The sequence below is a fragment of the Achromobacter sp. HZ01 genome, from assembly GCF_003267925.1.
Classification (GTDB): domain Bacteria; phylum Pseudomonadota; class Gammaproteobacteria; order Burkholderiales; family Burkholderiaceae_B; genus Achromobacter; species Achromobacter pulmonis_A.
On record NZ_LWKV01000001.1, the window covers coordinates 1,850,850 to 1,904,782 of the forward strand.

Consider the following 53,933-nt stretch of genomic DNA (forward strand, 5'->3'; position numbering starts at 1 on the left):
GCTGATGCCCTGCGCCAGGCTGCGCAGATGCTGGGCGAACCGCGCCGGCTCCGCGACCTGCGCGGCCGCCAGATAGGCCTCGGTCAGATGCATCATGGGATTCTGCGCCGGCGCGCGCAGCGGCTGGCCCAGGTCCGGGCTCAGCGCGGCGTGATAGAGCGAATCGGCGGTCTTGAAGCGCGCCTCGATGGTCGCGGCCGTGGCCAGCATGAGCTTGCGCGCCTCGCCATTGCGGCTGCGGCGGAAATACGCCGCGCAAGCCAGCACGATGAACGCGTGGGTATAGAGATCCTGCGTGGCGTCGAGCGGGCGCGCCTGCGCGTCCACGCTATAACGCCAGCCGCCATGCTCCTCGTCGCGGAATACGCGGCGCAGCGACTCGAACAGAATATCGGCGTGCCGCCCGGCCGCCTCGCCCGGCGCCTCCGAGAAAACATAAAGCTGGCGCGCGCAGGCCATGGCCCGATAACGCGTCGCCGGCAACGCGGCGCCGCCAGCCGAATCCAGCGATTCGTACGGCAGGCCCAATGCGGTATTGAAACCCCGCCCCATCCACATGGGCAGGATGATGGAATCGAAATGCTCGCGCAGTGCGCGCACGTGCGCCGCGAGATTGGAATCGGTCTGTGCGGCAGTCATCTTGGAACGGCGCCTGCCCGGTCGGGGCTCCAGTTTTTGGAGCAGCAACGATAACCGAAATTTTCGCCGCAAACCGTTGAGCAATCTCCGCAGCCTCATGCACGCACAGACCGGTGCTACCGATCAACTCCGTCCAGGGCGTAAAGCCCTATCGGAAGATATTTTCCTCTACCCAATTCTGCGCGAATATCTCCGCGCGGTTACGCGCTTCATCCAGCGAAGCGCAATTACCCAGATGGGAAAACGCGGCATCGACTTCGGTGCCGCCCTCGGCCGTTACCGTCAGCAAAACGCCATATCCGCCGGTATCCATGGCCGCCGTGGAAACGTCGATCAGTACTTCCTGGTCACGATGCTGCATGTGCTACCTCCCAGTCGGTTACCTAAACGCGTGAACCACGCGTGACGTTGGCGGGAGCAGCGAGTCCCGCGCTAATGAATAGACCCGCAAACGTCACGCAAGTTCATCTTACTGGCGCCGGGGCCCCAGCGATACGCCAAAAAGCGACCAAATCGAGCATTTTTGCTTGGTAAATTCCCGCATCTGTCGCCAATACTCGCGAATCCGCGAAATACTGCGCAAATGTTCGCAAAATGTGCGGCAACGGAGGTCACCAAACGATCAGGACGCAACAAAACGCGTCGGGCGCGCCGCAAAACCTGCGGAACGCGCCGGATCACGGCCGCAATGTGTGTGGTGCGAGTTTGCGCGGGCTATCTGAGATGAATGGCGCCCGGCTCTTCCATGCGCAGGGCCAACCTGCCCTTGTCGGTGATGCGCCATTGGCCGTCGGCGCCGGCCTGGATGCAACGCAGCGTTTCCAGCGCCTTCGCGACGTGTTCCGGCACCTCGGTCTGCTCGGCGCCCGGTTCGCCGTTATCGGCGACGACGCGCAACCAATGACCCAGTTCGCCTTTCTCGAAACGATGCAATGCCATGCGTGAACCTCTATAGAACCTTCTAACGATAGCACGCCGCAGTGTGCTGTCCCGTAGATGCGTCCGCATGACGAAATTTCTCCTCTTGGCGTCAGGGCTAGGCGCAAACCGCAGCGATACCCGTAGGTATCGCGAGGATTTGCAACGACGCCCTGGCGTCAAGGGGGGAATTTCGTGCGGACGTATCTACGGGACAGCACACTAGGCCAGCAGCCCGGGCAGCGACGAGGCCAGCAAGGCCAGGCCCGAGACGGTCAGCAGGCCCAGCACGACGCGGCGAAACGCCAGGTCGCTGATGCCCACGTAGACCCGCGTGCCCCACAGCGTGGGCACCAGCATGGCCGGCACGATCACGGCGAACAGCGGCAGCATCTCGCGCGTGACCAGGCCGGTGAACACATAGCTCGCCATCGTCACGATCAGCATGGACAGATTGAAGTTCTGGATCACCGCGCGCTGCACGTCGCGATCGAAACCGCGCAAGGTGCACCAAAGCGTCGGGATCACGCCGGTAAAGCCGCCGATGCCGCCCATGATGCCGCCCACCGCGCCCACCGCCGCGTCGGCCAGCCTGCCGCCCACGGCGATGCGCGGCAGCCTTGCGGCGAACAGCATGATCGGACACCAGATCGCCAGCAGCCCGCCGATGAGCGCCTTGAACAGCAGCGGGTCCAGGTGCGGCAGCAGCCTGACGCCCAGCGGAATGCCGACGAGTCCGCCCGCGATGAACGGCAGCAGCCGGCCCAGCGCGAACCCGCGCCTGACGGTGAAGGCGGCCAGCAGCTGCCCGGTCAGCGCGCCGAACACCGCCATCGCCGCGGCCAGCTTGGGGTCCACCGTCCACGCCCAGAACGACATCGCCACCATGCCGAATCCGAAACCGGAAAGCCCCTGCACGAAACCGGCGGTCATGGCGCCGGCCGCGACCACCACATATAAGGAATCCATATCCCGCGTACGTCCGCATGCAAGCCGGGCCCTCCCGGCGCACGCCATTCTAGAGCGTTCCGTCCGGGATTCGGCCGGACGGGCGGATAAAGCAACGGTGCCAGGGAAAACCCCAGGACAATTCGCCTACATTCACTCCAGTACGCGGCATACTCAGCATATTCGAATCGTTTATCGACATTACCTGAGCCACTTATGCTGGAAATCAACCTGGATGCTACTGACATCCGTATCCTGAACGAACTGCAGCGCGACGCGCGCCTGACCAACGTCGAGCTGGCGGCCCGCGTCAACCTGTCGGCCTCGCCCTGCCTGGCCCGGGTCCGGCGGCTCGAAGCCGAAGGCCTGATCGACCGCCGCGTCACGCTGCTGAACGCGCGCAAGCTGGGCCTGAAGGTCAACGTCTTCATCCAGATCTCGCTGGACAAGCAGCGCAAGGCCGCGCTGGACGTATTCGAACGCGAAATCGCCGTGCTGCCGGAAATCATGGAGTGCTACCTGATGTCGGGCGACGCCGACTACCTGATCCGCGCGCTGGTGCCCGACGTCGACGCGCTCGAACGGCTCATCGTCGAACACATCACCCGCATTCCCGGCGTGGCCAGCATCCGCTCCAGCTTCGCGCTCAAACAGGTGCTCTACACCACCGCCGTGCCGCTGTCCTGAAACAGACGGCGCCCGCGATGCTTGCGGGATCGCCGGCCCCAGACCAAAATGGTCCAAAAAAAACGCCGCGCGGGCCGTCCGGCGCGCGCAACCCTCCCATCGTCTAGCAAGGAGCAGACCATGCCTGAAACCGACTGGTTCCCCGGCGGCACGCTACCCGATCGTCAGGGCTACTACGAAGTCGAATTCGACACCGGAGAAACCGAAATCACGCGCTACGGCCTGCTGGGCTGGGAACCCGCCCAGGACCGCGGTCGGATCAAGCGCTGGCGCGGCCTGGACCCCGGCATAGAAGCCGCCGAAATGCAGCGCGAAAACGCCGTGCGCGGCACTGGAGATACGTTGAACGGCTGAACCGACGCCCAAAAAAGAACGCCGCGGAAAACCTCCGCGGCGTTCTGCATTGCCGGCGCTGCGTTCAAAGATTCAGCTTCGAGATCTTGGTGCCGGCCAGCGACACGCCCGCCATCAGCCCGCCATTGTTCATCACGAAACCGACAATGGGCTGCTGCGCCGTATTGGTGTCGATGCGTCCGTTGGCGCCGATGTTGACGACGGCCACGGTGGCGTCGGCCCCCACGGTCCAGCCGCTGCTGTTACGGAATTTGTTGAGCGCCTCGTCGGTCATGAACAGCAGCACCATGGCCTTGGACTGCGCGCCCGCCTGGAAGCCGATGGAGCCCGCCGTCGTGCTGTAGTAGCCGGCCGGCGCGCCGCCGACCCGCAGCACGCCCTTGCCGTGTTCGGCGCCGACGATGAAGCTGCCGCTCAACACGTCGGGAAAGATCAGCACGCCTTTGGCGCGCGCGACCAGATCCTTGGACTGGGGCGACGCCTGATAAAGCTTGCCCAGCGTCGCATCGGCCGCGCTATTGAGCGACTGGCGCTGCTCGGTCGCCGAGGCCGAGGACTTGGGGCTGGTGGTCGTGCAACCGGCAAACAGCAGTCCGGCCGCGCCGATCGCCACGGCCACGCTGGCGCGGCGCAGGACAGGAAAAGTATCAAGCATGGAACTCTCCTTGTTGTTGTCACCTGTTCTATCAATGTACCGGGCAAATCGGCCAGCGCAAGGCACATGATTGTGCCAAACGCAACAAAACCTGCCCGACTCCAACGTCCGGCGACACGCGCCGCTACAAAATTCCATAGCGCGGCTCGCCGGTGGCCTCATCCACCGACACGATGCCCGACAGCACCAGCTCGGCGTGACGCCGCGCGAGCCCGGCGTCGGCGAAGGTCACGAAACGCGGCAGCGACCAGCGCCGCGGCGCGTCCTCGCCTTCGGCCCGGCTCACCGCCACCTCGATCGCCAGCACGCCGTCGCCCAATCTGACGACCTGGCATTCCACCTGAAAGCCATCGATATGACGCTGTGGCCACGCGCCCATGCCATCCTCCGAAAGTGTCTTTACCGGGGCGCAATATGCCAAAAATAAATCGGCTTGAAAAGCAATGTTTTCAAGGGGTTATGAAGCACTAGAAGACCTAGTGCGAACGCATCTTGCATGCGCCGGAAAACCCGCCGAAACCGCGTCTGTTCGACTGTGCAGTGCTTCTTGTATTTCACTTCTGCAGTGCGTACTGCAAAATACGCCGAAACCCGCAGCCACAAGAGCCCCCATGAACCATCCCGCTTTCGAACCCGACACCGCGCCGCTGGAAGTCCTGCCGCGCGATCTCTCCGCCTACCGCGACGGTAATGTCGGCATCCCTTACGTCCACCGTTTCGAATCGGGCCGCCCCGGCCCGCACGCGCTGATCAACGCCATCACCCACGGCAACGAAATCTGCGGCATGGTGGCCGCCACCCACCTGCTCGACAGCGGCGTGCGGCCCAAGATCGGCACGCTCACGGTCAGCTTCGCCCACGTCGAAGCCTACGAGGCCTTCGATATCGAGCAGCCCTACGAAAACCGCCAGCTGGTGCACAACCTCAACCGCATCTGGTCGGCCGACATGCTCGACGGCGCCGAGGACAGCCCCGAACTGCGCCGCGCGCGCGAACTGCGGCCCGTGCTGGACGCCGCCGACTACGTGCTCGACATCCATTCCACGCGCGCCCCGGTCCAGCCCTTCTGGGTCTACACCGAAATGCCGCGCAACACCGCGCTGGCCAGCGCCGTCGGCGCGCCCGAAATCCATCTGGTCATGCCGCCCGGCATATTCCCCGGCACCGGCGTCATGAGCTATGGCCGCCACGGCGAACTGGACTCCGACAGCGGCGGCTCACTGGTGGTGGAATGCGGCCAGCACTTCGCCCAGTCCGCCGCCACGCTGGCCACCGAGGTCTCGCTGCGCTTCCTGGCCCACCTGGGCCTGATCGACGCGCCCGCCGACGCGGCGCCGCCGCCGGCGCCGCGGCGCTATCGGCTGCTCGAAGTCCACATGGTCAAGTCGCCGGACTTCCGCTTCACGCGGCCGGTCATCGGCTTCGAGACCTTCGACAAGGGCGAGCTGATCGCCGTCAACGGCGCCGAGGAAATCCGCTCGCCATGCGACGCCTGCACCATCTTCATGCCCACGCGCATGCCCATCGTCGGCCGCGAAGCCGTGTACCTGACCGTGGCGGCATGACCCGGCCCGCGCCGGGTCGCGGACCTCAAAGGTCCGGGATCAGGCGCTTGCCCATGCTGATGACCTCGTCCTGACGGAACCCCAGGGTTTCATAGAAACCCTGCACCGCCAGATTGCCCGACCGTATCAGCAGATTGATCTTCGGACAGCCCATCTCCAGCAGCTTGCGCTCCACCGCGCGCATCAGCGCCGTCGCATGGCCGCGGCGCTGGTGCGCCGGCGACACCGCCAGGTAATTGATCCATGCGCGGTGCCCGTCATAGCCGCCCATCAGCGCCGCGACGATCGCGCCATCGGCCTCGCCCACCAGAAACAGCTCCGGCTGCACCGTCAGCTTGCGGGCGATGTCCTTGCGCGGATCGTTCCACGGACGCGTCAGCCCGCAGTCGCGCCACAGCTGGATGACGGCGGCCTCGTCGCGCGCGTGGTAAGGCCGGATGGCGAGGTCTGGATAGTTCATGCTTCGTTCCTTCCATAAGGGAAAAGAGGGAAACGAAAGCCTTGCGATACGCCTCGATAGCGGAAACAGCGGAACAAGAACGAAAAAGCCACGAGGAATATCGTGGCTTTCGGGGAAAGACGCTGAAGACTCAGCGTCCGGATGCGACCAGCCACTCAACGCAGGCGTCGAGTGACTCGTCGGCAGGAAGCGCCGGACAGCGGCGCGAAATCGGGTGTTTGCATGAACGCAAGCATACCGAAGGAGACGGCCGCCGCCAACAGGCCGCTCAGCGAAATTGGAGCCGCAACAGTCGCTTCCGCATCCTAGGGTTAGCCGCAATTTCCACGTCCGGACGCTACACGTACCTTTTCCATAAATATGTTTATCGTACAAAGTCGCAACCAGAAACCGGAGCAGCACGTGGTCTAGCAAAACCAACCCAAGGGGAAGTCGTCATGAAGCGTCGCAGTGCGTTGAAACTGATGGGTAGCGCGGCCGGCCTGGCCCTGGCAGGCAGAAGCTGGTCTCAAGACGGGCCCTACCCGTCGCGAACGATCAAGATCATTGTCTCTTCCACCCCCGGAAGCGCGACCGACCTGGCCGGAAGGCTGGTCGGCGACCTGCTCTACGCCAGGTACGGGCAAAGCGTGGTCATCGAAAACCGCGCCGGCGCAGGCGGCGTGATCGGCATGCAGGCCGCCGCGGCGGCCAGGCCGGACGGCTACACGCTGACGACGGGAGGCCTGGGACACAATGTGCTGCCGCCGGCGACATTGCGCGGGCTGCCGCTGGACATTCCCACCGCCCTGTTGCCCATCGCCCAGGTCGCGGAATTCGTCAATGCGCTGGTGGTGCGCACCGACCACCCGGCCAACTCGGTGCCGGAACTCATCGAATACCTGCGCGCCAGCAAGCGCAAGCCGCTCTACGGCAGCAACGGCGTCGGCAGCTCGTCGCAAATGACGGCGGAACTCTTCGCCATGCGCACCGGATTGAAATTCGACCATGTGCCCTACAAGGGCGCCGCCGATGCACTGGTGGGCACGGCCAACGGCGATCTCGACATCTGTTTCATGAACCTTCCGCCCACGCTGGCCATGGTGGAAGGCAGGCGCCTGAAGGCCCTGGCCGTCACCAGCGCCTATCGCGCGCGGCAATTGCCCGACGTGCCCACCATGCAGCAGCAAGGCATGACGGACTTCGACGTGACCAGTTGGCTGGGCATGTACGCGCCCGCCAAAGTGGATCCGGCCATCATCGCGCAGCTGTCGGACGCCATCGTCACGGGCCTGGCCACGCCTGAATTCCAGTCGCGCATCATCGGCGCGGGGTTCGAGCCCAAGCTGCGCGACGCGGCGCAGTTCCAGGCCTTCTCGGCCTCGGAGTTCAAGCGCTGGAGCGAAGTGGCCCAGAAGGCCGGCATCGTGGTCGCCTACGGCGGCAAATAGCCCCTGGAAAGCCGGGACGCCCGATGGGCGTCCCGCTTCGCGCCGCGCAGTTCAGCCGCGGGCTTCCCACACCTGCGGGTTGACCATGGCCTGCGGCTTGCGCCCGGCCAGCGCGTCCAGCAGGCTGGCCACCGCCAGGTCGATCATGGCGCGCCGCGTCTCGTGGGTGGCGCTGCCCACGTGCGCCTGCAACACCACGTTGGGCAGCTCGCACAAGGAGCTGGACGGCGGCAGCGGCTCCTGCTCCATCACGTCCAGGCCGGCGCCGGCGATCGTGCCGCTGCGCAGCGCCTGGACCAGCGCCGCCTCGTCCAGCACCGGGCCGCGCGCCGTATTGATGACATAAGCCGTAGGCTTCATCAGCTCGAATTCACGCTTGCCCACGGAATGGCGCGTCTCGGCCGACAACGGGATGTGGATGCTCAGCACGTCCGAGGACTTGAACAGCTCGTCGCGCCCGACGTAGGCGGCCAGGCCTTGCACCGACGGATCCTCGCGCCGGTTGTGATAGATCACCTTCATGTCGAAAGCCTGCGCCGTGCGCGCCACCACCTTGCCGATACGGCCCATGCCGAGCAGGCCCAGCGTCTTGCCGCGTATGTCCGTGGTCAGTGGAAACGCGCCCTTGGTCCAGGCGCCGCTGCGCACGAACGCGTCGCCGGCCACCAGGTTGCGGGCCAGGCACAGCATCAGGCCGATGGTCACGTCCGCGACCGCGCCGTCCAGCACGCCGGGCGTATTGCAGATGAGCACCTGGCGGCGGTTGGCCGCGTCCAGATCGACGTTGTCGAATCCCACGGCAAAATTGGAACTGACGGCTAGCGCGGGAAAAGCGTCGAGCAACGCCTGGTCCACGCGGGTGCGCACCGTGCAGACCATGCCAGCGACTTCGGCGCGCTGCGCCTCGGGCACGGCTTGCGCGGGGTTCTGCCCCACGGGCACGTCGATGATTTCACAGGCGGCGGCCACACGCTCGCGCAGATCGGCGGGCACCGGCGCGGATACGATGATTTTCGGTTTTTGGCTCATTGCGGCTCCATAAGGTTCAGGGTTCGATCGATTCGACGTCGGTGGCGAACACTTGCTGCTCTCCGGCGTCGGCCGGGGAGGGATCCCCGGGATGACTCAGGTAGCGGACGATCAGCCAGAACCCGTCCTGCGGGTTCTCCACGATTTCGGCGACGGCGCCGTCGGCCATGCGCACGCGCACGCCGGGCCGCAGATCGACCAGGTTGATGGATTTGTTGTCGGCCATGGCGGCGGCTCCCGGCGGGCTACAGCGCGAGCTGCGTCGCGGGCACGCGCAGGCGGATGCCGTCCAGCTCGGGCCTCATGATCACCTGACAGGACAGCCGGCTGGTCGCGCAGCGCTCGGGCACCACCTCCAGCAGCGCCTCCTCGGCCATGCCCGGCGGTTCGAGCCGGTCGAACCAGGCCGGATCGACCTGCACGTGGCAGGTGCCGCAGATGGCGCCCCCGCCGCACTCTGCGACGATGCCTTCCAGGCCGTCGCGCCTGGCGGCCTCCATCAGCGACCAGTCATCGGGAACGTCCAGCACCAGTTCGGCGCCATCCGGCAATTCAAAAACTGCAGAAGACATATGACCACCTTTTCACGAGGCTGATTCCAGCGTGCCGATGCGCGGCACGCCCTTGATGAACTCGACCGGGCTGTCCACGGCTTCTATCGCCGCCAGCCGGCCTCCCTGATAACGCTCCACCAGCCAACCCTTGGCCGTGGGCAAAAGCACGTCGCGGCAGGGCTGCGCCGGGTTCACCAGTCCCGCCATCTGCAGCCGGCGCCCGTGCTGCTCGGACCAGAAGGTCGGCGGACGCGGCGCGGGGACGCTTTTGCCGGCGATGGCGGCGGCGGCGATGCGCGCCTGGGCCAGCGCGTTCTGCACGCTTTCTATGCGCGCATGGCGCTGCAATTCACTGCGGAAAGCGCTGGCGCAATCCCCTATCGCATATACGCCGGGCGCGGAGGTCCGGCAGCATTCATCCACCACCACGCCGTCCAGGCAGTCCAGCCCCGACGCTTCGGCCACCCCCGTCTCCGCGACCGCGCCGACGGACACCAGCACCAGCTCCGCTTCCTCCACGGACCCGTCGACCAGGTGTGCGCGCCAGCCCGCCGCCGTGCGCTCCCAGCGCTGCACCGCCACGCCGTGCCGTATCGCAATGCCGGCGTCGCGGTGGATGGCGCCGATGCGCGCCGCGGTCGGCTCGGACACCTTGCCGCCCATGACCTGGCCGCCCTGCTCCAGCACCGCCACCTCGGCGCCCAGCTTGCGCGCCGAGCACGCCGCTTCCAGGCCCAGGTATCCCGCGCCCAGCACCAGCAGTCGGCTGCCCGGGCGCAACGCTGCGCGCAGGCGGCGCGCATCGTCCAGCCCGCGCACCGCATGCACGCCTGCGCCCGCCACGCCTGCGATGTCCCGGGCCCGCGCACCGGTCGCGAGCACGCAATGCTCGTAGCTCACGCGGCGACCGGAACGCGTGAGCAGGACGCGGGCGGCGGTGTCCAGGCGCTCCACCGGATCGCCCGCCACGAAAGTCACGCGCGACTTTTCGTAGGCCTCGCCGGCGCGCAAGGCGATGCGCTCCTCGCTGGTCGAGCCGGTCAAGAGGGCCTTGGACAGCGGCGGGCGCTCGTAGGGCGCGTGCCCTTCGGCGCCGAACAGCGCCAGGTCGCCCTCGATGCCGGCCGCGCGCAGCGCCCAGGCGCATTCGACGCCGGCGTGTCCCGCGCCGACGATGGCCGTATGCACGTGGCGCAAGCGGGAAAGATCTTCCATACGACTCAGGCTCCGAACTTCAGGGATACATTGGCGCGCGTCGCGACCTGCTTCCAGCGGACCAGCTCCGCGCGATTGAGCTCGGCGAAGGCGGCCGCCGACGAAGGCTTGGGCTCGAAGCCGGCGGCGCTCAGCGTCTCGCGCGAGGCGGCCTGGCCCATGCCCTGCTCCAAGGCGGCGCTCAGCGCCTGCACCACGTCGGCCGGCATGCCGGCCGGGCCGTACAGGCCCAGCCAACTGGTCACGTCGAAATCCGCCATGCCCTGCTCGGCCATGGTGGGCACGTCCGGCAACTGCTTGCTGCGATAGCCGCTGGTGACCGCGATCGGCCGAATGGAGCCCTTGCGGATCAGGCCCATCACGGGCGGCAGGTTGCTGAAGCTGAAGTCCAGGTTGCCGTTGACCACGTCGATGAGCATCTCGCCGCTGCCCTTGTACGGCACGTGCAGCAGGTCGATGCCCGCGCGCTGTGCGAAGAACGCCGTGGTCATGTGCACCGACGTTCCCACGCCGTTCGACCCGTACTTGAGCGCTTCCTCGCCCTGGGCCCGGGCCGCCGCGAGCAGGTCGGCGACGCTGCGGATCGGCGAATCGGCGCGCACGATCAGCACATTGACGAACTCCGCCATCTGCCCGATCGGCGTGAACGCGCGCGCCGTGTCCAGCGGCAGCCCCGTGACCGTGGCCATCGGCAGGACCATGCCGCCCAATCCGTTGAGCAGCAGCGTATAGCCATCGGGCGCCGCCGACGCCACCTGCTGGCTGCCTATCATGCCGTTGGCGCCGGGACGGTTCTCGACCACCACCGGCTGCCCGAACTTCCTGCTCAGGATCTCGCCGGCCAGCCGTCCGGCCACATCCGTCACGCCGCCCGGCGGGTACGGCACGATCAGGCGAATCGGCCTGGAAGGAAAGGCCGCCGCGCCCGCCCGCGGCGCGCCGGCCGCTCCCATCGCGGCCGCGGCGGCCAAGGCTTTCAATACAGTGCGTCTATGCATGCTGCGACTCCAGGTAGGGGCGTGCCGCGCCCTCAGCGGACAGGCCCTGATCGGAAGGAAAACCATCGAACGCCGGCAGTCGGGCCGGCACCGCGAAGCGGCGCTAGAAAAAGATCGTGAGCGCCTTGGATAACAGAACGTTCTGGTCCAGGTGGATCTCGCGCGAGAGCAGCTTCCAGCGACCGTCGCGCCGGCGCAGCACGTCTTCGCGCTTGCCGACGAACAGGCTGACCTCCGCCTGCAGGCGGTTCTGGTAGATCAGAAAGCGCGAGCGCACCCGCACGCGCTCGCCGCCTTCCGCATCCTGCGTCACGCCCAGCACGCGGATATTGGTCACCAGGTGCGAGACGCGCGAGGCCGGCTCCTCGGCCCAATGAATGCCGGTCCTGATCTGGGCGACCCGCTGGCGCAGCGTATCGATGCCCTCGTCGAACCAGGCGGCGTCGCGCGCGCCCGAATACTCCTGCGCCAGGGCGTCGCGGCGCACATTGCGCGTTAGCGGCATGCGGTAAGCGATGTCCTCGTCCAGCAGCTCCAGCCAGGCGTCGAACTCGCGGTGGTCGAGCAGATCGGCCTCATGGTGCATGAAGCGCTGCACCTGCCACCAGATCTGCATATCGTCGATGCTGCAATCCAGCGCCGCCTCGGGCGTCTTGTCGGTGGGCGCGTTCATGCCGCCTGCTCCTTGGCGCGCGCGGCGCCCGCCATCAGCTGGTCCCAGGACCAGCCGTTCATGAATTGCGCCCAGCGGCGGTAATAGATGCGCGCGTTTTCCTCGGTGTACTCGCCGTTGACCGCGCACCCGGGAATCTCCGGCACGGGCTCGGCGTGGCCCACGCCCATCTGGTAGTTGAAATAGAGTTCGCGCGACATGGCGCCCATGCTGGCCTCGGTGGCGCCGGTCCAGTTCTCCATATCGTCCGACTCGGTCATGCCGCCGGGGCCGGAATAGCGCAGGAAGTAATGGCGGGCGGCCTCCTTGACCGCTTCGGGCGCATCCTTGTCCACCAGGTACATGCGCCACATTTCCATTTCGGTGGGACTGATCGGATGGAATACCGCCAGGGTGCGCGGCTGGCGGCCGTGGAACGACATGTTCGGAAAAATCGTGCCCACGCTGGTCTGCACGCGCATCGCCGAGCCCAGCGTGCGCACGCGGCGTTCATGCACTTCGCGGTAATAGGCCTCCACTTCCGGATAGCGCGCATATTGCGGCGCGTAAGGCCCTTCCTCGTAGAATGGCAGCCGGCCCAGCAGCCCGTGCCCGAGTTCCGGAAAACAGATCGCCGACCGCGTCACCGAGGGATCGCGCCGGCCCCTGCCGCCGCCAGGCCCAATGCCGACGATGTCCACGGAGCGATGGCTGATATCGTGGTAGAGATCGCCGATGAAATTCTCGGGCGCGAATTTCCAGTTGCACTTGACCCGCCATTTCTGCACGCCTCCGATGACCTCGGAGCCGCCCGGGCTGCCGTCGCGATGATCCAGCGCCGCGTCCAGGTACAGCCGCATATTGCCCAGGTAGTCCAGGAACGGCGGCGCGTCCGGGTCCCAGGTCGCCCACACGGCGCCCTTGTAGTTGACCACCTGCGCCACCGTCTTCAGGCCCCACTGCTTCTTGTCCAGCTCGCCCTTGTAGTGCGTGGCGTGCCCCGGCACGCCGACCAGTTCGCCGGGCCGCTCCACCAGCTTGCCGTCGGTGGAAAAGCTCCAGCCGTGATACGGACAGGTGAAGGTCCGGTTATTGCCGTGGTCGTAGCGGCACAGCTTCATGCCACGGTGCGCACAGCTGTTGAGCATGACCTGGATCTGGCCCTGCCGGTCGCGCGTCAGGATCACCGATTCGGTGCCCATCCGCGAGACGAAATAATCGTCCGGATTCGGCACCAGGCTCTCGTGGCCCACGAACAGCCAGGCCCGCGCGAAAACCTGCCGCAGTTCCCGCTGGAATATCTCGTCGTCGACAAAGATGGAGCGGCTGATCAGTCCTTCATCGGCGCGCACCAGTTCGTCTATCGTTTTCTGCCCCATCGCCACTTCCCCTTGAAGATTGCCCGCTGGCGGAGGGCTACGGCTTTTCCGCCGTGGCCGCCGCCGTGCGCAGTCGCGCTTCCGTGTTGTCGACATGGCTGCGCGCCTGCCGCCGCGCCAGCTCCACATCGCCTTTTTCGATGGCGGCGAACAAGGCCTCGTGTTCCTTTTGCGCCTGCGCCCCACGCCCGGCCACCTTGGCCGAGCGCGAGCGCGAGACGCGCAGGTTCTTCTTGAGCAGCACCGCCAGGAAATCGAAGAAATTCAGGTAGTGTTCATTGCGGGTCGCACGCGCCACGCAGCGGTGAAACTCCATATCGGCGTCCACGCCGGCCGCTACGTCGCCGGTGGCGATCGCATCGGCCATCATGTGCAGGGCCCGGCGCATGGCGGCCAGGTCTTCCTCGCTGCGCCGTTGCGCGGCAAGCTGCGCAGCCTCGATCTCGAAGCCGCGGCGCAATTCGACGATGCGCAGCACCTGTTCGGCGTCACCGATATCGGCGGCCTGCATCCGCAGCACCGACGGCCGCGCCGTCTGCATGACGGTCAGCCCGCGGCCCTGCTTGCTTTGCACGATGCCGTCGCCCTTCAGGCGCGAAACCGCTTCACGCAGCACGGTGCGGGAAACGCCCATGCGGGTGGCGATGATCTGCTCCGGCGGCAGCACTTCGCCGATCTGGTAGTCGCCGCTGGTAATCTCTTCCAGCAGCATTTCGGTGACGCGGTCGGTCAGATTGGGTTCCGATGCGACGGGCGCGACCGAATCCCTTTTCAACAGTGAACGAGAAGCTGAAGTAGGCATAAAGAAGTTTCCATCCGAAAACGTTCATAGTGCCAGCCCGCGTTGCCTCGGCTGTGTGCGCCGGTCGCGGGGCGACGGCGTTGAAAATATGATAATCGTATAAAAATTCCACCGCATACTAGGGAAAGCGCGGATGCCGCCGCGCACAGGCTCATTACTTCATCGGCGGCTTGATGCGATGCCCCCTGCCGTCCTCCTCAGGCCCGGTAGAATGTCCCATATATGGGGATGACAACGATGAAAGACGCTGTTGACGCGCACCTGGGTGAACTGACGATCGACGCCGCTCTCCGCCTGGCGAACGCCTGGGCGGCCAGGCACCACGCGGATGCCGATCGCAGCCGCAACTTCGCCATCCAATGGCACCGCGACACCCCGCCCGCCGACCGATACGGCGAGGCCTTGCAGCGCGATCTCGAATTCTTTTTCCAGGCTGCGTCCAAGGACGCCGCCTATTGGCAATCCGTCGGCGACTTCTCGGAAGAAGCCACCGGCGTCTGGGGCGTGCAGGCGCTCAAGGCGCTGGCCGGCCTGAACTTCATCGGCCTGCTGGCCGCGGCCATCCTGCTGGCGGCGCCCGGCGACCCCGCCTATACCGCCGGCGCGGTCGGCGCCCTGGCGCTGTTCCTGGCCGGCGCCATCCTGGCCTGCCCGGCGCTGCGGCTGGTGCGCAAGGCCCGCAGCCGCACCCGCGCCACGGCCGAGTCGCGCAGCCGCCAGGCCGGCAGCGCCTCGACCTGGGAAGAACTGCGATCGGCCAACGACGCCAACCCCAACGTCGGCCGCAAGGACCGCAAGCTTGGAAGCCGGCTCGGCATCATCATGGCGGCCACCGCCACCGCGGGTTGCGCCGTGCTCGTGACCACCGTGTGGCTCTAGCAGGCTAGCGCGCGCAACTCCAGTACGGGCACCCGGACTCATCGACGACGGCGGTCGCCAGCTCGCCCGGCGCCTCCAGTATGTCGCGCAGCGCATTCGCCTGCGCGCGCAGCTTTTCCGGGTCCGCCCCGAAGTTCCAGCCCTGATCCAGCAGGAACCCCGCGCCTTCGTCCAGCAGCACCCGCAACACCAGCCGGGTCTGCATCGCTTCCTTAACGTCGAAATCGGCCGGCGCCTGCTGGAAGATCGACGCATAGATCCGCGTCTGAAGCCCGCAGTAACGGTCCACCGTCGCCAACGCCTCCTGCGCGCCGGCGTCCGGGTACAGCCCGCGCAGCCCGGCGGCCTGGACCTGGCACGTCCGATACCACTGCGGCATGAACCTCGCCAACAAGGCCTGCTCCCTGTCGCCCGGGTCCGCGCAACCGCGCAGGTCCGGCGCAGGCGTGCCGTCGCGCGAGGCCGCCGACAGCGCCTCGGCGATGCAATCGTCAAGCAACAGTACATTGCCCGCCGCCCGCCCGATGCCCAGCAGGCCCATCTTGCCCAGCGTGTCCTGGAAGCGCGCGGCCGCGATCTGTTCCTGCATGCCGCGATCGTACTGGCTGTACGCCACCGCGGCCAACGCCACCGCGCCGATCACGGCAGCGGCCGCCAGCACGGCGGCCTGCGCCGCCGGCCGCAGCCGTTCGCCGAAAAGCGCAACGACCGCCAGCACCGCCCCGGCCACCAGTCCGCCCGCGTGCGCCGCATTATCGACGTTGAACACAAACCCCGCGCCGAAAGTCAGCACCAGACTGAACAGCAGATTGGCCGGCGGCACGTGCGCACGCCCCATGCGCCGGTCATGCAGTCCATAGACGAGCGCCGCCCCGAAAATCCCCAGGATCGCGCCCGACGCGCCGCAGCTCACGAAAAAGTCCTCGCGGTGCCACAGCGCCGTCACCAGGCTGCCGCACAAACCCGACAGCAGATACACCCCCAGGAACACCGGGGAACGCATGCGCGCCTCCAGTATGGTCCCCAGCGACCACAGCGCCAGCATATTGACCGCCAGATGCAGAAAACCGACATGCAGGAACATGCTGGTAAACAGGCGCCAGTACTCGCCCGACATGGTCAGCGCCGGCACGTTCGCGCCCCAATCGATCAGGAAAGACCCCTGGCTCAGGCTCTCGAAAGCCCGTGTATCCAGGTATCCGGCCGCGAGGTAGACCGCGAGATTGGAGAGGATCAACAGAAACGTGATCTTGCAGGCAAACAGTTTTTTGATTAGCGGCATGCGTACGGACCGGACGGATCGATGAGACGAGCGCTATCTTAACCAAGCCGCGCCGCGTCCGCGGCCGGCGCCTGGAACCGCCCCGCAAAACCGCGTATCATGCACACGCAGGTCCGGTCGAACGGCCGGCCCGACTCTCCCGGCCTCTGCGCTGTCAGCGCGCCGCCCAACGTCGCAAGCCCTCGCGGCCTTCCCCACGCGACGAACTCCCCTTCCGTTTTCCTCCATCCATTTCGCGCTTCCGCGAGATCGACCATGCCTGATTCCAAAACTGTTGCCCGCAAGGGCGGACAGCGCGCGCTGCTGTCCGTGCTTTCCCTCTCGGTGTTCTTCGTCGGCGCAAGCGAATTCATGCTTGCGGCCATGCTGAACCCGCTCGGCGCCGCCTTTGGCACCGGCACCGCCCAGACCACGTGGCTGATATCGAGCTACGCGCTCGCCTACGCCATCGCCGCCCCCATCCTCGGCCACCTGTCCGACCGCGTCGACCGCCGCCGCCTGTTGCTGATCGCCCTGCTCTCGTTCTCCGTCGACGGCCTGGGCATCGCCTTCGCGCCCAGCTTCGAAGCCGCCGTGGCGCTGCGCATCTTCGGCGGACTGGCCTCGGCCGTCATCATTCCCAACGCCTTCGCGCTGATCGCCGACGCCATGCCGCGCGCCCGCCACGCATCCGCCATGGGCGCCGTCATGCTCGGCATGACGCTGGGCATCGCAAGCGGCCCCGCGATCGCCGGCCTGCTCACCAGCTGGCTGGGCTGGCGCGCCCCCTTCATCCTGGCCGCCGCCGGATGCCTGGCCGCGTTCGCGATCGGACGCAGCGCCATCCCGAAAACCCGCGCACCCGTTGCGGCACCCAGACCGCAAGGCCTGCAATGGCTGCGCCGCTGGCCCATCGTGCGCCCCATGCTCGCCAAAGGCCTGTGGAACGGCACCGCCGTAGGCGCCTTCCTGCTGTCGGGCGAGGTCCTGCGCCAGCGCTATCGACTCGACGTCGCCGGCGTGGGCCTGAGCGCGGCGGCATTCGGCATCGGCCTGGGCATCGGCAACCTCTCGGCCGGCTGGCTGCGGCGCCTGGCCGCAAGCGAAGAACGCGCGCTGGTCTGCACCACCGCACTGCTGGCCACCGCCATCGGCGCCTTCCATTTTCTTGCCCTGCCGCTGCCCGCCGCCCTCGTCTGCCTGGCCGCCTGGGGCGCTGCCCTGGGCGCCGGCGCCCCGCTATCGACCACCGTGCTCGCCCATCGCGCGCACCACGACAAAGGCGCGGTGCTGGCCGCGGCGGAAACGCTGAACAACGTTTCCATACTGGTCTTCGTACCGCCGGCGTCCGCGCTGCTTGCGAATGGCAACGGGTATCTGGCTGCTGGGGTGTTGATGGGCGGAGTGGTGATGGGGGTGTGGTTGACGGTGTGGGATGCGTTCAAGGCGGGAAAGCGATAATCGCCAAGCGCATTTGCCTCATGCATTTGCCTCACGCATTTGCGTCACGCATTTGCGTCACGCATTTGCGCCAATACGCGCGACCCAAAGCTGCTTCAATCGTCTGTTTGCTCTCACGCCCACAATGAGAAAGGCCGTTAGTGAGTATCTCACTAACGGCCTTGGAACTACTGGTCGGGACGGCGGGATTCGAACTCGCGACCCCTTGCACCCCATGCAAGTGCGCTACCAGGCTGCGCTACGCCCCGAAAGAAAAAGAGTATAGCAGACCTAAAAAATGTTTGCACGCATTCGTGCAAAAAAAGTGCTGAATACTTAAAAAAATTTGCGCCCCGAGTGCGCCGATTGCATTACTGCCTGCTTACGGCTGCGCACGGGGCGCGAGGTACTGCGGATGGCGGCGCGATGCGCCGTCATCATGTCCGGATTCAGGCTGCCGACGCGGCGCCGTTGTTGCTTGCGGCAGCGCCGGCCGAAGTGCCCAGGGCTTCGGCCAGCATCGTCGAGACGTTGCCCAGCTCGTTGCGCAGGGCCTGCATCTCGGCGCCCGACAGGCGCACGGCGGCGTCCTGGTCGTGCGGCACGTCACGCGCATCGCCCAGGCGGTTGCGCGCGCCGCTGATGGTGAAGCCCTGCTCGTACAGCAGGGAACGGATGCGGCGGATCAGCAGCACTTCATGATGCTGGTAGTAGCGGCGGTTGCCGCGCCGTTTCACCGGCTTGAGCTGCGTGAATTCCTGTTCCCAGTACCGCAGGACATGGGGCTTGACGCCACACAGGTCGCTCACTTCACCGATGGTGAAGTAACGCTTGGCGGGAATGGGCGGTAAGGTAACGGTGGATTCTGTACGTGTCATAAGAGGATTTTATGCCGCGATACGTCGAGTGCCGATAACAATTACCGACAAAGCGTATCACTCCGCGGTGTCGTCGGATGCAGCAGGCGTCGCCTGCTCCACCACGCTCTTGAGTTTCTGGCTCGCATGGAAGGTCACCACGCGCCGCGCGGCGATGGGAATGGTCTCGCCCGTCTTGGGATTGCGGCCCGGGCGCGGCGGTTTGTCGCGCACCTGGAAATTACCGAAGCCCGAGAGCTTCACGGAGTCTCCGCGCGCCAGGGCGTCGCGGATTTCCTCGAAGAAAGTATCGACGATGTCCTTGGCTTCGCGCTTGTTCAGGCCGACCCGCTCGAAAAGCAGTTCGGCCAGCTCGGCCTTGGTCAGGGTGCGTGGCTCGGCAAGCATACTGTTCCCCATGGTTCAACGCTGGCGCGCGCCGTGCGCGGCCACCAAGGCGTCCTTGATGCGCGCCAGGCAGTCGGCCACCCGGGCTTCGTCCAGCGTGACTTCAGTGTCCTGTAGCCAGAACCGGAAAGCAAGGCTTTTCTCGGTGACGGGTTCGCCGCCCTGCGGTTTCTCGCGCCACACGTCGAACAGGCGCACGTCCTGCACCACCGCGAGCTGCGGGTCCGCCTTGACGGCGGCCGCGACGGTGTCCAGCATGGACTGGACCGACACCTGGGCGTCGACCCACAGCGCCAGGTCGCGCATGACTACGGGCTGGCGCGACAGTTCGCGGACCTGCGGCAGTTCGCCTTCGGACAGGGCGGCGACGTCGAGTTCGAAGACCACGGGCGCGTGCGTCAGGTCGGCCTGCTGCGCCCAGCGCGGGTGCAGTTCGCCGATCCAGCCGACTTCGCGGCCGTCGAGTTCGATGCGGGCGCTGCGGCCCGGATGCAGCGCCGGATGGACGGCAGCTTCGAAGCGCAGGCGTTGGCCGCGCGCGCCGAACAGCGCCTGCACATCCATTTTCACGTCGAAGAAATCGACCTGGCGCGTGGCCGCGCCCCACTGCTCTTCCACCGCCGGGCCCCAGGCGGCGCCCGCCAGCTTCAGCGGCTGGCGCACGCCGGCCACTTCCAGCGGGCCGTCCTGCACCGAGGCGTCGCGCAGGAACACGCGGCCCAGTTCGAACACGCGCACGCGCGACTGCTTGCGGTTGGCGTTGTGGCGGATGTTGGCCACCAGGCCGCCGATCAGACTGGAGCGCATGACCGACAGATGGCTGGCGATGGGGTTGACCAGGCGCACCGGGCTGTCATTGCCGGCGTAGTCGCGTTCCCAGTCGGCTTCGACGAAGCTGTAGTTCACCACTTCCTGGTAGTCCTGCGCGGCGGCCAGGCGGCGCAGCGCGTGGTTGCCGCGGCGGATCTCGGGCTGCGAGAACATCTTGGCGCGCGCCATCGGCGGCACGGCGGGAATGTTCTCGAAGCCGTAGATGCGGGCGACCTCTTCGATCAGGTCTTCTTCCAGTTCCAGGTCGAAGCGGTAGGACGGCGGCGTCACGACGAAGTCGTCGCCCTCGACCGTGTACTCCAGGCCCAGGCTGGCGAAAATCTTGGCGACCTCGGCCTGCGTGACCGGCACGCCCAGCACGCGGTGGCAGCGCGCCAGGCGCATGCGCACCGGCAGGCGCTTGGGCAGGTTGACGATCTGGTCGTCCAGCGGGCCGGCCTGGCCGCCGCAGATGTCGACGATCAGGCGCGTGATGAATTCGATGTGCTCGGCAATGGTAGCGAAGTCCACGCCGCGTTCGCCGCGGTGGCTGGCCTCCGAGCTGAACTTGTAGCGGCGCGCGCGTCCGGCCAGCGCCTGCGGCCACCAGAAAGCGGCCTCCAGGTAGATGTTCTGCGTATCCAGCGTGACCGAGGTGGCTTCGCCGCCCATGATGCCGGCCAGGCTTTCGACCTGGTCGCCGGCCGCGACCACGCCGACCTTGGGGTCCAGGGTCACGGTCTGGCCGTTCAGCAGTTCCAGGGTCTCGCCTTCGCGGGCCCAACGCACGCACAGGTCGCCCTGGATCTTGTCCAGATCGAACACGTGCGAGGGGCGGCCCAGTTCCAGCATGACGTAGTTGGAGATGTCGACCAGGGCCGACAGCGAACGCTGGCCGGCGCGCTCCAGGCGCGTCTTCATCCACTCAGGGGTCGCGGCGCGGGCGTTGACGCCGCGGATCACGCGGCCGCCGAAGCGGCCGCACAGATCGGGCGCCTCGACCTTGACCGGCAGGCGCTCGTCCAGCGTCACGGGCACGGCGGCGGCCGTGGGCACCGACAGCGGCGCGCCCGTCAGGGCGGCGACTTCGCGCGCCACGCCCAGGATGGAAAGGCAGTCCGCGCGGTTGGGCGTCATCTTCAGGGTGAAGAGCGTGTCGTCCAGGTCCAGCGCTTCGCGGATCGACTGGCCGACCACCATGTCGGCCGGCAGTTCCAGCAGGCCGGCATGGTCTTGCGACAGGCCCAGTTCGCGCGCCGAGCACAGCATGCCCGACGATTGCACGCCGCGCATCTTGGCCACGCCGATCTTCATGCCGCCGGGCAGTTCCGCGCCCACGCGGGCCAGCGGCACCTTCAGGCCGGCCGCGGCGTTGGGCGCGCCGCAGACGATCTGCAGACGCTCGCCGGAGCCGTCGTCCACTTGGCAGACGCGCAGCTTGTCGGCGTCGGGATGCGGAGCGATCTCGACGATGTGGGCCACCACCACGCCCGAGAACGCGGGCGCGGCGGGCACGGTGTCTTCGACTTCCAGGCCGGCCATCGTGAGCCGGTGCGCGAGTTCGTCGGTTGCGATCGGGGGATTGACCAGCGTACGCAGCCAGGATTCGGGAAATTGCATGATCAGCCGTGGGTTATTCGTTGAACTGGCGCAGGAAGCGCAAATCGCCTTCGTAGAACTGGCGCAGATCGTTGACGCCGTAGCGCAACATGGTCAGGCGCTCGAGCCCGGAACCGAAGGCGAAGCCGATGTAGCGCTCGGGATCGAGGCCGAAGTTGCGCACCACTTGCGGATGCACCTGGCCCGAGCCGGAAATCTCCAGCCAGCGGCCGCGGTTCGGACCCGAGGTGAACATCATGTCGATCTCGGCGGACGGCTCCGTGAACGGGAAGAACGACGGGCGGAAACGCACGACGAGATCGTCGCTTTCGAAGAAACAACGCAGGAAATCGGTGTACACGCCCTTCAGGTCGGCGAACGAGATGTCCTCGGCGATCCAGAGCCCTTCGACCTGGTGGAACATGGGCGAGTGCGTGGCGTCGCTGTCGACGCGATAGGTGCGCCCCGGCGCGATGACCTTGATGGGCGGCTTGTTCATGCGGGCGTAACGCACCTGCATGGGGCTGGTGTGCGTGCGCAGCAGCAGCGGCAGGCCGTCGGCGTCGTTCATGTCGACGTAGAACGTGTCCTGCATGGACCGCGCCGGATGGTCCAGCGGATTGTTCAGCGCGGTGAAATTGGTCCAGTCGTTTTCGACTTCGGGGCCGTCGGCCACGTCGAAGCCGATGGAGCGGAAGATTTCTTCCACTCTTTCCCAGGTCCGGATGACCGGATGGATGCCGCCCGGCGCGCGACCGCGTCCCGGCAGCGTGACGTCAATGGTTTCGGATGCCAGCCGGGCGTCCAGTTCGGCCTGCGCCAGCGCGGCGCGGCGCGCGTTCAGGAGTTCCTCGACCTTTTGCTTGGCCTGATTGATCCTGGCGCCCATCTCGCGCTTCTGCTCGGGATCGAGCTTGCCCAGGGCTTTCAGCAGCACCGTCAGCGCGCCTTCCTTGCCCAGGAACCGAGCCTTTGCGTTTTCCAGCGCGGCGGCGTCAGTGGCCGCGGCGAACCGTTCTTGCGCCTGGGAGACCAGGTCGTCAACCGTGTGAGTCATGAAATCCAGCCTTCAAAACGCAAACGGGGCCATTACAGCCCCGTTCGCAGCGATGCGCGATGAGTTAAAGCGCGCGATCAGGCAGCCAAGGCAGCCTTGGCTTGCTGCACGATGGCGGCGAAGCCGGCCTTGTCGCGCACGGCCAGATCGGCCAGGACCTTGCGGTCGAGTTCGATCGAGGCCTTCTTCAGACCGGCGATGAACACGCTGTAGCTCACGCCATGCTCGCGGACGGCGGCGTTGATACGCGTGATCCACAGAGCGCGGAACGTGCGCTTCTTGTTGCGGCGGTCGCGGTAGGCGTATTGGCCAGCGCGCATGACCGCTTGCTTGGCGATACGGAACACATTACCGCGGCGGCCACGGTAACCCTTGGCGGCGGCAATGACTTTTTTGTGACGGGCGCGGGCGGTTACGCCGCGTTTGACGCGAGGCATAGTAGATCTCCGTTATATATCAAGCGAAAGGCATCATGGCCTTGACGGAGGCCACGTTGGAGTCATGGACCGCAGCCGAACCGCGCAGTTGGCGCTTGTTCTTGGTGGTCTTCTTGGTCAGGATGTGACGCTTGAACGCCTGACCACGCTTGATGGAGCCGCTGCCGCGAACCTTAAAGCGCTTGGAGGCGCTTTTCTTGGTTTTCATCTTGGGCATGTTGATTCCCTAAACTAAAACACGCATTGTTGATTTATATGACGCCAGGTGCTTGCCTCGCGTGTATGGCCGGCGTTAAACCACCGGCCAAGCCCTGCTGCGCTACGGCAAAACTTGGTGTACCTGTTGCCACTTCTGGGGGGTACTGCTTGGGGTACTACTCGGGTGTCGCCACCCAGGCCCAGGCGCTTCGCCTGAACCCTTTCCCCGAAAACGGACAAATCCAAAAGCCCAGATCCGGGAAAGCCTTTGATTATATGGTGATTTCCCGCAGTTTGTCGAGCCGACGGGCGGGCGCGGCCGACGGGACCGGGCCGCCACGATCATACGCCGGTGCGCCGGTACTGCACGGCCTGGGCGACGTGGCTGGCGGCCAGCAGCGGCGCGCCTTCCAGGTCGGCGATGGTCCGGGCGACCCGCAGCGCCCGGTGCTGGGCGCGGGCCGAGCCGCCCAGCCGGCGCATGGCCTGCGCCAGCAGGGCCGCGGCCTCGGCGTCCATCCGGCAATGCGCGTCAAGTTCGGCGCCCGCCAGCGCGGCGTTGGGCTTACCCTGGCGCTGCAGCTGGCGCTCGCGGCAGCGCACCACGCGCTCGCGCACCGGGCCGGACGGCTCGCCCGGCGGACCCGACAGCCAGTCGGGGTCGGAGGCCGGCAGGGCCACGTGCAGGTCGATGCGGTCCAGCAAGGGGCCGGAGATCTTGCCGGCGTAGCGCGCCACCTGGTCCGGCGTGCAGATGCAGGCCCGCGCCGAATGGCCGCGCCAGCCGCAGGGGCACGGGTTCATGGCGGCGACCAGCTGGAAGCGCGCCGGAAACTGCGCGGCATGCAGCGCCCGCGCGATGACCACCCTGCCCGCCTCCAGCGGCTCGCGCAGGGCCTCCAGCGTGCGCCGGCTGAATTCCGGCAGTTCGTCCAGGAACAGCACCCCGTGGTGCGCCAGGCTGATTTCGCCCGGGCGCGGCCGGCTGCCGCCGCCCACCAGCGCGGCCGCCGAGGCGCTGTGATGCGGCGCCCGGAACGGCGGCAGGCCCATCGGCGCATCCGGCAGGCCGGCCAGGGCCGCCACGGCGGCCGCCTCCAGCGCCTCGGCGCGGGCCAGCGGCGGCAGCAGGCCGGGCAGGCGTGCGGCCAGCATGCTCTTGCCCGCGCCCGGCGGACCGATCATCAGCAGGCTGTGGCCGCCCGCCGCCGCCACTTCCAGGGCCCGCCGCGCGCCCGGCTGGCCCCTCACGTCCGACAGGCATGGACCCGGCCCGGCGTCGGGCCAGGGACGGGCAATCGCGTCAGGCAGCCGGCACGCGCCGGCCGCATGCGCGGCCACGTCGGCCAGGCTGCGCGCCGACAGCACCCGCAGGCCGGGCACCCAGGCCGCCTCTTCGGCGCTGCCCGCGGGCAGGATGAGGCTGGCGCCGGGCGCTTCGCGCGCCACGCTCAGCGCGATGACCAGCGGCGCGGCCACCGGCACCAGCGCCCCCGTCAAGGACAGCTCGCCGGCCAGCACCAGATCGGCCAGCGCCGCCGGCGCGGGCGCGGGCCCGGCCTCGCCCGTGGCGGCGGCCAACTGGCCCGAAGCCAGCAGCAGCCCCAGGGCGATGGGCAAATCGAAGCGGCCGGATTCCTTGGGTATGTCGGCCGGCGAAAGATTGACGGTGATGCGTCCGGGCGGAAACTCGAATCCGCTGTTCAGGATGGCCGCGCGCACCCGTTCGCGGCTCTCGCGCACCTCGGTGTCGGGCAGGCCCACCACATTGAAGCTGGGCAGGCCCGGGCCAAGGTGGGTCTCCACGCGCACCGCGTGGGAATCCAGGCCGCACAGGGCCCGGCTGGCAAGCACCGCTAGCGTCAAGGCGGCCTCCGGAAAGGGATGCAAACCGCCAGTATCGGCAAAGACCGCCGCGCCGTCGGCGCCGGCGCGACAAATCGGTCCCGCCGGGCGCCGATAAAAAAGGCCGCCCGAAGGCGGCCGCGGCATACGGCTGGCGCGGAATTATTTTTCCAGCGCGGACAGGCGGGTTTCCAGCTGCTCCACCTGCGCGGCCAGCTGGTCCACGCGGGCGCGGGTGCGGGCCAGCAGATCGGCCTGCACGTCGAATTCCTCGCGCGTCACCAGGTCCAGCTTGGAGAACGCCTGCGTCATCATCGCGCGCACGTTGCGCTCCACGTCCGCGGCCGGGCTGCGGGCGATCAGGTCGGAGAGATTCTTCTGGATGTCTTCCATCCACTGGGTGCGATTGTTCATGACGGCCTCACGATGTTCTTGATGACTCAAGTGTAATGCGTCGCCGCGCCGCGCTTTCCCGGGACGAAAAAAAAGGGCGGGCCGCATGCGGTGACCGCCCTTCAAAGCACAGGAGAAAACCGGGCTGCCATGGCGGCAACCCCCTACCAACATCGGTACCCGTCGGGCCGCGGCCTGCGGCCCGTGCCGTCTTCATGACGACAGGAACTGTGTTCGATTCTTCTTCACCCGAACGCGCGCAACAAGCTCGTGCGTGTAAACCCTCGTATCAGCAAAAACCGCAACAGTCCTCGATTCCGCCTCATCGCGGCAGCTCGCCGCGCGCTCGTGATTCCATGCGAAAGCCTCATGCCGCAAGGCTGAGCGGCCCGTTGCGCGGTTCAATCGGGCCGTGAAATTAGGGGTATATGCAGATATTTATCGAAATATACGTTGCATTGATTTGCAACACATATCGGATTTGAAACATGTTTGGTTGCATGTTCCGAACGGTGCAGACCGCGCACCAACTTGAGGCCGCGACACGGCTCGCGCGCACCACCTCGGTGCGGCAAGGCACGGTTGCGGGCGTGCACCGGGGCGCCTCCCGCGTGCGCAAACATGGCACGGACTTTGCTTGATACCCGGAGCCAACGTGCAACCATGAGAGGAAATGCCATGAAACTCATCATCGCCATCATCAAGCCCTTCAAGCTCGACGAAGTGCGGGTGGCTCTGTCCGGGATCGGGGTCCAGGGGCTGACCGTTACCGAGGTCAAGGGATTCGGCCGCCAGAAAGGCCACACCGAGCTCTACCGCGGCGCGGAATACGCGGTCGACTTCCTGCCCAAGCTGCGCATCGAGGCCGCCGTGCCCGACCACCTGGTCGACCAGGTCATCGAGGCCATCGAAATGGCCGCCCGCACCGGCAAGATCGGCGACGGCAAGATCTTCACCGCCCCGTTGGAACAGGTGATCCGGATCAGAACAGGCGAAGCCGGCGAAGCGGCGCTCTGAACGAACAAATAAATAAAGACTCAATGGAGCCTGAAAATGGATAAAGCGGATATCTCCTGGTTGCTCGTCTCTACCCTGCTCGTATTGATGATGGCCGTACCCGGTCTGGCGATGTTCTATGGCGGCCTGGTGCGCAGCAAGAACGTGCTGTCGGTGCTGCTGCAAGTGTTGTGCACGTTCGTGCTGGGCCTGGTGCTGTGGTTCATCTATGGCTATTCGCTGGCCTTCACCGAGGGCAACGCCTTCTTCGGCGGGCTGTCGCGCGCCTTTTTCGCCGGCATCTTCAATCCGGCGGACGGCGCCTACGCCATGTCGAACACCCTGACGGAGCTGCTGTTCGCGTCGTTCCAGGCCACGTTCGCCGGCATCACCTGCGCGCTTATCGTCGGCAGCTTCGCCGAACGCGCGCGCTTTTCGGCAGTGCTGGTGTTCACCGTGATCTGGTTCACGTTCGCCTACGTGCCCATCGCCCACATGGTGTGGTTCGCGTCCGAGACGGCGCCCGGCCTGCTCAACGCCAAGGGCGCGCTGGACTTCGCCGGCGGCACCGTGGTGCACATCAACGCCGGCGTGGCCGGCCTGGTGGGCGCTTATGTGGTGGGCAAGCGCGTGGGCTACGGCCGCGAAGCCATGCAGCCGCACAACCTGCCCATGACCTTTGTGGGCGCGGCCCTGCTGTGGGTGGGCTGGTTCGGCTTCAACGCCGGTTCCGCGCTGGCCGCCAACGAGAACGCCACGCTGGCCTTCTTCAACACCATGATCGCCACTGCGGGCGCCGTGCTGGCCTGGCTGTTCACGGAATGGGCCGTCAAGGGCAAGCCCTCGATGCTGGGCGCGGCCTCCGGCGCGGTCGCCGGCCTGGTCGGCATCACCCCGGGAGCCGGCCTGGTCGGCCCGGTGGGCGCGCTGGTTATCGGTGTGGTCGCCGGCGCGGTCTGCGTGTGGGGCGTGAACGGCCTGAAGCGCCTGCTGCGCGCCGACGACGCCCTGGACGTGTTCGGCGTGCACGGCGTGGGCGGCATCGTCGGCGCCCTGCTGACCGGCGTGTTCAACGCCCAGGTCCTGGGCGGTCCCGGCCTGGCCGAGGCCGGCATGATCGGCCATCAGCTGTGGGTGCAGCTCGAAGGCGTGCTGCTGACCGTGGTCTGGTCCGGCGTGGTGGCCTGGATCGCCTACAAGATCGCCAATGCCCTATGCGGTATGCGCGTGCCGGAAGACCAGGAACGCGAGGGCCTGGACGTGACGAGCCACGGCGAATCGGCTTATCACTCTTAGGCCCACCCCCGAGGCGCCTTTGGCGCCTCCCCCTCAAGGGGGCGCCGCGCTTGGACCGGCAAAGCCGGATCCAAGAGGGTGGACCCCCACCCCCGAGGCGCCTTAGGCGCCTCCCCCTCAAGGGGGCGCCGCGCTTGGACCGGCAAAGCCGGATCCAAGGCGGCCCCGATCGGGGAGGCGGCGTCTCAGTCTGTCGAAAAAAAAGCCCGGGGCTTGTGGCTCCGGGCTTTTTTGTCTGTGGCGGCTGGGCGCGGTTCAGCCGGGGCCCAGGGCGTCCAGGTCGACCGGGAGGGCGCGGTTGAGGGCGGCGGCCACCTTGACGCGCAGGGCGTTGGAGTGGGCGCGGCGCACTTCGCGTTTGACGTCCAGCAGCTGTTGCGGGTGCATGGAGAACTCGGTCAGGCCCAGCCCCAGCAGCAGGCGGGTCATGCGCGAATCGCCCGCCATTTCGCCGCACACCGCGACCGGCTTGCCGGCGCGTTCGCCGGCATTGATGGTGTGCGCGACCAGGCGCAGCACGGCCGGATGCAGCGGGTCGTACAGGCCGGCCACGTCGTGATCGCCGCGGTCGATCGCCAGCGTGTACTGGATCAGGTCGTTGGTGCCGATGGACAGGAAGTCCAGCGCCTGCGCGAAAGGCTCGATGGCAATGGCGATAGCGGGCACCTCGACCATGGCGCCCACGTCCATGTGCGCCGCGTAGGGCTGGCCGCGGGCGTCGAGTTCGCGGCGCGCCGCTTCGATGGCCGCACGGGTCGCCACGACCTCGTGCATGTGGGCGATCATGGGTATCAGCAGGCGCACCGGTCCGTGGGCCGAGGCGCGCAGGATGGCGCGCAGCTGGGTCGCGAACATTTCCGGGCGCGCCAGGCAATAGCGGATGGCGCGCTGCCCCAGCGCGGGGTTGGTGGCCACGGTGGCCTCGCCGTCCAGCGTCTTGTCCGAGCCGATGTCCAGCGTCCGGATCGTGACCGGCCGCCCGGCCATCACCTTCACCACGGACGAATACGCTTCGTACTGCTCTTCCTCGCCCGGCAGGTCGGGCCGCCCCATGAACAGGAACTCGCTGCGGAACAGGCCGATGCCGTGCGCGCCGGAGGCCAGCGCCAGCGCGGCCTCGTCCGGCAGTTCGATATTGGCGTGCAGCACGATGTCGATGCCGTCCAGCGTGATCGACGGTTCGTCGCGCAGCAGGCTGAGTTCGGCGCGCTCGTCCGCATAGGCGGACTGGCGGCGGCGATATTCCTGCAGGATGCGGTCGGAGGGATTGACGATCACCGTGCCGGCCGCGCCGTCGATAATCAGCATGTCGCCGTCGCGAACCAGCTCGCGCACGTTGCCCATCGCCACCACCGCGGGCACGCCCATGCTGCGCGCCACGATGGCGGTATGCGAGGTGGGCCCGCCCAGGTCGGTCACGAAGGCCGCGAAACGCCCGCCGCGCAGGCGCAGCATGTCGGCCGGCGAGATGTCGTGGGCCACGACCACCAGCGCGTCGTCGCCCCCCATGTGGGACATGTCGGGCAAGATCGCCGAGGAGCCCGCCAGCACGTGCAGCACGCGCTCGATGACCTGGCGCACGTCGGCCCCGCGCTCGCGCAGGTACTCGTCCTCCATGGCGTCGAACTGCTGCCCCAGGATCTGGCCCTGCGTGGTCAGCGCCCATTCGGCGTTGTAGTGGCGCTCGGCGATGAGGGCCAGCGTCTGCTCGGCCAGCAGCGGGTCGCCCAGCAGCAGGCTGTGCACGTTCAGCATGGCGCCCAGCTCGCGCGGCGCGTCGGCCGGCAAGGTCTCGGCTAGTTGCAGCAGTTCCTGCTGCGCCGAAGCCAGGGCGTCGGTCAGGCGCCGGCTTTCGGCGGCCACGTCCTCGGGTGCGATGCGGTAGTGCGCGACTTCGAGCGCCGCCGCGCCCATGACGACGGCGCGCCCGATGGCATATCCCTTGGCGACGCCTTTGCCGTAAAGACACACGACGGGGCTGGCACAGCCAGCCCCGTCGTGTGTGTCCATGAGGGTCGCAGACGTGCCGGCCCGAGCCGCGCTCAGGCCGGCGGATTCAGAAGAAGTTCTATTCCTGCTCACCGAATTTGCTATCGAACAGAGTTTCAATTTCGGCAAGGGCTTGCTCGGCATCGCTGCCCGAAGCCTCCAGCCGCACCGTCACGCCCAGCCCGGCAGCCAGCATCATGACGCCCATGATGCTCTTGGCGTTCACGCGCTGCGCGCCGCGCGAGATGAAGATCTCGCTTGAGAACTTGCTGGCCAGTTGCGTCAGCTTGGCGGCCGCGCGGGCGTGCAGGCCAAGTTTATTGCTGATGACGATGTCTGTATTAGGCATAGGAAGAATTATGGCCGCGGCGGGAACCGCGGTGAGGATTGCAGCAAAACGTCGAACCGGATGTCAGCCGAAAATATCAGCCGACATGATAGGGCAAATTACCGCCCGTCAGTCTACACGCAAGACGCCCTGCACTCCGCCGGACAGGGCTTTTTCGCGGGTTTCGGCCAGGGGCAGGTTGCGGTAGGTCAGCGCCCGCAGCAGCATCGGGGTGTTCAGCCCCGCCAGCACGCAGCACTGGATGCCCTGCGCCTGCGCGTCGGCCACGGCCCGTTTGGCGATGTTCGCGGGCGTGGCGCCGATCAGGTCCGTCAGCACCAGCACCCCGCCCCCGTGCTCCTGTTCGAGGATGTCCTTGAGCACGTCGGGCGCCAGATCGTCCGGCCGGTCCTCGGGCTGGATATCGTGGATGGCCAGCATGCCGTCGATGTCGCCCATGACGTGGCTGGCGCATTCGCGCATCGCCGCGCCCAGGGGCGCGTGCACGACGATGACAATACCCGTGGCCATGGCGGCGCCCCGGCTCAGGCCGCGGTCTTGCCCGCCACAGCCCGTTCCAGCGCCGTGACGAACATGCCCGCGACGTCGAATCCGGTCTGTTCCGCGATTTCGACAAAGCAGGTGGGGCTGGTGACGTTGACCTCGGTGACGTAATCGCCGATGACGTCCAGGCCGACCAGCAACAGGCCGCGCGCGGCCAACCTGGGCGCCACGGCCTCGGCGATTTCGCGGTCGCGCGGCGACAGCTCCTGCGCCACGCCGCGCCCGCCGGCCGCCAGGTTGCCGCGGGTTTCGCCGGCCAGCGGAATGCGGGCCAGCGAATATGGCACCGGCTCGCCGCCGATCAGCAGGATGCGCTTGTCGCCGTTGACGATCTCGGGAATGTAGCGCTGCGCCATGATGGTGCGCGCGCCGTCTTCGGTGAGGGTTTCCAGGATGGCGTTGAGGTTCGGGTCCTTGGGTTGGAGCCGGAACACGCCGGTGCCGCCCATGCCGTCCAGCGGCTTGACGATGACGTCCTGGTATTTGTCGTGGAAGGCTTTCAGGCGCGCCATGTTGCGGGTCACCAGCGTGGGCGCGGTGAACTCGCTGATCTCGGTGATCGCCAGCTTTTCCGGATGGTTGCGGATCGCGGCGCCGCCGTTGAACACCCGGGCGCCCTGCGCCTCGGCATATTCGAGCAGGTGGGTGGAATACACATATTCCATGTCGAACGGCGGGTCCTTGCGCATGACGACCGCGCCGAAATCCGCCAGCGGCAGGTCCTGCGCCGCGGATTCGCGCCACCAGTCGTGGCCGTGCAGATCGGCGTCCGCGACCAGTTCGATGGGGGTGGTCACGGCCTTGACCGTGCCTTCCTCGATGTAGAGGTCGCCCTGCATGGCCACGCTGAGCGTGTGGCCGCGCGCGACCAGAGCGCGCATCATGGCAACCGAGCTGTCCTTGTACGCCTTGAGCAGCGGCAAGGGATCCAAAACGAACAATACGTGCATCGCGACACCCTGAACGGACGCCGCCTTCCCTCGCGGGAAGGCGGCTTTCTTTTTGACATCGTAGCGCAGAGCCGCCCAATAAGCGAACCCGCCGGTCCACGGCGCGGACGGCGGGTTCTACGGGCAACCGTGCTGAAGGCGATCCCGGCTAAGGGCGCCTCCCGGCGCTCAGGCCGATTCGGACTTGCCCGAGGGCGCGGCCTTCTTCTTGGGCGCCAGCACCATGACCATCTGACGGCCTTCGAGCTTGGGCATGGCTTCGACCTGGGCAAGTTCCAGCAGATCGTCGCGCACACGTTCGAGTACCCGCATGCCGAGTTCCTGGTGGGCCATTTCGCGGCCCCGGAAACGCAGCGTCACCTTGGCCTTGTCGCCTTCTTCGAGGAAGCGGCGCAGGTTGCGCAGCTTGACCTGGTAGTCGCCCTCGTCGGTGGCCGGACGGAATTTGACTTCCTTGACCTGGATGACCTTCTGCTTGGAACGGGCTTCAGCCTGGCGCTTCTGCTCCTGGTACTTGAACTTGCCGTAGTCCATCAAACGGCAGACCGGCGGCTCGGCGTTCGGCGCGATTTCCACCAGATCCACGTCGCTTTGCTCGGAAAGACGGAACGCTTCGGCGATCTTGACGATGCCGAGCTGTTCTCCGTCCAGACCTATCAGGCGCACCTCGGGGACGCGGATTTCACCGTTGATGCGATTGGCTTTTTCAGTGGCGATGTTGAAAGCTCCTAGAAATGTTAAGCAGCGCTGCTATCGGGTTGATTGACGTCGCGGCGGGTGGAGACGTCCTCGGCCAGTCGCGCGACGAATTCGTCGATGGCGATGGCGCCGAGGTCCAGACCACCCAGCCCGCGGACGGCGACGGTGCCGTTTTGTTTTTCCTTGTCGCCGACGACCAGGATGTACGGAACCTTTTGCAGGCTGTGTTCCCGAATTTTACGAGTGATTTTTTCACCGCGCAAATCGGACTCCACTCTAAAGCCTTGTTTTTTCAGGCTTTGCGTGATTTGGGCCGCATAATCGGCCGAAGGCTCGGAAATGCAGCACACCACGGCCTGCACCGGAGCCAGCCAGGGCGGCATGGCGCCGGCGTGGTTTTCGATCAACATGCCGATGAAACGCTCCAGCGAACCGAGGATCGCACGGTGCAGCATGACCGGCGGACGGCGCTGGTCGTTCTGGTCCACGTACTCGGCGCCCAGGCGCACGGGCATGGAGAAATCGACCTGGATCGTGCCGCACTGCCAGTGGCGGCCGATGGCGTCTTTCAGGGTGTATTCCACCTTGGGACCGTAGAAAGCGCCCTCTCCCGGCGAAATCTCGAATTCGCAGCCGGTGCGGCGCAGGCTTTCCATCAGGGCCGCCTCGGCCGTGTCCCAGACCTCGTCCGAACCGATGCGCTTTTCCGGACGCGTGGCGACCTTGTACAGTACCTCGGTGAAACCGAAGTCGCGGTAGACCTTCTGCAGCAGCGCCGTGAAGTCGGCGCATTCGTCCTGGAGCTGTTCTTCGGTACAGAAAATGTGGCCGTCGTCCTGCGTAAAGCCGCGCACGCGCATCATGCCGTGCAGCGAACCCGAGGGCTCGTTGCGGTGGCACTGGCCGAATTCGCCGTAGCGCAGCGGCAGTTCGCGATAGGAATGCAGGCCGGCGTTGAAGATCTGCACATGGCCCGGGCAGTTCATGGGCTTGAGGCCGTAGACACGGTTCTCGGACTCGGTCGTGAACATGTTTTCACGGTAGTTGTCCCAGTGGCCGGTCTTTTTCCAGAGCGAAATGTCCAGGATCTGCGGCGCCTTCACTTCCTGGTAGCCATTGTCGCGGTAGACGGAGCGCATGTACTGCTCCACCTGCTGCCACAGGGTCCAGCCCTTGGGGTGCCAGAAAATCAGGCCCGGGGCCTCGTCCTGGAAATGGAACAGGTCGAGCTCGCGGCCGATCTTGCGGTGGTCGCGGCGTTCGGCCTCTTCCAGCATGTGCAGATAGGCGTCCTGTTCTTCCTTGGTGGCCCAGGCGGTGCCGTAGATGCGCTGGAGCATCTCGTTCTTGCTGTCGCCGCGCCAGTAGGCGCCGGCCACCTTCATCAGCTTGAAGACCTTCAGCTTGCCGGTGGACGGCACGTGAGGGCCGCGGCACAGGTCGATGAAGTTGCCTTCGCGGTACAGGCTGAGCGTCTCGTTCGAGGGGATCGAGGCGATGATCTCGGCCTTGTACTTTTCGCCGATGCCCTTGAAGAATTCGACGGCGTCGTCGCGCGACCACTCTTCGCGCGTGACGGTTTCGTCCTTCTTGGCCAGTTCGGCCATTTTCTTTTCGATGGCGGCCAGGTCTTCGGGCGTGAAGGGACGCTTGTACGAAAAATCGTAGTAGAAGCCGTTGTCGATTACCGGGCCGATGGTGACCTGGGCGTCCGGGAACAGCTCCTTGACGGCATAGGCCAGCAGGTGGGCCGTGGAATGGCGGATCAGATCCAGGCCGTCGGCGTCCTTGGCGGTCACGATCGCCAGGCTTGCGTCGCCTTCGATGCGGAAGCTGGTGTCGACCAGCCGGGCTTGCTCGCCTTCGAACGTGACGCGCCCGCCCAGGGCGGCCTTGGCCAAGCCCGTGCCGATCGACTGCGCCACTTCAGCGACCGTTACCGGCCCCGGATATTGGCGCTGCGAACCATCGGGCAATGTGATCTGTACCATCGGGAGTCTTTCCTGGAGGTTCTGGAAACTGAAAAATCAAAAAACGGAAACGAAAAACGCGGCCTGGAAGCCGCGTTCTTTGGATTGTCTTGCTGAGTTCTGCCGCTGACCTGACACGGAGAAACCCGACGCACGAAAACACTAACGCGACATAGGGCGAAAGTTCCGGGTCGTAGTTCGTGCCAGCGGGTAAAGCATGGTGCGGTGCCTGTGTGGCTCGCGCTTGAAACGCGCGTAACCAAAATTCGTTTATCTGACCCGATTGTAGCACTAATGCCGCCTTTTCCGTGGCGAAAGCGCGACATCCAGCCCTAGGACTCCGACCTGTCCGTACCGCCGTCCGCCGACTCGATGCCGAAATCTGCGTCTGGCGGCTTGTCGTGTATCCATTATTTTTGTACTGTAACCAAACTTTAATCGTCATAGGCCATATTTACCTCCAGGAAAAGTCAAACAGTACAACGGTCCGAAATCAGCGCATTTCCAGTGCGAACAGCCGGCCGAAAACGTAATCTGGCTGCTACCAATCTAGGACCAACAGCGAACTCAGCGCGGAGCCGGCCTCCGGCATTCCGCCCCAATCAAAACAGCGGAAAGCACAAGATGAAACCTATTCCAGCGCCCCGCACCGCGGCACTCAATTCCTCCAGCCCCGCGCGTCCCGAAACCGGCAATCTGCCGGAAGCCCGCCAACACCTGCTGCTGTCGCGCCTGCCCCCGGTGGTCAACGTGGCCGTCCTGGACGACCACCCGGTCATCGCCGTGGGCGTAAGCGCCTATCTCGAAAGCCGGTCCGGCTTCCGGGTCCTGCACCAGGAAACCTCGGCCCGATCGTTACTGGAAAAGCTGTCCCACACGCCTTGCGACGTGGCCCTGGTGGATTTCTACCTGCCGCAGGATCTCTGGGACGGCGTGAGCTATCTGCGGCGCCTGCGCCGCTATCACCCCAACATGGCGATCATCACGTTCTCGGCCGGCAACCGCCAGGAAACCCAGTACGCCGCCTTCCGGGCGGGGGCAAACGGCTACATGGCCAAGAAATGGGGTTTGAGCCTGCTGCCCGAAATGATCCGAGGCGTGCTCAGCGGCAAGCACAAGTTCCTGACCGTGCGCGACGGCCGGGTCCACTCGCAGGAGCCCACCGCCCCGCACGAATCGCTGACCACCTCGGAAGTGGAGATCCTGCGCCACATCAGCCAGGGCTTTTCGGTGACACAGATCGCGGCGCGGCTGGTGCGCAGCAAGAAGACCATCAGCACGCACAAACGCTGCGCGATGCGCAAGCTGCAGCTGTCCGACGACTTGTCGCTGGCCCTGTACCTGCGCGAGAAGTTCGCGATCGAATGAAGCGCCCCGCCGCTCCCGCTATCGGTCCCTTAGATGATGCGGGAGTAGCTGGCCCCGCTGGCGGCCGATTGCAGGTAGCCGTCGAAGGCCATGGCCACGGCGCGCACGAAATACCAGCCCAGGCCGGTCACGCGCAGCGCGCCTTGCTGCAGTTCGACCAGGCCCAGTTCGGCCAGGCTGGTCATCTGCTCCAGTTCGCGGCTGAAGTAGTCGCCGAAGCACAGGCGGTGGCGCGCCTCGATGCGCGCGAAGTCCACGCGCCCCTGGCACATGATGTCCATGATGATCTCGCGCCGGACCAGGTCGTCCTCGCTCAGCGCCAGCCCTCTTTCCACCGCGAAGCGTCCGGACTCGATGGCCGCGTAATAGGTGTCCAGGTCCTTGGCGTTCTGGCTGTAGGTATCGCCGATGCGGCCGATGGCCGACACGCCCAGCGCGACCAGGTCGCGGTCGGGCTGCGTGCTGTAGCCCTGGAAGTTGCGATGCAGCTCGCCGCGCCGCTTGGCCACGGCCAGCGAATCGGAGTCCAGGGCGAAATGGTCCATGCCGATGTACGAATAACCCTGCTTCAGGAAGCCGTCGATGGCGGCGCTGAGCAGGCCCACCCGCGTGGCGCGCGGCGGCAGGTCGATCTCGTTGATGCGGCGCTGCGGCTTGAAGCGCGTGGGCAGATGGGCATAGGCATACAGCGCGATACGGTCGGGCCGCAGCGCGATGACCTGCTCGATGGTGCGGCCGAACGATTCCGCGGTCTGCAGCGGCAGGCCGTAGATCAGGTCCACGTTGACCGAGTCGTAGCGCAGCTCGCGGGCGCTGCGCACCAGCGCCTCCACCGACTCGAAGGACTGCACCCGATGCACCGCCGCCTGCACGCGCGCGTCGAAATCCTGCACGCCGAAGCTCAGGCGGTTAAAGCCCAGCCGGCGCAGATAGGCCAGCCGCTCGGGCGTGGCGGTGCGCGGATCGACCTCGATGGAAAGCTCCGCGTCGGGTTCGAAGCGGAAGGCGCGGCGCAGGTCCGCCATCAGGCGGTCCAGCTCGGCGTCGGAGAGAAAGGTCGGCGTGCCGCCGCCGAAATGCAGCTGCGAGACCGGCACGCCCTCGCCCAGTTCGCGCACGTGCAGGCCGATCTCGGCGGCCAGCGCGTCCAGGTAGCGGGCGGCGCGGTCATGGTGACGCGTGATCACCTTATTACAGGCACAGTAATAACAGACCGACTCGCAGAAAGGGATGTGCACATACAGCGAGAGCGGTTCATCCGGGCTGGTCGCCCGCCGCTGCCGCAGGGCCAGCCGGTAGTCCAGTTCGCCGAAACCGGCGTGATACCGGTCGGCAGTGGGATAAGAGGTGTAACGCGGCCCGTTCTTGTCCAGCCTTGCCAGCAGTTGGGGCGGAAACAGGGGCTTGGCGACCGCGGGCGCCTGGGCTTCGGACGGTTGAGGACGGGGAGCGGCTTGCATACTCCGGATTATTCGCCTGCGCCGGCCCGCCTCATTTGATCTGGCGCAAAACCAGGCCCTTAAAATGAGGCCATTCAAGTCTCACGATAAGGAAATCCCATGGGCACCGAACTGGATGGCCGCCTTCTGGCCATGCGCCAGGCGTTGGCGATCGCCATCGCCCTGTCCACACGCAGCAGCCCCCAGGCCACCGACATGGCGCTGGAACTGCTCGGCGACCTGAAGGCCAGCCTGGACGACACCCCTTCCGACAGCCCCTTCGAAACGCCCGAATGGGTCGCTGGCGCGCACGACGAACTCGACGGCATCGCCCGCCTGGTGCGGGCCTTCACCCAGACGCCCGAACCGGGCGGCGAGGCGTAGCCAGCGGCGTTCAGCTGGTTTCGCGCTGGACCAGCGTGAACCCCAGGTCCACGTGGCGTTCGGCGACGGCCTCGCCCGCCAGGTGCCGCATCAGCAGCCCGGCCGCGGCCGCGCCGATCTGGTAGCGGGGCGTGGCGATGGTCGACAGCGGCGGCGTGGTCCAGGCCGAACCGGCCAGGTCGTGAAAACCCACGATGGCCATGCGCTGCGGCACCGCCAGGCCCAGACGGCCGCACTGGAACACCGCGCCCTGGGCCAGGTCGTCATTGCAGAAAAAGACCGCGTCGCAATCGGGATGGGCGGCGTGCAGGTCCTGCAGCAATGACGCGCCCAGGCCGATGGACGATTTTTCCGGCGTCATGATCTCCAGCGCCGCGTCGTACAGGCCCGCGTCCCGCAGCGCCTGGCGGCAACCCTCGCAGCGGCGCAGCGAACGCGGGTCCAGCTGCGCGCCCACGATGCCGATGCGCCGGCAGCCGCGCTCGACCAGGTGGCGGCCGGCGGCGTAGCCCGAATCGAACTGCGAGAAGCCGACGCTCATGTGCTCGCCGCCGTCCAGGGTTTCGATGGTGTGCACCGTGGGCAGCCCGCGCGCGCGCAGCAGCTCCCATACGCTGGGGCTGTGGTCGATGCCGGTCAGGATCAGTCCGTCGGGCGAATGCTGCAGGTATTTGCGCAGCAGGCCTTCCTCCTCGTCCGGGCCATAGCCGGTCACGCCGATCAGCATGTGGTAGCCGTGGCGGTCCAGCACTTCCTTGATGCCGGCCAGGATGTCCACGAACACCACGTTGCTCAGCGACGGAATCAGCACCACGATGGTCTGCGAGCGCGCCGACGCCAGCGCGCTGGCGGCGTGATTGGGAACATAGCCCAGCTCCTCGCACGCCTGCACGATGCGCAGGCGCAGCGCCTCGGCCACCTTGTCCGGCGTGCGCAAGGCGCGCGACACCGTAATGGCGCTGACGCCGACGCGGCGCGCGACATCCTGCATGGTGACGCGCCCGGCGTGCGGGCTTCGGGGTTTACGGACGGACATTTGTCCTCGGCATGAGTTGGCGAGCGCGTAGTCTGACCCAAAAAACAAAGGCTTGCCAAAGCAAAAATGTTAGCGCTAACATTTTCGGCAGCATAAGCCAAAAATTCCGCACGACGGAGAGGAGACAAACCATGCGAGCCTTCCCACCGGGGCGGCCTGGCGGTTCGCCGCTGGCCCGCGCCGCCGACTGGTGCTTCGCGTTGCAGACCTGGCTGATGGCGGCCTGTCTGGCCGTAATGGTGATGTTGCTGTTCGGCAATGTGGCGCTGCGCTACCTGTTCAATTCCGGCATCAACGTATCGGACGAGATCTCCCGCCTGGCCTTCGTCTGGATGATTTTCCTAGGCTCGGTGATCGCGCTGCGCAGCCACCAGCACATCGGCGTCACCATGCTGGTCGAACGCTTCGGCCCGGGCGCGCGCCGCGCCGCGCACGTTTTCAGCCAGCTGCTGATCCTGTGGGTGCTCTGGCTGATGGCCGATGGCAGCTGGACCCAGACCGTCATCGGCCTGGACACGGCGCTGCCCGTCACCGGCATGCCGCTGGCGGCGTTCAACGCAGCCACGCTCTATGCCGCGGTCGCGATGGGCCTGCTGACGCTGGCCGATCTGGCGCGGGTGCTGGCCGGCGGCCCCCTGCCCCTGCCTCCCGGCCATGCGGGAGGCCAGGAATGACCCTCGCCCTGTTCCTGTTCGTGCTGCTGGGGCTGATCGCCCTGGGCCAGTCCATCGCCTTCGCGCTGCTGCTCAGCGCGATCGCCTTGATGGTCCAGCTGGACTTCTTCGACACCCAGATCCTGGCACAGAACATGCTGTCGGGCGCCAACAGCTTCACGCTCATGGCGGTGCCCCTGTTCATGCTGGCCGGAGAACTGATGAACGCCGGCGGCATTTCGCGCCGCATCGTCAATCTGGCCACCTTGCTGGTGGGACACATACGGGGGGGCCTGGGTTATGTCGCCATCTTCGCCAGCGTGCTGCTGGCGGCCCTGTCGGGCTCGGCCGTCGCCGACGCCGCGGCGCTGGGTTCCCTGCTGATCCCCATGCTGCGCGAAAAAGGCTACGACGCGGGCCAGGCCTCGGGGCTGATCGCCGCCAGCGGCATCATCGCCCCCATCATTCCGCCGTCGATCGCCTTCATCATCTTCGGCGTCGCCACCAACGTTTCCATCACCAAGCTGTTCTTCGCCGGCATCGCACCCGGGCTGATGATGGGCCTGACCCTGGTGGCGGTATGGGCCTGGGTGGCGCGCCGGCATGGCGGCGCCGGGCCGGCGCCGCGCGCCTCCTGGGGCGAGCGCGCCCGCGCGCTGCGCGAATCGCTGTGGGCCCTGATGCTGCCGGTCATCATCATAGGCGGGCTGCGCGGCGGCATCTTCACCCCGACCGAGGCGGCCGTCGTCGCAGCGGTCTACGCGCTGCTGATCAGCCTGTTCGTCTACCGCGAAATCGGCCTGCGCGATCTGGCGCCGCTGTTCGTCAACGCCGCCAGCACCACCGCCGTGGTCATGTTCCTGGTGGCCGCCGCCATGGTGTCCTCCTACATGATCACGCTGGCCGACATGCCAGAAGACCTCATCGCGCTGCTGGACCCGGTGCTGGACCGGCCCAAGCTGCTGATGTTCGCGCTGCTCATCCTGCTGACGCTGGTGGGCACGGTGATGGACCTCACGCCCACCATCCTGATCCTGGCGCCGGTGCTGATGCCGGTGGTCACCAAGGCCGGCATCGACCCCGTCTACTTCGGCGTGATGTTCGTCATGGTGGGCTGTGTGGGCCTGCTCACGCCGCCGGTGGGCACCGTGCTCAACGTGGTGTGCGGCGTCGCCCGCATCAATATGGAAACCATCATCAAAGGCGTGTGGCGCTATGTCGTCGCCTACACGCTGCTGTTGATCCTGCTGGTGATCTTCCCTGAACTGATCACCGTCCCTGCACGCTGGATGCATTAGAAAAATCCAAGGAGGAGCACCATGATCACCCGTTTCAAGACCCGCACCCTGGTCCTGGCCGCGGCGCTGTGCTGCACCGTCGCCGCCGCTTCGGCCGCCGACGTCAAACCGCGCCTGATCCGTTTCGGCTACGGCCTGAACGAAGACAGCGTCCAGGGCCGCGCCGCGCGCCACCTGGCGCAGGAACTGCAGAAAATCAGCGACGGCAAGCTCAAGATGAAAACCTTCGGCTCGGCCAGCCTGGGTTCGGACGAACAGATGCAAGGCGCGCTGGTCGGCGGCGTCCAGGAAATGATGGTGGGCTCGACCGCGCCGCTGGCCGGCATGGTCAAGGAGTTCGGCATGTTCGACCTGCCGTTCCTGTTCAACAGCGAAAAAGAAGCCGACGCCGTGCTCGACGGCCCGCTCGGCCAGGACCTGCTGAAAAAGCTGGAAGCCAAGGGCCTGGTCGGGCTGGTGTACTGGGAAAACGGCTTTCGCAACCTGACAAACTCCAAGCGCCCCATCGTGCGCGCCGAAGACCTGCAAGGCATCAAGCTGCGCGTCATGCAGAACCAGATCGCGCTCGGCGTGTTCAACGCGCTGGGCGCTAACGCCGTGCCCATGCCGTTCTCGGAACTGTTCACGGCGCTGGAGACGCGCACCGTGGACGGCCAGGAAAACCCCATCACCACCATCCAGAGCAGCAAGTTCTACGAGGTGCAGCCCTACCTGACCATCACCCGTCACGTCTATACACCGTGGGTGGTGCTGGCGTCCAAGAAATGGTGGGACGGCCTGTCGGCCGACGAACAGCGGCTGATCCGCCAGGCCGCCGCCTCGTCGCGCGATTTCGAACGCAAGGACAGCCGCGCCGATTCCCAGAAAGCCATGGGCATCCTGGAATCGGCCGGCATGAAGATCAATACTGTGTCTGAACAGGAAGTGGCGCGCATGCGCCAGACGGTGCAGCCGGTGGTCGACAAGTACACGCAGGAACTCGGCCCCGAACTGATCAAGCAGCTGAACGACGAAATCGGGAAGGCGCGCAACTGACCCGGTTTCCGGCCGCCCGGACCGCGCCGGGCGGCCACGCAACCATAGAGCGAGATGTCCATGCCGCACAATCCCCGCAAACTGCGCAGCCAGAAATGGTTTGACGACCCCACCCACGCCGACATGACCGCCATCTACGTCGAGCGCTATCTCAACTACGGCCTGACCCGGCAGGAACTGCAATCGGGCCGCCCCATCATCGGCATCGCCCAGACCGGCAGCGACCTGGTGCCGTGCAACCGCCACCACCTGGCGCTGGCCGAGCGCATCCGCGCCGGCATCCGCGACGCCGGCGGCATTCCGATGGAATTCCCCGTGCACCCGCTGGCCGAACAGGGCCGCCGTCCCACGGCCGCGCTGGACCGCAACCTGGCCTATCTGGGGCTGGTCGAGATCCTGCACGGCTATCCGCTGGACGGCGTGGTGCTGACCACCGGCTGCGACAAGAGCACGCCGGCCTGCCTCATGGCCGCGGCCACCATAGACATACCCGCGATCGTGCTGTCGGGCGGCCCGATGCTCGACGGCTGGCACGACGGCCAGCGCGTGGGCTCTGGCACGGTCATCTGGCATGCCCGCAAGCTCATGGCCGCCGGCAAGCTCGACTACGAAGGCTTCATGACCCTGGCCACCGCCTCGTCGCCCTCCATCGGCCACTGCAACACCATGGGCACGGCGCTGTCGATGAACTCGCTGGCCGAGGCCCTGGGCATGTCGCTGCCCACCTGCGCCAGCATCCCGGCGCCCTACCGCGAACGCGGCCAGATGGCCTACGCGACCGGCGTGCGCATCTGCGACATGGTGCGCGAAGACCTGCGCCCGTCCCACATCCTGACGCGCGAGGCCTTCGAGAACGCCATCGTCGTGGCCTCGGCGCTGGGCGCGTCCAGCAACTGCCCGCCCCACCTCATCGCCATCGCCCGGCACACCGGCATCGATCTCAGCCTGGACGACTGGCAGCGGCTGGGCGAAGACGTGCCGCTGCTGGTGAACTGCGTGCCCGCCGGCGAACACCTGGGCGAAGGCTTTCACCGCGCCGGCGGCGTTCCCGCCGTGCTGCACGAACTGGCCGCCGCCGGCCGCCTGCACACCGGCTGCGCCACGGTGTCGGGCAAGACCATAGGCGAGATCGCCGCCGCGGCCAAACCCCATGACGCCGACGTGATCCGCAGCTGCGACCGGCCGCTGAAGCACCGCGCCGGCTTCATCGTCCTGTCGGGCAACTTCTTCGACAGCGCCATCATCAAGATGTCGGTGGTGGGCGACGACTTCCGCCGCGCCTATCTGTCGCAGCCGGGGTCGGAAAACGCCTTCGAGGCGCGCGCCATCGTATTCGAAGGCCCCGAGGACTACCACGCGCGCATCGACGACCCGGCGCTGAACATCGACGAGCGCTGCATACTGGTGATCCGCGGCGCCGGCACCGTGGGCTACCCCGGCAGCGCCGAAGTCGTCAACATGGCGCCGCCTGCGGCCCTGATCAGGCGCGGCATCGATGACCTGCCCTGCATGGGCGACGGCCGCCAGAGCGGCACTTCCGCCAGCCCGTCGATCCTGAACATGTCGCCCGAGGCCGCGGTGGGCGGCGGCCTGGCGCTGCTGCGCACCGGCGACCGCATCCGCGTCGACCTGAACCAGCGCACGGTCACGGCGCTGGTGGACGAAACCGAAATGGCGCGCCGCAGCCAGGAACCCGGCTACCAGGCGCCCGCGTCGCAGACGCCGTGGCAGGAACTGTACCGGCAATGGGTGGGCCAACTATCGACCGGCGGCTGCCTGGAGCCGGCCACGCTGTACCTGAAGGTCGTGGAAACCCGCGGCGACCCCAGGCATTCGCACTGAGACCGGCGCCTATGCGCCGGGCGGCTTTTCATCCGCGGCGGGCGGGCACGGCGACGGCCGGGTAAGGACATAGGCGGCGCTGGCCAGGAAGAAAACCGCGACCGCCGCCCCCAGTTGCCAGGACGGGTCCGCGCCCCACCAGAAAAGCACGTACCCCAGCGCCATGCCCAGGCAGGCATAGGTCTTGCCCTTGGCCGACACGGCGCCCTGGTCGCGCCAGGCGCGCAGCGCGGGCCCGTAGGTGGGGCTGTCCAGCAGCCATTTTTCCAGCCTGGGGGACGAGCGCGAAAAGCAGCCCACCGCCAGGATCAGGAAGATGGTCGTAGGCATCACCGGCAGAAACGCGCCGATGATGCCCAACGCCAGCATCAGGCAGCCCAGGCATAGCCACAGCACTCTCATCATGGCAGTCGGCGGCGGGCCGCCGGGCGCCGGACGGAAGACTGGAAATTGGCCCGGGCGGTCTGACCCATGGGTTGCGAGTCCGTATCTGAAGAAACACCGCAATATACCGTAGCGGTGCATGACGGCCAGTCGGGATAGTATCCCAACACTATTGCGAACTATTGCGCTTTGCCTCCATACTAAACCCCCCAATCGTTTACTTTTGGAGGGTTTTGCAATGCAACGCGACGACATCCAAAAGCTGGGCGCGCAAGCCGCCCGCGACGGATTGACCTTGTGGGACTGCCCTTACTACCGTGCCCAGGCCATGCCGGCCCACACGGGGGAATCCATCGCGCAATGGCGCGACAAGGTCGAAGCCTGGGAAGCCGGTTGGATGGCACAGACCAAGAAATGGAAACAACCGCCAGGCGATAGCCAGCGATACGTACCGCGCGCGGTCGCTCGCCGCGCGCAGTGAACCTGCGGGGCCGCCCGGCCCCGAGCCGCTTTCTTCAATCGCCCAGGAGATGGCAATGGGAAAACTCGACCGGAACTCCCCTTTTTCGCGCGATGAAAACTCGGCCGAATGGAGGGGCAAGCTGCAGCACCCGGACGCCAGGCTGCTGACGCCCGCCGGCCGCGGCGAAATGCCGTCGGCCGAAGATGAACTGCGCCAGTACATGAAAGAAATCAGCCGCCGGCCGGGCTACGGCCACGTGAGCCACTTGCTGCACGAGGCGCAGCGCAAGCGCTGAACCGCAAGAGACCGGCCGCCGTGCGCGGCCGGCGCGCCGCTTCAGTCGGGCAGCCGCAGCACGGGCGGATCGTCCGGCCGGTAGTCGAGCGCCGCCTTGTTGCCGGCCTCGATGGCGGCGTCCCAGTTGTCGTAGGCCAGGTCCTCGCCCCGCTCCACACGGACGACGTCGCCCGTGCGGGCGGAACGCGTCACGATTTCCCATTCATACTTGCCGCCGCGCCCGGGCTGCACGACCAGCGTGCTCCGGTAGGCGGGTGGATTGCCTGTTTCCATCGTGCACCTCCATGCCGTGGAACAGCCATCTTACCGCCTAGCGAATCACGGCGGTGCCCTGAATGACGACGCCCGGCTGCGGGTACACAGGCTGCGGATAGGCGGGATAGACCACGGGCCGCGGCGCCTTGCACTTGCGCTCTTCCTTGTAGTCGCCGTTGCGCTTCCACTTGCGCTCGACCTTGCAGTTTCCGTCCCAGTACTCCTGCTTGTACTTGCCGCCATGATGGCCGCCGTAATAATAGTCCCGATGGTCATCGTGGTCGGCCATCGCCGGCATGGAGACCGCGGCGCACCCGATAAACGCTCCAACACAGAGCAACGTTATTTTTTTCATGATTACCTCGCGAGAACTGCTCGCCCGCAGCATAGATTCAACCCGCCCGCCAAATAAGACGGCGCGTTACAGGGCCCACCCTATTCCTACAAAAATGTGCAGATCGGCGCGCTTGCCGGACCCTCGGTAGCGCTTGATACAAGCTGGTAACGCGTGGAGCCGCCGGAACGGCATTTGCTCCGCAGCCGGGATTCATTATGGAGAGACCGCCATGAAACCCGCTCGCGCATTCCTGGCCATACCGCTGGCGCTGGCCGCGCTGTATCCGTCGACGACCCGGCTGCATGCCCAGCCGCAGAACCAGTCCGGCGCCCGCCAGGAGGCCGGCAAACAATCGGCGCCGGTCCCGAAGCAGGCCGGACCCGACGGCCAGGGCCCGGACACCGCGGGCCCCACGCCGCCCAAACCGCCTGCCCCCGCGGCCGGCCCGGCCGAGCGCGAGCCCCAGCAGATACGCGGCCAGGGCACCGTCAAGGGCTCGCGGGCCAACCCCGCGCCCGACGGAAAAATACCGGGAGGCCAGGCCGGCAGCGGCGGCCACAAGACCAACGAGTTCGGCCGCTGACGCTGGCCCCGCGGCACGCCGCTTGCTGCAAACTGATCGCCGCAGCGTTGCGGCGATCGTGCGAACCAGGAACCCGCGACATGCCCAAGCTTCCCTTCCATGCCGAATCCGACAACGAACGGCGCAAGGCCCAACCCACCGCGGACGGCCCTCCCACGGGGCGAGAGAACACTGACCCGGACTCGAACTCCGGCTATCCCGGCGGTGGAAAGGAACTGCCCGAAGGACGGGACGCCTACGGCCGCAACAAGAAAACCCAGGAGCAGGCGGGCAAAAATCCGCCAGTCGGCAAGCCGGGAGGCCGCTGACGTCGAATGCGCCGCCCGCCATCGCACACTCCTTACGCGCCCAGCTCTACGGGCGCTTTTTTTGAGACCCGCTCCTCTATTTCCCGCAGTAACAGTGCTGGACTTCGAGCGAGACGACAGTCATCGTCGTCCCTAAGGCAACTTCTACCCTTGGAGGCGCGAAATGGATGAGCTCATCCACAAGGCTGGCCAGGAAGCTGCAAGGCACGGCGTACCTCTCTCGGCCTGCCCGTACATGAAGGCGATAAACATGCCGGGCCACACGGGCGAATCGCCCAGCAAGTGGCGTGCGAAACTGACGTCCTGGGAAGACGGCTGGCGCCGCGAAACCCAGGCCAGGCTTGCCGAGCTGAAGCGGCGGCAACAGCAGCAACTGTCCGACTGAGGGCGGCGTCCTGGCGGATCAAGCCGTCTGCGTCTGACGGCGCGCCTGCTTGTCCGCGTACATCAGCAGATCGGCTTGCTTGAGCACGGCCGGCAGCGTGCTTGCGGTAGGGTCCGCGCTCACGATGCCGAAGCTCGCGCCCGCGTAATGAAAGCGGCAGCCGTCCAGCGTGTAGGCGCCGCTGAGCAACGGCGCAAGCCGCGCGCGCATGGCCTCCACGATCTCACCCTCCGGCGCGTCCGGCCCGGGCCGCGCGCCCAGCCCGACCACGACGAACTCGTCGCCTCCCCAGCGTCCCAGCATGTCCCCGGCACGCAGGCCGGCCGACAGGCGCCGGCCCACCTCGATCAGGAATTTGTCGCCTATATCGTGGCCGTAGGTATCGTTGATCGTCTTGAAACCGTCCAGGTCGATGAACGCCACCAGCACGCAGCGCTGCATCCGGTTCGCCAGCGAAAAATACCGCTCCAGTTCGGCCATGACGGCCCGCCGGTTCGGCAAACCGGTAAGCGCATCATGATTGGCCGCGTGCCGTTCATCCTGGCGGCGTCTCACGATCTGCCCGACCGCGTGGCTGGAAAGCAGGATCAGCACCGAGCCGAACACCGCCACCAGCCCCGCCACCCACAGATGCTGCCGGCGCATGAGCGTCAGCTCGTCCAGCGAAGCCAGCGTAATCAGTTGGTACTGGGCATTGGACAGCGGCTGGCGCCGCACCAGGTACGGCCGGCCTTCGACCAGCCATTGGTCCGCATGGGAAGCAATCGGGCGCAGGTCCATGGGCTCGCCCGGATCTTCATCGCCGTCGGAAGGCAGCACCGTGCCCGCAGGCATGAGCGCCGCCACGTTGCGCAGCATGAACGACGCGGACGAAGCCGTGGTCACCCGCCCCTGGCGATTCACGACCAGCGTGGTATGCCGCCCGGCCAGGTACAGCGCCACGTCCGGCGCATCGAATTTCACCGTCACCGATCCCAACGGCTGCTCGTTCACGTCCTCGATGCGGCTGGAAACGAAGTACGAGGGGCTCTTGTTTAGCCGGGCAATGCCGAAATAACTGCCCTTGCCCTCACGCAACGCGTCCACCAGATAGGCCCGACCCGAATAAACCATGCCGACGATACTGTCCGGCTCCGCCCAGTTGCTGGCCGTCACCGTATCGTCCGACATATTGTTCATATAAATGCGCGCATACCGCAGATCGCCGGCCAGCGCATTCATGAGGTCGCCCACCTTGCGCACCAGGGGATCGCGCGTGAACAAAGCCGCCCGCTCCTGCCGGGTCAGCTCCGCCGCGCCGGGCGGATCGGTGCGGTATCGGGCGGCGAGCTCGATTACCTGCGCCTGGCGGGACACCATGTTCGCGACGCTGATCATCTCGGTGAACAGGCGGTCCATGACGCGCGCGGTAATCCGGGTTTCATATTCCGCGCTGGCGGCCAGGCTGCCCAGCCGCGTCGCTTCGATCCCCTGCGACATCCACTGCGCAAGACCCGCGACCAGCACAAGCCAGCCCGCGACCAGTCCCAGCGTCACCCGACGCGCCGTGGATCGCCCCCGCCGCGGCATTTTGTCGCTCACACCGCCCCCTGGTTGAAATCAAATACGGCATATTTCCGTTGTGCACAGTTTATTTCAATCGCCGCTCCGCAGGCGGGTCGGGCGCGCGCCATGCTTGTTTCAATTCAATCGTAGGGGCCAGCCGGTATTGAGCGTACTGTGGTGGTGTGGCGCCTGCCACGACGATGCACTGTTGCCGGGTTCGTTAGTGGCGAATCGCATGCTCCACCTCGATAAAGGCCGGCAGCCTTCAATCCCAAACCCTAATCTGGTCGGCTGATTCGCTGTATCGCGGCTACGCCGCGCTTCGATTCATTCAGGCCGCCTTATGAAGCTATTCAGCAGGTCCTTCGCCCGCGCCATCACGGCTTGCCGGAAGCTCATCCCGCCGGCGACGTCGTCACGGCAGCAGGACGGCCAGCGTGGGCGCCCGCCGGTTGCGCACGCCGCGACCTTGTCGCCGTGGCGGGTATACAGAATCTACGCCAGGCCCGGCCACCTGTTTCTTCGGAACGAACAAGGCAGGATTTTCGACCTCGGCGTGATGAAAGGCGTCGAACCCAACTTGACCTACCGCCTTTTTGTGAAAGGCCTGAGAGGTCGAGGGTTTGCTTCGCGCACGGAACTGCTGGATGACATCACGCGACGAATCGAAGCCGGAGAAGTCGCGGCCGAACTGCTCGACCTGCCCGAATGTACGGCCGGGAAGGGAATCGATCTGGATCGTGGTACGCACGCCGACGTTTCCATGAAGCTGGCTGGATAGACTTGCGCTCGGGCGCGCCGGAATCCCGCCGGTGACGGCCTAGCGCAGCTTCTGCCTGTAGAGATCCTGCGCGGCGCCCAGCGATGCGCGCATGCCGTAGATCGTGCCGCTGGCGCCGCGGCTGAACCACAGTTCGTATTGCCACATGCCCTCGACAAACACGCGGCAGATCGTCCAACCAGGCGGTCCCTGCCAGCAATACTCGTCCCGTTGTGTCCATTCCTCATCGGCCATTTCTCGTCCCCTACCGCACATGCCAGGGGCTGGCTCGCGCAGCCCCATAGCCCCAATATACTGTATTTTTATACAGTATATTGGGGCGGCGCAGGACCTTCAGCCCGGCGGTTGATGCCCGCAACTTCCAAGCGATGGACGGGTTGGCATCCCAATGTTCACTCGCCCAGCTTGCGGACAAGAAGAAACCGTCAGGCTCACCGCATTCCTCTCATCAATGCAAAACGCCACGGTTTGCGAACTGACGTCAAACAGCTGGACAGTGAAAAGCCAAGCGTGAAGCATGAGCGCAGCAGCGCGCAATAACCACGCTGAGTATCTGGACGGGCGCAGCCGGCTCATACAGTGGTGGTCAGATTATCTGGATCGGTGCGCGGCCGAGGCGGGAAAAATGAGGCGGCGGGGGCCTACCCTTATTCTGATTGGCCTTACTCATTCCTACCCTTAAGTCGCTTGGCGCTACTTGGCAGCACAGAAAGCAAAAAGCCGCGAAGTCTAAGACTTACGCGGCTTTTAAGGCGGTGCTTGGCACCACTTTGCAGGAATTTGGTAGGCGGTATTGGAATCGAACCAACGACCTCCACGATGTCAACGTGGCGCTCTAACCAGCTGAGCTAACCGCCTGCAAAGAAGAAAAATTATATAGTGCTTTTTTGAACTATGCAAATCGTCTTGGAAGATTTTTTGCATTTTTCATTGCGTCCGGGAAAACCAGCTTGGCGACATTCCCAGCACAACTTCACACTACTCAGTGCGGCTTATTCATCAGCACTGCTTCACTCTTCAGTATCGCGTCCGCGGCTTGCACCGCGGCAACGAAGAACGAGATTCTATCAGAACTTTTTATTCCTTGCTCGACCTCGACTCCGCTGCTCACATCCACGCCCCAAGGCCGCAGCGAGCGCACCGCCTGGCCCACGTTTTCGGCGTTCAATCCGCCCGACAGGATCAGCGGGCGCGAGATCGGATCGGCCCTCACTTCGTCGAGCAAGGCGTAGTCGAAGCCGTGGCCGCTGCCGCCGTAGCCCGCGCTGTAGCTGTCGAACAGCCAGCCCGCGGCCTCGCCGTAGGCGCGGCAGGTGGACGCCAGGTTTTCCGCGGTTTCCAGGCCCGGCGCGCCGGCGCGGAACGCGCGCAGGAAGCGGCGGCCGTAGTGGGCGCAATCCTGCGGCGTTTCGTCGCCGTGGAACTGCAGCAGTTCCGGCCCGACCTGGTCGAGCACGGCCTCGACCTCGCTTTGCGCGGGATTGACGAACAGGGCCACGACATCGACAAAGGCCGGCACCATGCGCCGCAACTGCGCGGCGCGCGTGGGCGTGAGGCAGCGTTTGCTCTTGGGGTAGAAGACAAAGCCGATGGCGTCGACGCCGGCCGCGACGGCGGCGTCGATGTCTTCTTCGCGGGTCAATCCGCAGATCTTGATGCGTGTGCGCATGGAATTCTTCAGTGGCTTCGTCGCATGCGCGACGGGTTGATTCAGTATATCCGCCGGGCGCGGCCGGCACGCTAGGAGCCCGGCTGAGCCAGAGTCGTCATGAGGTTGTCGAAGCTGCCTTCGGCCAGGCGGAACCACGGCGCCTCCATGTCGCGAAACGCCGTCATGCTTTCGTAGAGTTTCTTGAACATGGGGTTCTTGGCGCTGATTTCTTTATAGACGGCGAGCGACGCTTCGTAGCCGGCCTGCAGCAGCGGCCTGGGAAACGCCTTCAATTGGGCCCCGCGCGAGACCAGGCGGCGCAGCGCCTGTGGATTGCCGGCGTCGTACTTGGCGATCATGTTGCCCGTGGCCATGCTGCAGGCCAGCGCCAGCGCGGACTGGTACGGCTTGGGCAGCTCGTCGTAGGCGTCCTGGTTGACGTACAGCGACAACTGCAGCGTGCCGGCCCACCAGCCGGGAAAATAGTAGTTCCTGGCGACCTTATAGAGCGCCAGGCTCTCGTCGTCGTAGGGGCCGATCCAGGCGACCGCGTCCACCACGCCCTGCTCCAGCGCGGCATAGGTTTCCGCCACCGGCACCGCGACGGGAATCGCGCCCATGCGGGCAAGCACCGCGCGGGCGAATCCGCCGGCTTTGACCTTCAGCCCGCGCAAGTCGTCCACGGTCTTGATTTCCGGGCGGAACCAGCCGCCCATCTGGGCGCCGGTGTAGCCACAGGGAAAGTTCAGGATGTTGTACTTGTCGAACAGCACGCGCGTCAGCGCCAGGCCCTCGCCCTGGAGCATCCACGCGTGCATCTGCCGCGTGTTCAGGCCGAACGGCACGCCGGCGTCGAAGCTCAGCGCCGGGTCCGTGTCGAAATAGCGGGTCGAGGCCGTATGGCCGCAATCGACGACGCGATACTGCACGGCCTCGAGTATCTGGCCCGGCTGCACCAGATCGCCGGCCGGATAGATCTCGATGGTGAAACGCCCGTCCGTCACTTCGGAGACATAGCGCGCCACGTCTTCGGCGCCCGCCGACATCGTCGGCGATTCATCGGGAAAGCTGGAGGCCAGCCTCCATGCGACGGCCGGAGCTTCCTGCGCGAAAACCGGAGCCGCCACGGCCGCACCGCCGGCGGCGGCTCCCAGGGCGGTCTGCTTCAAAAACGCGCGGCGTCGCATGGCAAAAGGCCTCCATCGGGCAGGAAAAGGCGTCGCCGTCGCCGGCGGCTTTCCTAATAGGTTTGAGTAAACGGCGACAGCAACTGCGACCCGCCGTCGAGTTCCTGCAGCCCGAACGCTTCGGGATAATCGATGGCCGAGAGGTACAGGCCGTCCGGCGCGAACGTCGGCGCGCCGCGCTTGCGGTCGCGCCACGACAGCAGCTGCGCCATCCAGTCGACCGTCTCCCTGCCCTGCCCGACCTGCAGCAACGCTCCCATGATATTGCGCACCATGTGATGCAGGAAGGCGTTCGCCTTCAAGGTGAACACCAGGAACGGCCCGCGCTCTTCGATGTCGAGCCGCTGCAGGTGGCGCACCGGATGCCTGGCCTGGCATTGCGAGGAACGGAAGCTGGAGAAATCGTGCTCGCCCAGCAAGGCGCTCGCCGCCGCGCGCATCGCGTCCACGTCCAGCGGCTGGAAGCACCAGCCCGCGCGCCCTGCCCACAGCGCCGGACGCACCCGGCCGCGCCACAGCAGATAGACGTAGGTCCGCGCGCTGGCCGAAAACCGGGCGTGGAATTCATCCGACACCTGCTGCGCCCACTGCACCGAAATGCTGGGCGGCAGAAACGCGTTGACGCCCCTGACCCAGGATTCCATGCGACGGTCCAGCGCCGTATCCAGGTGGACCACCTGCATGGCGCCATGCACGCCGGTGTCCGTGCGGCCCGCGCAAATCGTCGACACCGGTTCCTCGATCCCGCAAAAACGTCCCAGCGCGGCCTCCAGCGTATCCTGCACCGTCTGCCGATGCGGCTGCGTCTGCCAACCCTGCCAGGCGGAGCCGTCGTACGCCAGCCCCAATGCAACTCTAGACATGTATCAAACCCGTGGACCGCCGACACGGCGCGGTTCGTCCGTGGGCGGTTCGTCCAGGTCGAGATTGATGCTGTCGAGCTTGCGGTTCAGTGCTGCCGTATCCAGCACCGGCTCGTTATAGGCGTAGGTCTCCTCGTCGTCGTCCTCGCGCCGGGCGCCCGCCCGGCGCAGCAGCCAGGCAATGGCGAAGGCGATCAGCGCCAGCACGGCGGTGACGATGACGAGCAGATTGTCGGCCAGCCATGAAGGCATGCCCGAAGAGTTCTCCTGCTTTATGGGTGGCGTGCCGGCGGGCTTGTCCGCCTGGACGGCGCCGGGCGCGACCCCGGGGCCCGGCGTGCCTGCAGCGCCCGGCGCGCCTGTTGCGCCCGGCGTGCCTGCTGCGCCCGGCGTGCCTGCTGCGCCCGGCGTGCCCGCTGCGCCCGGTGTGCCCGCTGTGCCCGGCGTGCCTGCTGCGCCCGGCGTACCTACAGCACCCGGCGTACCTGCTGTGCCCGGCGTACCTGCTGTGCCCGGCGTGCCAGTTGCGCCCGGCGTGCCTGCCGCGCCCGGCGTGCCTGCCGCGCCCGGCGTGCCTGCCGCGCTCGAAGTGCCTGCTGCGCCCGGCGTGCCGGTTGCTCCTGGCGTGCCTGCAGCACCCGGTGCGCCTGCAGCGCCCGATGCACCTGCTGCGCCGGGCGTACCCGCTTCGCCGGGCGTACCCGCTTCGCCAGGCGTACCCGCAGCACCCGGTGTACCTGTTGCACCCGGCGTACCTGTTGCACCCGGCGTGCCTGTTACACCCGGCGTGCCTGCAGCGCCCGGCGTACCTGCTGCCCCCGGCGTGCCCGCAGCGCCCGGCGTGCCCGCAGCGCCCGGCGTACCTGCTGCCCCCGGCGTGCCCGCGGCGCCCGGCGTACCTGTTGCCCCCGCCGCGCCCGCGCGCTGCTGTTCGAGCGCCTTGCTCAAATCGTCGACGTTGCTCTGCAGCTGGTCCACCCGTCCCTGCACGTCGGCCATGGCGCGCTGCTGGGAGGTCCGCGCATCGGCCTGCGCTTCGGCCTGGGCGGCCGCGCTGTCCTCGGCGCGTCCGGCGGACAGGCGCACGCGGTCCTGCGGCGGCGTGGCGGTGGCGACGCCGGTTTCCGCCGGCGCCGCGACGCTGCCGGAGGCGCCGCCCTGCCCGCGGACCACGGCGGGGTTCGCGGCCGAGGCCGCGCCAATGCGCGAGCGGTATTTTGCGAAGGCTTCGGCGTGTTCGTTGAAAATGCGGCGCGCCTCGGCCGGGTCCACGGCGCGCACGGTGGCGGCGTCCGGGATCGTCAGCTTCTCTCCGGCGCGCACCAGGTTCATGTTGTTCTGGATGAAGGCTTGCGGATTGGCGCGCCACAGGGCCACCAGCATCTGGTAGACGGAGGCGTTGGGCACCGCGTTGCGCTGCGCGATGCCGAACAGGTTGTCGCCCGACTTGACGTTGACCGAACGGCCGCCGGCCGCGCGCGACGGCGTGCCGACCGCGGCCGGCGTGACCTCGGCGGTGGTGCCGCGCAGCGGCACCAGGATGCTGACCTGCACCTGGCGCTGGCCGGAGCTGGAACT

At 66.4% G+C, this 53,933-nt stretch carries 60 protein-coding genes and 2 tRNA genes (2 of these 62 cut by a window edge); 20 read left to right on the plus strand and 42 right to left on the minus strand.

Annotation, left to right across the window (positions count from 1 at the left end; all coding sequences use genetic code 11):
* The 4 genes from A6B37_RS08640 to A6B37_RS08655 form a co-directional block, all read right to left on the minus strand.
* On the minus strand, nt 1–639 hold the 5' portion of the coding sequence (locus tag A6B37_RS08640) for an AGE family epimerase/isomerase (protein WP_111825480.1). It extends 468 nt beyond the left edge of the window; 639 of the gene's 1,107 nt are visible here — the first part of the coding sequence; it begins with the start codon at nt 637–639; its stop codon lies beyond the left edge, outside the window.
* Between the two features lie 148 nt (nt 640–787).
* A complete protein-coding gene (locus A6B37_RS08645; protein WP_102771614.1) occupies nt 788–1,000 on the minus strand; it encodes a hypothetical protein in 213 nt (70 codons plus the stop codon).
* A gap of 353 nt (nt 1,001–1,353) precedes the next feature.
* Entirely contained in the window at nt 1,354–1,578 is a 225-nt protein-coding gene (locus tag A6B37_RS08650; RefSeq protein WP_102771615.1) for a hypothetical protein, read from the minus strand.
* Between the two features lie 201 nt (nt 1,579–1,779).
* The gene (locus tag A6B37_RS08655) at nt 1,780–2,526 is read right to left on the minus strand and encodes a sulfite exporter TauE/SafE family protein (RefSeq protein ID WP_111825481.1); all 747 of its coding nucleotides are present in this window, start codon (nt 2,524–2,526) and stop codon (nt 1,780–1,782) included.
* 195 nt (nt 2,527–2,721) lie between these two features.
* On the opposite strand from A6B37_RS08655, the gene A6B37_RS08660 reads away from it, so the two are divergent.
* Nucleotides 2,722–3,192: an Lrp/AsnC family transcriptional regulator gene (locus A6B37_RS08660; RefSeq protein WP_102771617.1), complete on the plus strand. Its 471-nt coding sequence runs from the start codon at nt 2,722–2,724 to the stop codon at nt 3,190–3,192.
* Between the two features lie 120 nt (nt 3,193–3,312).
* Nucleotides 3,313–3,546 carry a hypothetical protein gene (locus tag A6B37_RS08665; protein WP_102771618.1) on the plus strand — a complete coding sequence of 78 codons (234 nt, stop codon included), beginning with the start codon at nt 3,313–3,315 and terminating at the stop codon, nt 3,544–3,546.
* A gap of 64 nt (nt 3,547–3,610) precedes the next feature.
* On the opposite strand, the gene A6B37_RS08670 is transcribed toward A6B37_RS08665, so the two are convergent.
* Nucleotides 3,611–4,201 carry a YSC84-related protein gene (locus A6B37_RS08670; protein ID WP_102771619.1) on the minus strand — a complete coding sequence of 197 codons (591 nt, stop codon included), beginning with the start codon at nt 4,199–4,201 and terminating at the stop codon, nt 3,611–3,613.
* Nucleotides 4,202–4,325: 124 nt separating this feature from the next.
* Nucleotides 4,326–4,541, minus strand: a complete 216-nt coding sequence (locus A6B37_RS08675) for a hypothetical protein (RefSeq protein ID WP_246842403.1) — start codon at nt 4,539–4,541, stop codon at nt 4,326–4,328.
* Between the two features lie 271 nt (nt 4,542–4,812).
* Here A6B37_RS08675 and A6B37_RS08680 point away from each other — a divergent pair, with 271 nt between their 5' ends.
* Entirely contained in the window at nt 4,813–5,766 is a 954-nt protein-coding gene (locus A6B37_RS08680) for a succinylglutamate desuccinylase/aspartoacylase family protein (protein WP_102771621.1), read from the plus strand.
* 25 nt (nt 5,767–5,791) lie between these two features.
* Here the strand turns inward: A6B37_RS08680 and A6B37_RS08685 are convergent, their stop codons facing one another.
* A complete protein-coding gene (locus tag A6B37_RS08685; protein ID WP_102771622.1) occupies nt 5,792–6,226 on the minus strand; it encodes a GNAT family acetyltransferase in 435 nt (144 codons plus the stop codon).
* 437 nt (nt 6,227–6,663) lie between these two features.
* On the opposite strand from A6B37_RS08685, the gene A6B37_RS08690 reads away from it, so the two are divergent.
* On the plus strand, nt 6,664–7,656 hold the full coding sequence (locus A6B37_RS08690; protein WP_246842404.1) for a tripartite tricarboxylate transporter substrate binding protein: 993 nt from the start codon (nt 6,664–6,666) through the stop codon (nt 7,654–7,656).
* 51 nt (nt 7,657–7,707) lie between these two features.
* On the opposite strand, the gene A6B37_RS08695 is transcribed toward A6B37_RS08690, so the two are convergent.
* The 8 genes from A6B37_RS08695 to A6B37_RS08730 form a co-directional block, all read right to left on the minus strand.
* On the minus strand, nt 7,708–8,685 hold the full coding sequence (locus A6B37_RS08695) for a D-glycerate dehydrogenase (RefSeq protein ID WP_111825482.1): 978 nt from the start codon (nt 8,683–8,685) through the stop codon (nt 7,708–7,710).
* Between the two features lie 16 nt (nt 8,686–8,701).
* A complete protein-coding gene (locus A6B37_RS08700) occupies nt 8,702–8,911 on the minus strand; it encodes a hypothetical protein (protein WP_111825483.1) in 210 nt (69 codons plus the stop codon).
* A 19-nt stretch (nt 8,912–8,930) separates the two neighbouring features.
* Complete coding sequence (locus A6B37_RS08705; protein WP_102771626.1) at nt 8,931–9,257, minus strand: 2Fe-2S iron-sulfur cluster-binding protein; 327 nt, start codon at nt 9,255–9,257, stop codon at nt 8,931–8,933.
* Between the two features lie 12 nt (nt 9,258–9,269).
* Nucleotides 9,270–10,454: an FAD-dependent oxidoreductase gene (locus A6B37_RS08710; RefSeq protein WP_246842405.1), complete on the minus strand. Its 1,185-nt coding sequence runs from the start codon at nt 10,452–10,454 to the stop codon at nt 9,270–9,272.
* A 5-nt stretch (nt 10,455–10,459) separates the two neighbouring features.
* The gene (locus A6B37_RS08715; protein ID WP_246842406.1) at nt 10,460–11,452 is read right to left on the minus strand and encodes a tripartite tricarboxylate transporter substrate binding protein; all 993 of its coding nucleotides are present in this window, start codon (nt 11,450–11,452) and stop codon (nt 10,460–10,462) included.
* 103 nt (nt 11,453–11,555) lie between these two features.
* Nucleotides 11,556–12,125 (minus strand): 3-phenylpropionate/cinnamic acid dioxygenase subunit beta, encoded by a 570-nt coding sequence (locus A6B37_RS08720; protein WP_102771628.1) that lies wholly within the window; start codon nt 12,123–12,125, stop codon nt 11,556–11,558.
* Nucleotides 12,122–13,483, minus strand: coding sequence for a Rieske 2Fe-2S domain-containing protein (locus A6B37_RS08725; protein ID WP_111825485.1), 1,362 nt, complete (start codon nt 13,481–13,483; stop codon nt 12,122–12,124). Before A6B37_RS08725 ends, A6B37_RS08720 begins: the two co-directional genes overlap by 4 nt.
* Before the next feature lie 37 nt (nt 13,484–13,520).
* A complete protein-coding gene (locus tag A6B37_RS08730; RefSeq protein ID WP_246842408.1) occupies nt 13,521–14,258 on the minus strand; it encodes a FadR/GntR family transcriptional regulator in 738 nt (245 codons plus the stop codon).
* Nucleotides 14,259–14,522: 264 nt separating this feature from the next.
* Here A6B37_RS08730 and A6B37_RS08735 point away from each other — a divergent pair, with 264 nt between their 5' ends.
* Entirely contained in the window at nt 14,523–15,164 is a 642-nt protein-coding gene (locus tag A6B37_RS08735; protein ID WP_111825486.1) for a hypothetical protein, read from the plus strand.
* A 4-nt stretch (nt 15,165–15,168) separates the two neighbouring features.
* On the opposite strand, the gene A6B37_RS08740 is transcribed toward A6B37_RS08735, so the two are convergent.
* Nucleotides 15,169–16,446 (minus strand): rhomboid family intramembrane serine protease, encoded by a 1,278-nt coding sequence (locus tag A6B37_RS08740; protein WP_111825487.1) that lies wholly within the window; start codon nt 16,444–16,446, stop codon nt 15,169–15,171.
* Between the two features lie 255 nt (nt 16,447–16,701).
* Between A6B37_RS08740 and A6B37_RS08750 the strand changes: the two genes are divergently transcribed.
* On the plus strand, nt 16,702–17,886 hold the full coding sequence (locus A6B37_RS08750; protein WP_111825489.1) for an MFS transporter: 1,185 nt from the start codon (nt 16,702–16,704) through the stop codon (nt 17,884–17,886).
* Nucleotides 17,887–18,057: 171 nt separating this feature from the next.
* On the opposite strand, the gene A6B37_RS08755 is transcribed toward A6B37_RS08750, so the two are convergent.
* The 9 genes from A6B37_RS08755 to A6B37_RS08795 all read right to left on the minus strand — a co-directional run bounded on the left by A6B37_RS08755 (nt 18,058) and on the right by A6B37_RS08795 (nt 25,490).
* Nucleotides 18,058–18,134: transfer RNA gene (locus A6B37_RS08755), tRNA-Pro, on the minus strand.
* 180 nt (nt 18,135–18,314) lie between these two features.
* Entirely contained in the window at nt 18,315–18,743 is a 429-nt protein-coding gene (locus A6B37_RS08760) for a MerR family transcriptional regulator (RefSeq protein WP_111825490.1), read from the minus strand.
* A gap of 57 nt (nt 18,744–18,800) precedes the next feature.
* Nucleotides 18,801–19,142: an integration host factor subunit alpha gene (locus A6B37_RS08765; protein ID WP_102771635.1), complete on the minus strand. Its 342-nt coding sequence runs from the start codon at nt 19,140–19,142 to the stop codon at nt 18,801–18,803.
* 3 nt (nt 19,143–19,145) lie between these two features.
* Nucleotides 19,146–21,560 carry a phenylalanine--tRNA ligase subunit beta gene (pheT, locus tag A6B37_RS08770; RefSeq protein WP_111825491.1) on the minus strand — a complete coding sequence of 805 codons (2,415 nt, stop codon included), beginning with the start codon at nt 21,558–21,560 and terminating at the stop codon, nt 19,146–19,148.
* Between the two features lie 13 nt (nt 21,561–21,573).
* Nucleotides 21,574–22,596, minus strand: a complete 1,023-nt coding sequence (gene pheS, locus A6B37_RS08775; protein ID WP_102771637.1) for a phenylalanine--tRNA ligase subunit alpha — start codon at nt 22,594–22,596, stop codon at nt 21,574–21,576.
* 77 nt (nt 22,597–22,673) lie between these two features.
* Nucleotides 22,674–23,033, minus strand: a complete 360-nt coding sequence (gene rplT / locus A6B37_RS08780; RefSeq protein ID WP_006218741.1) for a 50S ribosomal protein L20 — start codon at nt 23,031–23,033, stop codon at nt 22,674–22,676.
* 19 nt (nt 23,034–23,052) lie between these two features.
* Nucleotides 23,053–23,250 (minus strand): 50S ribosomal protein L35, encoded by a 198-nt coding sequence (gene rpmI / locus A6B37_RS08785; protein WP_102771638.1) that lies wholly within the window; start codon nt 23,248–23,250, stop codon nt 23,053–23,055.
* A gap of 323 nt (nt 23,251–23,573) precedes the next feature.
* Nucleotides 23,574–25,097, minus strand: a complete 1,524-nt coding sequence (locus tag A6B37_RS08790; protein WP_111825580.1) for a YifB family Mg chelatase-like AAA ATPase — start codon at nt 25,095–25,097, stop codon at nt 23,574–23,576.
* A gap of 141 nt (nt 25,098–25,238) precedes the next feature.
* The gene (locus tag A6B37_RS08795; RefSeq protein ID WP_102771639.1) at nt 25,239–25,490 is read right to left on the minus strand and encodes an accessory factor UbiK family protein; all 252 of its coding nucleotides are present in this window, start codon (nt 25,488–25,490) and stop codon (nt 25,239–25,241) included.
* A 657-nt stretch (nt 25,491–26,147) separates the two neighbouring features.
* Between A6B37_RS08795 and A6B37_RS08800 the strand changes: the two genes are divergently transcribed.
* On the plus strand, nt 26,148–26,486 hold the full coding sequence (locus A6B37_RS08800; RefSeq protein ID WP_102771640.1) for a P-II family nitrogen regulator: 339 nt from the start codon (nt 26,148–26,150) through the stop codon (nt 26,484–26,486).
* 36 nt (nt 26,487–26,522) lie between these two features.
* Nucleotides 26,523–27,761 carry an ammonium transporter gene (gene amt / locus A6B37_RS08805; protein WP_102771641.1) on the plus strand — a complete coding sequence of 413 codons (1,239 nt, stop codon included), beginning with the start codon at nt 26,523–26,525 and terminating at the stop codon, nt 27,759–27,761.
* 255 nt (nt 27,762–28,016) lie between these two features.
* On the opposite strand, the gene ptsP is transcribed toward amt, so the two are convergent.
* From ptsP to thrS, 6 genes are all read right to left on the minus strand, one after another.
* Nucleotides 28,017–29,771: a phosphoenolpyruvate--protein phosphotransferase gene (gene ptsP, locus A6B37_RS08810; RefSeq protein WP_111825492.1), complete on the minus strand. Its 1,755-nt coding sequence runs from the start codon at nt 29,769–29,771 to the stop codon at nt 28,017–28,019.
* Between the two features lie 58 nt (nt 29,772–29,829).
* Nucleotides 29,830–30,099 carry an HPr family phosphocarrier protein gene (locus A6B37_RS08815; protein WP_102771643.1) on the minus strand — a complete coding sequence of 90 codons (270 nt, stop codon included), beginning with the start codon at nt 30,097–30,099 and terminating at the stop codon, nt 29,830–29,832.
* Nucleotides 30,100–30,207: 108 nt separating this feature from the next.
* Nucleotides 30,208–30,609 carry a PTS mannose transporter subunit IIA gene (locus A6B37_RS08820; RefSeq protein WP_102771644.1) on the minus strand — a complete coding sequence of 134 codons (402 nt, stop codon included), beginning with the start codon at nt 30,607–30,609 and terminating at the stop codon, nt 30,208–30,210.
* A 14-nt stretch (nt 30,610–30,623) separates the two neighbouring features.
* The gene (gshB, locus tag A6B37_RS08825) at nt 30,624–31,592 is read right to left on the minus strand and encodes a glutathione synthase (RefSeq protein ID WP_102771645.1); all 969 of its coding nucleotides are present in this window, start codon (nt 31,590–31,592) and stop codon (nt 30,624–30,626) included.
* A 168-nt stretch (nt 31,593–31,760) separates the two neighbouring features.
* Nucleotides 31,761–32,309: a translation initiation factor IF-3 gene (gene infC, locus A6B37_RS08830; RefSeq protein ID WP_102771646.1), complete on the minus strand. Its 549-nt coding sequence runs from the start codon at nt 32,307–32,309 to the stop codon at nt 31,761–31,763.
* Between the two features lie 20 nt (nt 32,310–32,329).
* Entirely contained in the window at nt 32,330–34,282 is a 1,953-nt protein-coding gene (thrS, locus tag A6B37_RS08835; protein ID WP_111825493.1) for a threonine--tRNA ligase, read from the minus strand.
* A 603-nt stretch (nt 34,283–34,885) separates the two neighbouring features.
* Between thrS and A6B37_RS08840 the strand changes: the two genes are divergently transcribed.
* Nucleotides 34,886–35,629 (plus strand): response regulator transcription factor, encoded by a 744-nt coding sequence (locus A6B37_RS08840; protein WP_102771648.1) that lies wholly within the window; start codon nt 34,886–34,888, stop codon nt 35,627–35,629.
* Between the two features lie 29 nt (nt 35,630–35,658).
* Here the strand turns inward: A6B37_RS08840 and hemN are convergent, their stop codons facing one another.
* Nucleotides 35,659–37,089, minus strand: a complete 1,431-nt coding sequence (gene hemN / locus A6B37_RS08845) for an oxygen-independent coproporphyrinogen III oxidase (RefSeq protein WP_111825494.1) — start codon at nt 37,087–37,089, stop codon at nt 35,659–35,661.
* Between the two features lie 99 nt (nt 37,090–37,188).
* Between hemN and A6B37_RS08850 the strand changes: the two genes are divergently transcribed.
* Nucleotides 37,189–37,452 carry a hypothetical protein gene (locus tag A6B37_RS08850; protein ID WP_102771650.1) on the plus strand — a complete coding sequence of 88 codons (264 nt, stop codon included), beginning with the start codon at nt 37,189–37,191 and terminating at the stop codon, nt 37,450–37,452.
* A 10-nt stretch (nt 37,453–37,462) separates the two neighbouring features.
* On the opposite strand, the gene A6B37_RS08855 is transcribed toward A6B37_RS08850, so the two are convergent.
* The gene (locus tag A6B37_RS08855) at nt 37,463–38,488 is read right to left on the minus strand and encodes a LacI family DNA-binding transcriptional regulator (RefSeq protein ID WP_111825495.1); all 1,026 of its coding nucleotides are present in this window, start codon (nt 38,486–38,488) and stop codon (nt 37,463–37,465) included.
* 131 nt (nt 38,489–38,619) lie between these two features.
* On the opposite strand from A6B37_RS08855, the gene A6B37_RS08860 reads away from it, so the two are divergent.
* From A6B37_RS08860 to A6B37_RS08875, 4 genes are read left to right on the plus strand one after another with little or no spacing between them, the layout of a single operon-like run.
* Nucleotides 38,620–39,162 (plus strand): TRAP transporter small permease, encoded by a 543-nt coding sequence (locus tag A6B37_RS08860; RefSeq protein ID WP_111825496.1) that lies wholly within the window; start codon nt 38,620–38,622, stop codon nt 39,160–39,162.
* Complete coding sequence (locus A6B37_RS08865) at nt 39,159–40,439, plus strand: TRAP transporter large permease subunit (RefSeq protein ID WP_102771653.1); 1,281 nt, start codon at nt 39,159–39,161, stop codon at nt 40,437–40,439. Before A6B37_RS08860 ends, A6B37_RS08865 begins: the two co-directional genes overlap by 4 nt.
* Nucleotides 40,440–40,460: 21 nt before the next feature.
* Entirely contained in the window at nt 40,461–41,474 is a 1,014-nt protein-coding gene (locus A6B37_RS08870) for a TRAP transporter substrate-binding protein (protein ID WP_111825497.1), read from the plus strand.
* Between the two features lie 60 nt (nt 41,475–41,534).
* Complete coding sequence (locus A6B37_RS08875; RefSeq protein ID WP_102771871.1) at nt 41,535–43,316, plus strand: IlvD/Edd family dehydratase; 1,782 nt, start codon at nt 41,535–41,537, stop codon at nt 43,314–43,316.
* A 9-nt stretch (nt 43,317–43,325) separates the two neighbouring features.
* On the opposite strand, the gene A6B37_RS08880 is transcribed toward A6B37_RS08875, so the two are convergent.
* A complete protein-coding gene (locus A6B37_RS08880; RefSeq protein ID WP_111825498.1) occupies nt 43,326–43,721 on the minus strand; it encodes a YbaN family protein in 396 nt (131 codons plus the stop codon).
* A gap of 217 nt (nt 43,722–43,938) precedes the next feature.
* On the opposite strand from A6B37_RS08880, the gene A6B37_RS08885 reads away from it, so the two are divergent.
* Both A6B37_RS08885 and A6B37_RS08890 read left to right on the plus strand, forming a co-directional pair.
* On the plus strand, nt 43,939–44,181 hold the full coding sequence (locus tag A6B37_RS08885; RefSeq protein WP_111825499.1) for a CrpP-related protein: 243 nt from the start codon (nt 43,939–43,941) through the stop codon (nt 44,179–44,181).
* Between the two features lie 55 nt (nt 44,182–44,236).
* Entirely contained in the window at nt 44,237–44,458 is a 222-nt protein-coding gene (locus A6B37_RS08890) for a hypothetical protein (protein ID WP_102771657.1), read from the plus strand.
* A 41-nt stretch (nt 44,459–44,499) separates the two neighbouring features.
* Here the strand turns inward: A6B37_RS08890 and A6B37_RS08895 are convergent, their stop codons facing one another.
* Nucleotides 44,500–44,733: a hypothetical protein gene (locus A6B37_RS08895; RefSeq protein ID WP_102771658.1), complete on the minus strand. Its 234-nt coding sequence runs from the start codon at nt 44,731–44,733 to the stop codon at nt 44,500–44,502.
* A 37-nt stretch (nt 44,734–44,770) separates the two neighbouring features.
* Complete coding sequence (locus A6B37_RS08900) at nt 44,771–45,013, minus strand: hypothetical protein (RefSeq protein ID WP_246842437.1); 243 nt, start codon at nt 45,011–45,013, stop codon at nt 44,771–44,773.
* Between the two features lie 268 nt (nt 45,014–45,281).
* Here A6B37_RS08900 and A6B37_RS08905 point away from each other — a divergent pair, with 268 nt between their 5' ends.
* The 3 genes from A6B37_RS08905 to A6B37_RS08915 all read left to right on the plus strand — a co-directional run bounded on the left by A6B37_RS08905 (nt 45,282) and on the right by A6B37_RS08915 (nt 46,328).
* Nucleotides 45,282–45,635: a hypothetical protein gene (locus tag A6B37_RS08905; RefSeq protein ID WP_102771660.1), complete on the plus strand. Its 354-nt coding sequence runs from the start codon at nt 45,282–45,284 to the stop codon at nt 45,633–45,635.
* Between the two features lie 80 nt (nt 45,636–45,715).
* A complete protein-coding gene (locus A6B37_RS08910; RefSeq protein WP_102771661.1) occupies nt 45,716–45,943 on the plus strand; it encodes a hypothetical protein in 228 nt (75 codons plus the stop codon).
* 163 nt (nt 45,944–46,106) lie between these two features.
* Nucleotides 46,107–46,328 carry a CrpP-related protein gene (locus A6B37_RS08915; protein ID WP_111825500.1) on the plus strand — a complete coding sequence of 74 codons (222 nt, stop codon included), beginning with the start codon at nt 46,107–46,109 and terminating at the stop codon, nt 46,326–46,328.
* Between the two features lie 18 nt (nt 46,329–46,346).
* On the opposite strand, the gene A6B37_RS08920 is transcribed toward A6B37_RS08915, so the two are convergent.
* Nucleotides 46,347–47,897 (minus strand): sensor domain-containing diguanylate cyclase, encoded by a 1,551-nt coding sequence (locus tag A6B37_RS08920; RefSeq protein WP_111825581.1) that lies wholly within the window; start codon nt 47,895–47,897, stop codon nt 46,347–46,349.
* A gap of 319 nt (nt 47,898–48,216) precedes the next feature.
* On the opposite strand from A6B37_RS08920, the gene A6B37_RS26220 reads away from it, so the two are divergent.
* Nucleotides 48,217–48,654 (plus strand): hypothetical protein, encoded by a 438-nt coding sequence (locus tag A6B37_RS26220; protein WP_111825501.1) that lies wholly within the window; start codon nt 48,217–48,219, stop codon nt 48,652–48,654.
* A 781-nt stretch (nt 48,655–49,435) separates the two neighbouring features.
* Here A6B37_RS26220 and A6B37_RS08935 read toward each other — a convergent pair.
* The 5 genes from A6B37_RS08935 to A6B37_RS08955 form a co-directional block, all read right to left on the minus strand.
* Nucleotides 49,436–49,512: transfer RNA gene (locus A6B37_RS08935), tRNA-Val, on the minus strand.
* A 124-nt stretch (nt 49,513–49,636) separates the two neighbouring features.
* Nucleotides 49,637–50,335 (minus strand): phosphoribosylanthranilate isomerase, encoded by a 699-nt coding sequence (locus tag A6B37_RS08940; RefSeq protein ID WP_280638432.1) that lies wholly within the window; start codon nt 50,333–50,335, stop codon nt 49,637–49,639.
* A gap of 59 nt (nt 50,336–50,394) precedes the next feature.
* On the minus strand, nt 50,395–51,492 hold the full coding sequence (locus A6B37_RS08945; protein WP_111825503.1) for an ABC transporter substrate-binding protein: 1,098 nt from the start codon (nt 51,490–51,492) through the stop codon (nt 50,395–50,397).
* Between the two features lie 53 nt (nt 51,493–51,545).
* Complete coding sequence (gene truA, locus A6B37_RS08950) at nt 51,546–52,355, minus strand: tRNA pseudouridine(38-40) synthase TruA (protein ID WP_111825504.1); 810 nt, start codon at nt 52,353–52,355, stop codon at nt 51,546–51,548.
* A 3-nt stretch (nt 52,356–52,358) separates the two neighbouring features.
* Nucleotides 52,359–53,933 carry the 3' portion of a FimV/HubP family polar landmark protein gene (locus A6B37_RS08955; protein ID WP_111825505.1) on the minus strand. It continues 378 nt past the right edge of the window, so 1,575 of the gene's 1,953 nt are visible here — the last part of the coding sequence; its start codon lies off the right edge, out of view — the gene reads right to left on this strand; its stop codon occupies nt 52,359–52,361.

Coding starts and splice junctions, on each gene's coding strand:
- A6B37_RS08875 (WP_102771871.1), top strand. CDS start 41,535: ATGCCGCACAATCCCCGCAAACTGCGCAGCCAGAAATGGTTTGACGAC.
- A6B37_RS08885 (WP_111825499.1), top strand. CDS start 43,939: ATGCAACGCGACGACATCCAAAAGCTGGGCGCGCAAGCCGCCCGCGAC.
- A6B37_RS08665 (WP_102771618.1), top strand. CDS start 3,313: ATGCCTGAAACCGACTGGTTCCCCGGCGGCACGCTACCCGATCGTCAG.
- thrS (WP_111825493.1), bottom strand. CDS start 34,282: ATGGTACAGATCACATTGCCCGATGGTTCGCAGCGCCAATATCCGGGG.
- rpmI (WP_102771638.1), bottom strand. CDS start 23,250: ATGCCCAAGATGAAAACCAAGAAAAGCGCCTCCAAGCGCTTTAAGGTT.
- A6B37_RS08880 (WP_111825498.1), bottom strand. CDS start 43,721: ATGATGAGAGTGCTGTGGCTATGCCTGGGCTGCCTGATGCTGGCGTTG.
- A6B37_RS08710 (WP_246842405.1), bottom strand. CDS start 10,454: ATGGAAGATCTTTCCCGCTTGCGCCACGTGCATACGGCCATCGTCGGC.
- A6B37_RS08765 (WP_102771635.1), bottom strand. CDS start 19,142: ATGGGGAACAGTATGCTTGCCGAGCCACGCACCCTGACCAAGGCCGAG.
- A6B37_RS08750 (WP_111825489.1), top strand. CDS start 16,702: ATGCCTGATTCCAAAACTGTTGCCCGCAAGGGCGGACAGCGCGCGCTG.
- A6B37_RS08865 (WP_102771653.1), top strand. CDS start 39,159: ATGACCCTCGCCCTGTTCCTGTTCGTGCTGCTGGGGCTGATCGCCCTG.
- amt (WP_102771641.1), top strand. CDS start 26,523: ATGGATAAAGCGGATATCTCCTGGTTGCTCGTCTCTACCCTGCTCGTA.
- A6B37_RS08820 (WP_102771644.1), bottom strand. CDS start 30,609: ATGGCCACGGGTATTGTCATCGTCGTGCACGCGCCCCTGGGCGCGGCG.
- A6B37_RS08860 (WP_111825496.1), top strand. CDS start 38,620: ATGCGAGCCTTCCCACCGGGGCGGCCTGGCGGTTCGCCGCTGGCCCGC.
- A6B37_RS08915 (WP_111825500.1), top strand. CDS start 46,107: ATGGATGAGCTCATCCACAAGGCTGGCCAGGAAGCTGCAAGGCACGGC.
- A6B37_RS08680 (WP_102771621.1), top strand. CDS start 4,813: ATGAACCATCCCGCTTTCGAACCCGACACCGCGCCGCTGGAAGTCCTG.
- A6B37_RS08705 (WP_102771626.1), bottom strand. CDS start 9,257: ATGTCTTCTGCAGTTTTTGAATTGCCGGATGGCGCCGAACTGGTGCTG.
- rplT (WP_006218741.1), bottom strand. CDS start 23,033: ATGCCTCGCGTCAAACGCGGCGTAACCGCCCGCGCCCGTCACAAAAAA.
- A6B37_RS08660 (WP_102771617.1), top strand. CDS start 2,722: ATGCTGGAAATCAACCTGGATGCTACTGACATCCGTATCCTGAACGAA.
- A6B37_RS26220 (WP_111825501.1), top strand. CDS start 48,217: ATGAAGCTATTCAGCAGGTCCTTCGCCCGCGCCATCACGGCTTGCCGG.
- A6B37_RS08735 (WP_111825486.1), top strand. CDS start 14,523: ATGAAAGACGCTGTTGACGCGCACCTGGGTGAACTGACGATCGACGCC.
- A6B37_RS08715 (WP_246842406.1), bottom strand. CDS start 11,452: ATGCATAGACGCACTGTATTGAAAGCCTTGGCCGCCGCGGCCGCGATG.
- ptsP (WP_111825492.1), bottom strand. CDS start 29,771: ATGGACACACACGACGGGGCTGGCTGTGCCAGCCCCGTCGTGTGTCTT.
- A6B37_RS08725 (WP_111825485.1), bottom strand. CDS start 13,483: ATGGGGCAGAAAACGATAGACGAACTGGTGCGCGCCGATGAAGGACTG.
- pheS (WP_102771637.1), bottom strand. CDS start 22,596: ATGACTCACACGGTTGACGACCTGGTCTCCCAGGCGCAAGAACGGTTC.
- A6B37_RS08670 (WP_102771619.1), bottom strand. CDS start 4,201: ATGCTTGATACTTTTCCTGTCCTGCGCCGCGCCAGCGTGGCCGTGGCG.
- A6B37_RS08815 (WP_102771643.1), bottom strand. CDS start 30,099: ATGCCTAATACAGACATCGTCATCAGCAATAAACTTGGCCTGCACGCC.
- A6B37_RS08650 (WP_102771615.1), bottom strand. CDS start 1,578: ATGGCATTGCATCGTTTCGAGAAAGGCGAACTGGGTCATTGGTTGCGC.
- hemN (WP_111825494.1), bottom strand. CDS start 37,089: ATGCAAGCCGCTCCCCGTCCTCAACCGTCCGAAGCCCAGGCGCCCGCG.
- A6B37_RS08905 (WP_102771660.1), top strand. CDS start 45,282: ATGAAACCCGCTCGCGCATTCCTGGCCATACCGCTGGCGCTGGCCGCG.
- A6B37_RS08685 (WP_102771622.1), bottom strand. CDS start 6,226: ATGAACTATCCAGACCTCGCCATCCGGCCTTACCACGCGCGCGACGAG.
- A6B37_RS08920 (WP_111825581.1), bottom strand. CDS start 47,897: ATGCCGCGGCGGGGGCGATCCACGGCGCGTCGGGTGACGCTGGGACTG.
- A6B37_RS08900 (WP_246842437.1), bottom strand. CDS start 45,013: ATGCCGGCGATGGCCGACCACGATGACCATCGGGACTATTATTACGGC.
- gshB (WP_102771645.1), bottom strand. CDS start 31,592: ATGCACGTATTGTTCGTTTTGGATCCCTTGCCGCTGCTCAAGGCGTAC.
- A6B37_RS08910 (WP_102771661.1), top strand. CDS start 45,716: ATGCCCAAGCTTCCCTTCCATGCCGAATCCGACAACGAACGGCGCAAG.
- A6B37_RS08850 (WP_102771650.1), top strand. CDS start 37,189: ATGGGCACCGAACTGGATGGCCGCCTTCTGGCCATGCGCCAGGCGTTG.
- A6B37_RS08740 (WP_111825487.1), bottom strand. CDS start 16,446: ATGCCGCTAATCAAAAAACTGTTTGCCTGCAAGATCACGTTTCTGTTG.
- A6B37_RS08690 (WP_246842404.1), top strand. CDS start 6,664: ATGAAGCGTCGCAGTGCGTTGAAACTGATGGGTAGCGCGGCCGGCCTG.
- A6B37_RS08795 (WP_102771639.1), bottom strand. CDS start 25,490: ATGAACAATCGCACCCAGTGGATGGAAGACATCCAGAAGAATCTCTCC.
- A6B37_RS08655 (WP_111825481.1), bottom strand. CDS start 2,526: ATGGATTCCTTATATGTGGTGGTCGCGGCCGGCGCCATGACCGCCGGT.
- truA (WP_111825504.1), bottom strand. CDS start 52,355: ATGTCTAGAGTTGCATTGGGGCTGGCGTACGACGGCTCCGCCTGGCAG.
- A6B37_RS08700 (WP_111825483.1), bottom strand. CDS start 8,911: ATGGCCGACAACAAATCCATCAACCTGGTCGATCTGCGGCCCGGCGTG.
- A6B37_RS08945 (WP_111825503.1), bottom strand. CDS start 51,492: ATGCGACGCCGCGCGTTTTTGAAGCAGACCGCCCTGGGAGCCGCCGCC.
- pheT (WP_111825491.1), bottom strand. CDS start 21,560: ATGCAATTTCCCGAATCCTGGCTGCGTACGCTGGTCAATCCCCCGATC.
- A6B37_RS08855 (WP_111825495.1), bottom strand. CDS start 38,488: ATGTCCGTCCGTAAACCCCGAAGCCCGCACGCCGGGCGCGTCACCATG.
- A6B37_RS08720 (WP_102771628.1), bottom strand. CDS start 12,125: ATGAACGCGCCCACCGACAAGACGCCCGAGGCGGCGCTGGATTGCAGC.
- A6B37_RS08890 (WP_102771657.1), top strand. CDS start 44,237: ATGGGAAAACTCGACCGGAACTCCCCTTTTTCGCGCGATGAAAACTCG.
- A6B37_RS08895 (WP_102771658.1), bottom strand. CDS start 44,733: ATGGAAACAGGCAATCCACCCGCCTACCGGAGCACGCTGGTCGTGCAG.
- A6B37_RS08800 (WP_102771640.1), top strand. CDS start 26,148: ATGAAACTCATCATCGCCATCATCAAGCCCTTCAAGCTCGACGAAGTG.
- A6B37_RS08695 (WP_111825482.1), bottom strand. CDS start 8,685: ATGAGCCAAAAACCGAAAATCATCGTATCCGCGCCGGTGCCCGCCGAT.
- A6B37_RS08870 (WP_111825497.1), top strand. CDS start 40,461: ATGATCACCCGTTTCAAGACCCGCACCCTGGTCCTGGCCGCGGCGCTG.
- A6B37_RS08840 (WP_102771648.1), top strand. CDS start 34,886: ATGAAACCTATTCCAGCGCCCCGCACCGCGGCACTCAATTCCTCCAGC.
- A6B37_RS08760 (WP_111825490.1), bottom strand. CDS start 18,743: ATGACACGTACAGAATCCACCGTTACCTTACCGCCCATTCCCGCCAAG.
- A6B37_RS08645 (WP_102771614.1), bottom strand. CDS start 1,000: ATGCAGCATCGTGACCAGGAAGTACTGATCGACGTTTCCACGGCGGCC.